The sequence below is a fragment of the Candidatus Avelusimicrobium aviculae genome, from assembly GCF_949292495.1.
Classification (GTDB): domain Bacteria; phylum Elusimicrobiota; class Elusimicrobia; order Elusimicrobiales; family Elusimicrobiaceae; genus Avelusimicrobium; species Avelusimicrobium aviculae.
The window spans coordinates 1-40,645 of record NZ_CASEZB010000034.1; the positions used below are offsets into that span (position 1 = coordinate 1).

At 46.7% G+C, this 40,645-nt stretch carries 36 protein-coding genes and 1 tRNA gene; 20 read left to right on the top strand and 17 right to left on the bottom strand.

Annotated elements, in window-relative coordinates; all coding sequences use genetic code 11:
* Positions 1-164 precede the first annotated feature (164 nt).
* Positions 165-4,244 carry a hypothetical protein gene (locus ACQY33_RS07110; RefSeq protein WP_428075333.1) on the top strand — a complete coding sequence of 1,360 codons (4,080 nt, stop codon included), beginning with the start codon at positions 165-167 and terminating at the stop codon, positions 4,242-4,244.
* 37 nt (positions 4,245-4,281) lie between these two features.
* Here ACQY33_RS07110 and ACQY33_RS07115 read toward each other — a convergent pair whose 3' ends face one another.
* Together ACQY33_RS07115 and ACQY33_RS07120 are read right to left on the bottom strand one after the other, a co-directional pair.
* Positions 4,282-5,097, bottom strand: a complete 816-nt coding sequence (locus ACQY33_RS07115; RefSeq protein WP_428075335.1) for a PHP domain-containing protein — start codon at positions 5,095-5,097, stop codon at positions 4,282-4,284.
* A 4-nt stretch (positions 5,098-5,101) separates the two neighbouring features.
* Positions 5,102-5,326: a NifU family protein gene (locus ACQY33_RS07120; RefSeq protein WP_428038738.1), complete on the bottom strand. Its 225-nt coding sequence runs from the start codon at positions 5,324-5,326 to the stop codon at positions 5,102-5,104.
* A 163-nt stretch (positions 5,327-5,489) separates the two neighbouring features.
* Here ACQY33_RS07120 and ACQY33_RS07125 point away from each other — a divergent pair, with 163 nt between their 5' ends.
* The 11 genes from ACQY33_RS07125 to ACQY33_RS07175 all read left to right on the top strand — a co-directional run bounded on the left by ACQY33_RS07125 (position 5,490) and on the right by ACQY33_RS07175 (position 16,398).
* Positions 5,490-5,957, top strand: coding sequence for an SH3 domain-containing protein (locus ACQY33_RS07125; RefSeq protein WP_428075337.1), 468 nt, complete (start codon positions 5,490-5,492; stop codon positions 5,955-5,957).
* Between the two features lie 166 nt (positions 5,958-6,123).
* Positions 6,124-6,597 carry a hypothetical protein gene (locus ACQY33_RS07130; protein ID WP_428075339.1) on the top strand — a complete coding sequence of 158 codons (474 nt, stop codon included), beginning with the start codon at positions 6,124-6,126 and terminating at the stop codon, positions 6,595-6,597.
* Positions 6,598-6,726: 129 nt separating this feature from the next.
* Positions 6,727-7,446 carry a hypothetical protein gene (locus ACQY33_RS07135; protein WP_428075341.1) on the top strand — a complete coding sequence of 240 codons (720 nt, stop codon included), beginning with the start codon at positions 6,727-6,729 and terminating at the stop codon, positions 7,444-7,446.
* A gap of 107 nt (positions 7,447-7,553) precedes the next feature.
* Positions 7,554-10,142, top strand: a complete 2,589-nt coding sequence (gene secA, locus ACQY33_RS07140; RefSeq protein WP_428075343.1) for a preprotein translocase subunit SecA — start codon at positions 7,554-7,556, stop codon at positions 10,140-10,142.
* Complete coding sequence (locus tag ACQY33_RS07145) at positions 10,139-10,591, top strand: hypothetical protein (protein ID WP_428075344.1); 453 nt, start codon at positions 10,139-10,141, stop codon at positions 10,589-10,591. The genes secA and ACQY33_RS07145 overlap by 4 nt, the downstream gene beginning before the upstream one ends.
* A gap of 8 nt (positions 10,592-10,599) precedes the next feature.
* Complete coding sequence (lnt, locus tag ACQY33_RS07150) at positions 10,600-12,219, top strand: apolipoprotein N-acyltransferase (protein WP_428075346.1); 1,620 nt, start codon at positions 10,600-10,602, stop codon at positions 12,217-12,219.
* On the top strand, positions 12,212-13,330 hold the full coding sequence (gene prfB / locus ACQY33_RS07155; protein ID WP_428075348.1) for a peptide chain release factor 2: 1,119 nt from the start codon (positions 12,212-12,214) through the stop codon (positions 13,328-13,330). The genes lnt and prfB overlap by 8 nt, the downstream gene beginning before the upstream one ends.
* Entirely contained in the window at positions 13,330-14,433 is a 1,104-nt protein-coding gene (hemW, locus tag ACQY33_RS07160; protein WP_428075350.1) for a radical SAM family heme chaperone HemW, read from the top strand. Before prfB ends, hemW begins: the two co-directional genes overlap by 1 nt.
* The gene (locus ACQY33_RS07165) at positions 14,430-15,155 is read left to right on the top strand and encodes a coenzyme F420-0:L-glutamate ligase (RefSeq protein WP_428075352.1); all 726 of its coding nucleotides are present in this window, start codon (positions 14,430-14,432) and stop codon (positions 15,153-15,155) included. Before hemW ends, ACQY33_RS07165 begins: the two co-directional genes overlap by 4 nt.
* A 4-nt stretch (positions 15,156-15,159) precedes the next feature.
* Entirely contained in the window at positions 15,160-15,612 is a 453-nt protein-coding gene (mscL, locus tag ACQY33_RS07170; protein WP_428075398.1) for a large conductance mechanosensitive channel protein MscL, read from the top strand.
* An 81-nt stretch (positions 15,613-15,693) separates the two neighbouring features.
* A complete protein-coding gene (locus ACQY33_RS07175; protein ID WP_428075354.1) occupies positions 15,694-16,398 on the top strand; it encodes a glycerophosphodiester phosphodiesterase in 705 nt (234 codons plus the stop codon).
* An 84-nt stretch (positions 16,399-16,482) separates the two neighbouring features.
* Here ACQY33_RS07175 and ACQY33_RS07180 read toward each other — a convergent pair whose 3' ends face one another.
* From ACQY33_RS07180 to ACQY33_RS07240, 13 genes are all read right to left on the bottom strand, one after another.
* On the bottom strand, positions 16,483-16,893 hold the full coding sequence (locus tag ACQY33_RS07180) for a hypothetical protein (RefSeq protein WP_428075356.1): 411 nt from the start codon (positions 16,891-16,893) through the stop codon (positions 16,483-16,485).
* Positions 16,894-16,902: 9 nt separating this feature from the next.
* On the bottom strand, positions 16,903-17,769 hold the full coding sequence (locus ACQY33_RS07185; protein ID WP_428075358.1) for a bifunctional 5,10-methylenetetrahydrofolate dehydrogenase/5,10-methenyltetrahydrofolate cyclohydrolase: 867 nt from the start codon (positions 17,767-17,769) through the stop codon (positions 16,903-16,905).
* Positions 17,770-17,864: 95 nt separating this feature from the next.
* Positions 17,865-19,694: a translation elongation factor 4 gene (gene lepA, locus ACQY33_RS07190; RefSeq protein WP_428075360.1), complete on the bottom strand. Its 1,830-nt coding sequence runs from the start codon at positions 19,692-19,694 to the stop codon at positions 17,865-17,867.
* On the bottom strand, positions 19,681-21,420 hold the full coding sequence (gene ptsP / locus ACQY33_RS07195; protein WP_428075362.1) for a phosphoenolpyruvate--protein phosphotransferase: 1,740 nt from the start codon (positions 21,418-21,420) through the stop codon (positions 19,681-19,683). Before ptsP ends, lepA begins: the two co-directional genes overlap by 14 nt.
* A gap of 10 nt (positions 21,421-21,430) precedes the next feature.
* Positions 21,431-21,700: an HPr family phosphocarrier protein gene (locus ACQY33_RS07200; protein WP_428075364.1), complete on the bottom strand. Its 270-nt coding sequence runs from the start codon at positions 21,698-21,700 to the stop codon at positions 21,431-21,433.
* Between the two features lie 15 nt (positions 21,701-21,715).
* Positions 21,716-22,537: a PTS system mannose/fructose/sorbose family transporter subunit IID gene (locus ACQY33_RS07205; protein WP_428075366.1), complete on the bottom strand. Its 822-nt coding sequence runs from the start codon at positions 22,535-22,537 to the stop codon at positions 21,716-21,718.
* Positions 22,538-22,543: 6 nt separating this feature from the next.
* A complete protein-coding gene (locus ACQY33_RS07210) occupies positions 22,544-23,149 on the bottom strand; it encodes a PTS sugar transporter subunit IIC (RefSeq protein ID WP_428075368.1) in 606 nt (201 codons plus the stop codon).
* Entirely contained in the window at positions 23,146-23,613 is a 468-nt protein-coding gene (locus tag ACQY33_RS07215) for a PTS system mannose/fructose/N-acetylgalactosamine-transporter subunit IIB (RefSeq protein WP_428075370.1), read from the bottom strand. Before ACQY33_RS07215 ends, ACQY33_RS07210 begins: the two co-directional genes overlap by 4 nt.
* The gene (locus ACQY33_RS07220; RefSeq protein ID WP_428075372.1) at positions 23,613-24,017 is read right to left on the bottom strand and encodes a PTS sugar transporter subunit IIA; all 405 of its coding nucleotides are present in this window, start codon (positions 24,015-24,017) and stop codon (positions 23,613-23,615) included. Before ACQY33_RS07220 ends, ACQY33_RS07215 begins: the two co-directional genes overlap by 1 nt.
* Before the next feature lie 2 nt (positions 24,018-24,019).
* Positions 24,020-24,874, bottom strand: a complete 855-nt coding sequence (rapZ, locus tag ACQY33_RS07225) for an RNase adapter RapZ (protein WP_428075374.1) — start codon at positions 24,872-24,874, stop codon at positions 24,020-24,022.
* On the bottom strand, positions 24,864-25,793 hold the full coding sequence (gene hprK / locus ACQY33_RS07230; protein ID WP_428075376.1) for an HPr(Ser) kinase/phosphatase: 930 nt from the start codon (positions 25,791-25,793) through the stop codon (positions 24,864-24,866). The genes rapZ and hprK overlap by 11 nt, the downstream gene beginning before the upstream one ends.
* Positions 25,794-25,846: 53 nt before the next feature.
* The gene (gene hpf, locus ACQY33_RS07235) at positions 25,847-26,401 is read right to left on the bottom strand and encodes a ribosome hibernation-promoting factor, HPF/YfiA family (protein WP_428075378.1); all 555 of its coding nucleotides are present in this window, start codon (positions 26,399-26,401) and stop codon (positions 25,847-25,849) included.
* A 272-nt stretch (positions 26,402-26,673) separates the two neighbouring features.
* On the bottom strand, positions 26,674-26,898 hold the full coding sequence (locus ACQY33_RS07240; RefSeq protein WP_176777614.1) for a hypothetical protein: 225 nt from the start codon (positions 26,896-26,898) through the stop codon (positions 26,674-26,676).
* A 204-nt stretch (positions 26,899-27,102) separates the two neighbouring features.
* On the opposite strand from ACQY33_RS07240, the gene smc reads away from it, so the two are divergent.
* Together smc and ACQY33_RS07250 are read left to right on the top strand one after the other, a co-directional pair.
* A complete protein-coding gene (gene smc / locus ACQY33_RS07245) occupies positions 27,103-30,579 on the top strand; it encodes a chromosome segregation protein SMC (RefSeq protein WP_428075380.1) in 3,477 nt (1,158 codons plus the stop codon).
* Positions 30,580-31,317 (top strand): metallophosphoesterase family protein, encoded by a 738-nt coding sequence (locus ACQY33_RS07250; protein WP_428075382.1) that lies wholly within the window; start codon positions 30,580-30,582, stop codon positions 31,315-31,317.
* Here ACQY33_RS07250 and ACQY33_RS07255 read toward each other — a convergent pair.
* Positions 31,314-32,669 carry an ArnT family glycosyltransferase gene (locus tag ACQY33_RS07255; protein ID WP_428075384.1) on the bottom strand — a complete coding sequence of 452 codons (1,356 nt, stop codon included), beginning with the start codon at positions 32,667-32,669 and terminating at the stop codon, positions 31,314-31,316. The two genes, ACQY33_RS07250 and ACQY33_RS07255, sit on opposite strands and share 4 nt — an antisense overlap.
* 647 nt (positions 32,670-33,316) lie before the next feature.
* Here ACQY33_RS07255 and ACQY33_RS07260 point away from each other — a divergent pair.
* The 6 genes from ACQY33_RS07260 to ACQY33_RS07285 all read left to right on the top strand — a co-directional run bounded on the left by ACQY33_RS07260 (position 33,317) and on the right by ACQY33_RS07285 (position 39,671).
* Positions 33,317-34,246 carry a glycosyltransferase family 2 protein gene (locus tag ACQY33_RS07260; RefSeq protein ID WP_428075386.1) on the top strand — a complete coding sequence of 310 codons (930 nt, stop codon included), beginning with the start codon at positions 33,317-33,319 and terminating at the stop codon, positions 34,244-34,246.
* A gap of 172 nt (positions 34,247-34,418) precedes the next feature.
* Positions 34,419-35,921 carry a sugar phosphate nucleotidyltransferase gene (locus ACQY33_RS07265; RefSeq protein WP_428075388.1) on the top strand — a complete coding sequence of 501 codons (1,503 nt, stop codon included), beginning with the start codon at positions 34,419-34,421 and terminating at the stop codon, positions 35,919-35,921.
* A complete protein-coding gene (locus ACQY33_RS07270; protein ID WP_428075390.1) occupies positions 35,921-36,289 on the top strand; it encodes a hypothetical protein in 369 nt (122 codons plus the stop codon). The genes ACQY33_RS07265 and ACQY33_RS07270 overlap by 1 nt, the downstream gene beginning before the upstream one ends.
* A 27-nt stretch (positions 36,290-36,316) precedes the next feature.
* Complete coding sequence (locus ACQY33_RS07275) at positions 36,317-37,276, top strand: KpsF/GutQ family sugar-phosphate isomerase (RefSeq protein ID WP_428075392.1); 960 nt, start codon at positions 36,317-36,319, stop codon at positions 37,274-37,276.
* A gap of 33 nt (positions 37,277-37,309) precedes the next feature.
* Positions 37,310-38,491, top strand: coding sequence for a glycosyltransferase family 9 protein (locus tag ACQY33_RS07280; RefSeq protein ID WP_428075394.1), 1,182 nt, complete (start codon positions 37,310-37,312; stop codon positions 38,489-38,491).
* Between the two features lie 10 nt (positions 38,492-38,501).
* Positions 38,502-39,671 carry a hypothetical protein gene (locus tag ACQY33_RS07285; RefSeq protein ID WP_428075396.1) on the top strand — a complete coding sequence of 390 codons (1,170 nt, stop codon included), beginning with the start codon at positions 38,502-38,504 and terminating at the stop codon, positions 39,669-39,671.
* A gap of 580 nt (positions 39,672-40,251) precedes the next feature.
* On the opposite strand, the gene ACQY33_RS07290 is transcribed toward ACQY33_RS07285, so the two are convergent.
* A tRNA-Ala gene (locus ACQY33_RS07290) sits at positions 40,252-40,327 on the bottom strand.
* Positions 40,328-40,645 lie beyond the last annotated feature (318 nt).

Sequence of the window (40,645 nt, forward strand, 5' to 3'; positions counted from 1 at the left end):
CGCTGGCGAGTATGGGCTTGCGTGCGTCGGAAACGCCCGCGGTTGTGGGCAAGACAGCCAGCATAACGCCGCGGGTATTGGGTGCGGCGGAAGCGGGGAATGCGGCGAACGTTGCCATAGATTTAAAACAAAACCGCGCCTTTGCAATGGGTACAGATTGGAATATGAAGGACCACTGGTGGAACCGGTTGTTCCGCCACCAGGTTAAATTTGTACCTGCGAGGGACTCTCGGTTGCTTACTTCCCATTATGGGCGCGGAGTTGCGGGGGAAATTGAAGATTCTGAATTCAATGCTGATACAGAACACGGATTTAAAATGACGTTTATAGATGAAGAAGGTTGGGAAAATATCCTGCCCGTAAACGTTACTATTGATAAAGGCTTTAAAGTAGAAGGGTACAACCGCATCGCTTTTACCGCGGATAATATTGCTCAGCTGCGCGATAGTGACAAAACCCCTAAAATCATGTCCCATTTCTTTATGAAGCTTCGCCCGGGCCAGCTGTCCCGCTTGGTATCAGAAGTCAGCCGCTCCGGCGTTACCCTTAAAATTAAATTAGAGTCCGCCCCCAATATTGCGCACAAAACGGTTGTGGTGCCTTTGTATTCTTCCAATGGGCAGCACAGACTCCCGGTAGAGGTGAATTTGCCTGCCGGTTTATTGCGCGCTGATGATAAACTGATTTTGGACAGAAAAGGCCACTTGGGCGTTTTGCGCCAAGGGAAAGGCGCTGCCCGCGCTTTAAGCAATTTCTATGTGCGTATTCCCAAACACCAAATTGGCCAGTTGGTGACGGTGCTTAAAAACAGTAAAGAAACTTTTAATATTTCTGTTTTTTCCACTCAAAACAAAGCGAACTTAATCGTCAGAGACGTATCTTTGACTAACGTCAGCTTAGGTAAAACGATGGCTCCTATCGCCAAAACCCAATTGGGTATGAGCGTAGCTGACGCCAGCACATTAATGTTTATGATTAACTATGTGTTGCCTGGTTTTGCCTCTTTGCTGCATCCGGTTCTTAAAAAGTATGGAGAAAAGAAATTATTAACGATTTCCTTGATTATGTCTGCCGCGGCAGGGCTGCTGGCTGCCGCAGCTGGGTTTTACGGCTTTGTGGAACAAAGCGAAGTTTCCCCGTTTGACCGGGTACTGTTTGTGTCTGGCTTGATTTTGATGAGCGCTTCTAGCATTTTAAAACAGTTGGTTTGCAATATGCTTATCCGCGCCAACCGCGGTGAGGTAGTGGTAACGACTCCTAAAGCAAAAGCCCCTACCGCGGCGGAGTTAAAAGCTGCTGCGCAAATGGATTTAAAACAAGTGGGCGCGCGTATCAAAGAATTCTTTACCAAAAAGTCTGATTTAAGCTTAAAAGACGTGTTTCTGTATAATTTAAGCTTTGTATACAAAAATACCGGCACCTTGGCGTTTTTGGCCTCCCCGTACTTGTTTAATTGGGGCGCTTCCCAATTGTTTGGGGTAGACTTGGGGCTGGACTATTCTATCAGCTTTCCTATCTATGCTCTTTACAGCGGCTGGGTTACGGCGCGCGTGATTCGCGCCAACTTGCGTGATGCCTATTCTGTTAAAAACTTAGAACAAAGCCAACGCGCCTTGTCTTCCGGAATAGAGAAAACGGCAAAAGCGTTTGAAGAAATCGTTGCCCTTCCTGTCGGTTCTAACGAATTTAAAGAAGCTACGGAAGAAGTATCCCGCAAGCTTAAAGATGCGGTAGATGCCTTGGTTCAAGCGCACGTGAAATTGAACGGCCGTTTAAAGACGAAAGCCGTGTTTGCAGAGGTAAAGCAACAAACCTTACAAAATTTGGAAGAAACCCTTGCCGCCAGCGGCGCTTTTGAGGACGGGCAGTTGCAGCAAATCATGGACCAAGTAAAACTTGATTTTACCAATTTGGAAAACAGCACCGCCAATGTATGGAAGGTGTTTGCAAAAGCCAAAGGAGTAAAAACCATCTCCATTGCCATGACGCTGGCTACCGTGCATGAATTTATTTTATCCAGCTCTTTTGCAGCCAGCATAAACACCTTGATACCTGACGGTGCTTACGCAAACTTCCTGGTGGCCTTATCTTTGTATTTACCGTTTATTGTGGGGCGTTTAGGCGGCAATGTGATAGGCAAACGCATGAGCAGCGGCAGCATGTATATCTTGTGTTCGGCCTTGTCCGCCATTGGCACTGGCATTATGATTGCCAACGTGGGTAATTTAATCCCCACTATTGTTGGCGCGGTGGTGGCCAGCTTGGGCGTAGGGAACTTCTTTACCCAAATGTATGATTTCATCATGCAGAAACAGCCCAAATTACAGCGGGAAATTTCCGTTATCTTGGCTTTAACCATGGCTATCGCCGGTATAGCTACTTTCCCAGCGGCGTATATGACCGCTTTGCTCCCCAATTTGGATTTAATCTATGCCGGGGTGTGTTTAGGCCTTTCTTTGGTGATGACAGCCTCTATGATGCAAGACTCTACATTAGCAAAATTTATTACTTATGAAGTTCAAAAACTTTTTGGGAAAAAAGACGACAATCAAAACAAAGGGGAAGGGCCGTCGGCGGGAGCCTCTTCCGCAGAGGACGGCCCTCTCGCCCGTGTGCCGATAAAAAGCCGGCGGGGGGAAACATTAGCCCAACTATCGGTGCCAATATCTCAAAATAAAGCTCAATTAAAACCTCTTCAAGAGGTTTTTATTTTGCCCAGCGGGGAAATGATTCTGCGTAAATACCGTTCCGTACAAGACAAACAAGACCAAGCTAAAACTTATAAGCAGGTAGTTATTCGGGACGATTTAAAATTTTACCGCGCGGATGGACGTTTAAAAGCTTCCGCTTTAACTTTAAAGAAAATAGGGGAAGGATTGTTGTTAGCCAACAGTAAAATTTGGCCCATGTTTTTAATGTATGTGCTGTTGGGGATGAACAATGTTTCCACCATAGTGGCCAACTTTGCGGAAGGGCCCTTTCAAATGAGTAATTTTGAAATGTTTTTGCTGGGCAATATCGGCTCTCTGACCATTGGCCTTTTGTCTTTGCCCATTGGCATACTGCAAAGCAAGTTCAGCCGCCGCGCCATGTCTAATATTGGCATGTTGGCCATGATCAGCGCGTTTTTGCTTCCTTATTTGGCCGGGCTGGACGGGCAACTGGGGGACCCCACCACTTTAAAGCGCTGGGCGCTGGCGGCCAGTTTCTTGCTGTTGGGCACCGGGGGGGCTTTTTTGGACGTATCTTTAAAACCCACTTTGCTGGCGGCTTCCAAAAAAGGCAATTACCAGCGCAACGTGGGTACGCTGGCGGTATTTAAGCAGGTGTTTGGCAACTCTATGAACTACTTGCTCCCGCCGCTTTTTCTGTGTGTGGCCGGGGCGGACTGGACGGCGTTTTTCCCCGTGTATATGGCTATCAGCGCGCTTAGTTTTATTATTTACAACAAATTCCGTTTAAAAGAACAAACCCTGCAAAGCGTACAGCAGGCCAAGCATAAATACCAGGTAAATTTTAAAAGCATATGGAAGATTTTTTCCGGCAAAAATGCCCGTTCCAAGCTGGTTCGCAAAAGCGTATACGCTAACATTTTGCATGGGGCCAATATGGGCACACTGGCGCTGTTTGTGAATGATTTAATGAAAGAGCATTTTTCCAACCCGGATATGTTGTGGCATCTGCCTTTTGGCATTTCGTTAGGAAGCGAGAGCTGGGTTGTTCCCTCTTTTGTCTTATTTACCCTGCCCATTATATTTGGCAGAATGGCTGGTACTTTCTTAGGACAGGGAATGCAAACGGGTCATTATCGCTTTAAAGCGCTTAATCCCGGCAAACTGCTGCAGGGCAGCGGTTGGCTTAGTTTGGCGGGGCTGGCTCTTATCAATACGCCGTGGTGGCAGGCGCAGGTGGCGGGTGTGATAGCCAGCGCATTGGGATTGACCAATTTTGCTCCCATACTTACTTCTTTCCCTTCAGACAAAACGCGTGAAATTTCCAATGAAATGTCCGCCTTGCTGTCCTTTTCCTCTTTCTTTAGCGCCATGTTTACGGTCAGTTTCGGCCTTATGTTGGATATTTTAGGGGCGTATGGCAGCGCGGCGTTCTTGCTGATAGGGAGTTTTTTGGGGTACTTAATCCATTTTGGGCAACAAATTTCCCGCGGGGATTATGACAAACTAAAAGAAAAAACCGCTTCTCCTGAAGAGGAAGCGGAAGTATATGAAGACCCTTTAACGGAATAGCCCTTTACTTTACCGGGGCCAAAAGCCCCGCACCGGGTTATCTTTTTAATAATTTGGAAATAAGCCGGTCATAATGCGGCTGCGCAACAGCCATCCCCGGCGTAGAATTGCGCCCGCTGCTGGGGCCGTGGTAGTCAGACCCTCCGGTGGCAAACAAATCGTATTTGCGGGCTATTTTCAGCAGCTCTTGCTTCATGGTATATGTATGGGCGGGATAGAAAACTTCTATGCCGTCCAGCCCGGCTTCCTTCCATGCCGGAAAATTCCACACTTCCATCACCATGCCCGGGTGGGCGATGACAGCCAACCCTCCCGCGTGTTTAATTTCCCGTATGGCTTCTAACACGGTAACCCCGGCGGAAGGTACGTATCCCGCCTGCCCCGGAACCAGCCACCGGCGAAAGCCTTCCTGCCGGGTGGGAACAATCCCTTTTTGTTTTAAAGCGTCCGCCACGTGGGCGCGGGACACCGTATTGGGCGCGCGGGAGAATACGTCTTTCTCTGTTAAATTTACCCTGGCGGCTTGCAGCTGAGCGATAATTTTTTTAATGCGCGCTACCCGCAGGCGGCGGTTGTTTTCCAAAAATTCTAAAAAACGCGTATTGTGAATATCTACATTCAGCCCCAAAAAATGCAGGTGGTCGTGTTCCCGGGTGCTTATTTCTACCGCCGGTACAAACGGAATGTGGCGGGCTTCACATTCGGCTTGGGCTTGGGGTACGCCGTTTACGGTGTCATGATCTGCCAAAGCAAAAATACCCACCCCGGCTTTTTGGGCGGCAATAACCACCTCTTTGGGGGAGGTGGTCCCGTCAGAAAACACGGAATGGGTATGTAAATCCGCTTTAGGCATGCCGTTAAACGCGTTCTACGGCGGTTACTCCGGGAACTTCTGCCTTAATTTTGCGTTCCACCACCGCTTGCAGCGTCATTTGCGCGTGCGGGCAGCCGCCGCAGCGTCCGCGCAGGCCTACCGTAACGATGCCGGTTTTTTCGTCTACGCCGATTAGCTGAATGTCTCCCCCGTCGGACTGTAAAATGGGGCGGATTTCCTCAATTACTTTTTCCACTTGTTCTTTCATAAAAACTCCATATAATAAATAGGTACTTCTATTATAGCTTTTTTGGCAAAAAGGCGGGACTGGTTAAAATATTGCAAAAATCATAGAAATATTTGCTATACTTGTGGTGTAGCAGAAAATTTTTGAAATAGAATTTAGGATGATGAATAAAGAAGGAGAGAATATGAAGAAAATCGCATCCGTATTCGTAATGTTTTTATTAGCGTGTGCCCCCGTGTTTGCGCAAAAATATGCCAGCGTAAACGCTAAAAAAGCCAATATCCGTTCTTGCCCGGGCACGAATTGTGCGGTAAAATGGTATGCGTGGAAATACACGCCTGTCATTATGATTAAAACCAACGAAACCAAAGACTGGGTTTTGGTAAAAGATTTTGAAGGATTTAACGGGTGGATTTCCGCTTCTTTATTAAGCCCCAGAGGGGCTATGGCCGCCACGGTAGATTTGAACGTGCGCAAAGGTCCCGGCGTAAGCAATGAAATCGTCTGCACGGTAGAAAAAGGATATCCTTTTAAATATTTGTCCAAAAAAGGTTCCTGGATTGAAGTGGAGGACGACCCGGCCAATAAGAGCGAAGGCGTTTGCAAAGGCTGGGTATACGCCCAAAACCTGTGGGGCTTTTTTAAGCAATAAGACATTGCTTTAAAACCTTTTATAAGGGGTTATCTTCGCCGTTAGAGGGTAACCCCGGTTTTTGGACTAAAAATTAGTTGAAATTTAATAATTCAGGATTAAGATATAAGTAATAGCTTGTCACACCGGCTTGAAAGGCCGGGCTTAAAAAGGGTAAAATAAAATTATGAAAAAGATATTAATAGCTGCTGCGGCAGCCAGTGTTATAGCGTGTGTGTTCTGCTTGGCCAGAACCGTGCAGGAAGGCCGTTTTAATATTACCGGCACGGTAAATGTACCGGACAGATTGGTCAAAGTGGCCCAGGCGAACAATAACTCTTGTTCTATTATTGTAAAGAACGAGGCGGATGTTCCTGTAGCCATTAAAAGAGTGGTAAACCCTAAATTTCCGTTAGCCTTTCATATGGGGGAAGAAGATTTATTGGCCCCGGAACTGGAAGGCAATTTAAAATTGGAAGTGCAAATTAATAACCATGGTCAGCTGGGCGTATTAAAGGAAGGCGATATTTTTGGTTCTTCTGAAAATTTAATTAAACCCAATGCCAAGAACATTATTGTTCAGGCTGATAAAATGACGGGTATGCCCCGTTTGGCCAAAGGCTCCACCCGCGGGAACTTCTTCCGCACGGCGGCCCGGTAAGTTTTCTTGAGCGTAAAACCCCGCGTTAAGCGGGGTTTTTTATGCCTTTATTTTTCTCTTGACGAAAAGCCTCAGAAATAGCACAATAACAGATATAGGGGTTTATTATTTAGCAAAGGAGGGTTTTATATGAAGAGATGTTTGCTTTTGCTGGCTGTATTGGCCGCGGCTTCCAGCCTATACGCCCAAGACAGTCAAAAATACACGCAGGAAGAAGTATTGGCTGTTTTTGCCCAATATAATCCGGCCGTTTTGGAAAAGGCTAAAATCAATGCCCAATATAATGAAATTTTGCAAAATTTGGCGGCCTCTTACCAAAAGGAAAAAACGGAACAGTCAGAAGCTGAATTGATTGCTTTGGTGAAAAATTTTGATAACTCTCTCCGTTTGTTTATCATTGCAAAAACCTATGAAAACGGTTTGGCTTTGCAGGAAGTTTCCAATATTGATTTAGCCGCTTTGGAAACTACCACCCAAGCGGATTTATTGTCCGTTTTTGAAGATATTCACGCCCAAACGTTGGATATACGCAATGAAGAAATAAAACTGTGCAAAGCCCGTATTAAGGCGTTAAAGAAAGATAAATCTTTAGACAAAAAAGAACGCAACGCGCAAATAGAAAAAGAAAACGACCGCATTAAAGAATTAAAAGCGGAAATTAAACAGCTTAAAAAAGACGCCAAAAATAAAGTGCGTTCCGCCAGCGAGGTGTATTTCGCTGATTTGAAAGCGGAAGCTTCTTCCCAGGTTGCCAGCGCCACCAAGGCGGCTAAAGAAGAGGCTCAAAAAGCGAAATCTTCCAAAAATTTAGAAGTAAAAGCAAAAAACAAAAAGCCTGTCGGCAAATGATCTTTCTTTTTAAAACGCCTTCTTCCCGCTTTGGCGGGAGGGGGCGTTTTGCTGTATCTTAAAACCCTTTTTAATATTATTTAAATTTGCAAACAAGGAAGCATAACATGATTAGAACCGTAATTGATAAAGTTTTTGGAACAAAAAGCGAGAGAGACCTCAAAAAAATTCAGCATTATATAGATGCGGCCAACCGTTTTACGCAGGAATTTTCCAGCCTGACGGACGATGAATTAAAAGCCAAAACACAAGAATTTAAAGACCGTTTAGCCAAAGGCGAAACCCTGGATGATATCCTGTCCGAGGCTTTTGCCGTGGTGCGCTTGGCCGCCCAGCGCGTGATAGGCCTTCGCCCGTATGACGTGCAGCTTTTGGGCGGCATTGTGCTGCATCAAGGTAAAATTGCCGAAATGGGCACCGGGGAAGGTAAAACGCTGGTGGCGGTTCTGCCCTCTTATTTAAACGCGTTAACAGGCAAAGGGGTGCATGTGGTTACGGTGAACGACTACCTTGCCCGCCGCGACCGCCAATGGATGGGCCCTATTCATGAGTTTTTAGGCCTTACGGTGGGTTTTATCGGTCACGACATGAACAATGACGAACGCCGGGAAATGTACGCCAAAGACATCACCTATGTAACCAATAATGAACTGGGATTTGATTATTTGCGTGACAATATGGTGATTTCCCGTGAGGACCGCGTTCTTCGCCCGCTCAATTATTGTATTGTGGACGAAGTGGACTCTATTTTAATAGACGAAGCCCGCACCCCGCTTATTATTTCCGGTCCGTCCGAACAAAGCACCGATAAATACTATATTGTAAACCGCCTGGTGCCCTCTTTAAAAGTACGTTTGATTACGGAAAAAGACGAAGTAAAAGCCAAATACGAAGGCACCAAGCTGGAAGAAGGATATGACGCCATTGTGGACGAAAAAAACCACACCGCCACCCTTACGGAAACGGGTATTGCCAAGGCGGAACGCTTTTTAAACGTCCCCAATTTATATGATGATGTGGGAGCAGGTTGGGTGCATCACATTACCCAGGCTTTGCGGGCCCACCATTTGTATGAACGGGACGTGGCCTATGTGGTAAAAGACGGGGAAGTAATTATTGTGGACGAATTTACCGGCCGCTTAATGCCCGGCCGGCGCTGGAGCGACGGCTTGCACCAGGCTGTGGAAGCCAAAGAAGGGCTGCAAATTAAAGAAGAAAACCAAACCTTGGCTACCATTACCTTCCAAAACTTCTTTAAACTGTATAAAAAGCTTTCCGGTATGACAGGCACCGCCATGACGGAAGCCAATGAGTTCTGGCAGATTTACAAGTTAGACGTGGTGGAAATCCGCCCCAACCGTCCTTCCCAGCGTATTGATTACCCGGACCAAGTCTTTTTAACGGAACGCGAGAAATTTAACGCCATTGTGCGCGAGGTGGAAGATTTATGGAAACAGGGCGCCCCGGTATTGGTGGGTACGCGCTCTATTGAAAAATCCGAAAAATTGTCCGCCATGCTGCGCGGCAAAGGGATTCCGCATAAAGTCTTAAACGCCAAATACCACGAGATGGAAGCCCAAATCATCAGCCAAGCCGGGCGCAAAGGGGCGGTAACCATTGCCACCAATATGGCGGGCCGCGGTACGGATATTGTATTGGGCGGCAACCCGGCAGATCCCAAAGAACAGCAAGAAGTGAAAGAACACGGCGGTTTGCACGTCATCGGCAGCGAGCGCCATGAAAGCCGCCGCATTGATAACCAGCTGCGCGGCCGCTGTGCCCGCCAGGGAGACCCGGGCTGCTCCCGCTTTTATGTATCACTGGAAGACGAATTAATGCGTTTATTTGCCAATACGGCAAAAATTTCATCTATTTTAAGCGCTATGGGCATGAAAGAAGGGGAGGCGATAGAATCCCGCCTAATGACCCGCCAAATTGAAGGCGCCCAGCGCATGGTGGAAGGCCGCAACTTTGATATCCGCAAACAGCTTTTGGACTATGATAAAGTCATGAACCAGCAGCGTACCGCGGTATATGGCCTGCGCAACGCCATTTTGGATGGGCAGGACATGACCGAAAAAGCCTTGCAAATGATGGAAGAATGCATCTATGATTTGGTGGAAGCGTACTATCACCCCACCCATGCGGCAAAAAGTAATTTTGACGCGTTAAACGTGGCGTTAAAATCCCTTTTCCCCGTGAATTTTAATTATAATATAGATAATGTTTCCGGCAAAACGCGCGACGCGCTGGCGGAGGAAATATTCTCCCAGGTGAAAGAGTTGTACCACGCGCGCGTTGCTTATTTTGCCGAGCAAGGGCTGAATTTTGCGGAAATAGAGCGTATGCTTTTGCTGCAAATTTTAGACAGCGCTTGGAAACAAAATTTGTATGAGCTGGACCAGCTGCAAAACAGCGTCAGCCTGCGCGGTTATGCGCAGAAAGACCCACTTATTGAGTATCAGAAAGAAGCCTACAAATTATACTGCGCCATGATGAACCGCGTGCGGGATTTGATGGTGGGCTACATTTTCCGCATACAGCTTCCGCCCCGGCGGGAGGCGCAGCCTGTGCGCCGGCAGGAAAACGCTTCCGGCCAACAGGAAGGCCCGGCCCATAAAATAGGCCGCAATGACCCGTGCCCCTGTGGCAGCGGTAAAAAATATAAAAAATGCTGTGGAGCCAAACAAGCATGATGAATAAAATCAAACAAATTTTGTTGTTGTTGTGCGCATTGGGCATTATTGCGTCCATCCCTATGTTTCTTGCCCGCCGCAGTACGATAGAGGCGGACATGCCCGCCCTGTCCAGCGAAGAAATTATCGCCAATAAAGAAGATTACCAGCGTCAAGTGGCGGAGCAAGAAGCCCAAGAACGCGCCCGCCGTGTAGCCAAAGCGCGCGCGGCTAATTATGCCTGCCAGGAGGACAGCGATTGTATTATTGTGGATAAAGACCCTTGCGGCTGTTTAATAGGCCCTAAAGGCGTGGTGGCCATTAATGCGTCCCGTTCGTTGGAGTTTACCCAAAGCTTGGGCAATGTAATGGCAAAAGCCTGCCCGGAAGGGGCTCCTTCTACGGAAAAAGAATGCAGCCCTTCCGCCCGCGCGGTATGCCGCAATAAAACTTGCAAGATTATTTATTAAGGAGAGGTATGCCTTTGTTTCGCCGTAAATTCTTGGCCGAGCCTTCGCAAAACAAGCCTTCTTTTAAAGGGCGCGCGGCGGCGTTTGGCAAAGCAAGCTGCCGGGTTATCTTTTTGATCCTATGCGCGGCGGCCACGGCGGTATTGGTTAAATGCAGTTATCCCCGCGTGTCTCACTATGCATTGGGTTGGGTGGCGCTGGCGCCTTTTATTATGGGTGTGGTGCGCGTTAAAAAATTGTGGGGCGCTTTTATTTATTCCTGGTTTACCGCCGTGTTGCTTTACGGCGGTATTTTTTGGTGGGTGTTTCGTACCTGTTATGAGGGTGGAGGCATGAGCGCCGCGCAGTCTTACGGGGCATGGCTGGGGTTATCGGCCCTGATAGGGCTTCAGTTTGCTTTTTGGGGAACAAGCTGTTTCTTTCTTAAAAAATTAAAATTTTTATTTCCTGTTTTGGCGGCTTGCGCCTGGGTGGCGCTTGAGTGGCTTCATCAAACCATTGCTTTTTATGGGCTGGGTTTCCCGTGGTTTATGTTAGGGTATTCCCAGTGGAATTTCCCGCACGCTATTCAAATAGCTTCTTTAACCGGCGTATACGGCGTTAGTTTTGCCTTGGCGTTTACCGGGGTAAGCGTAGGTTATGCCTTTAGCGCAAAAGCCGGTTTTAAAGGGGGAGTATTTCAAATTTTAGCGGCCGGGTTGTTGTTTGGGGGCGTGTGCGGCTATGGAAATTGGAAACTTAGCCGTCCGGAACACAAAGCCTTGCTCAGCATGCAGGCGGCTGTGATGCAGCCGAATATTGACCAGTATAAAAAGTGGTCTCCCCAGTTTGAAGCGGAAATTCTGGCTACTTTGCAGGATATGGGGGCCCAGCTGAAAGACAGCGGCGCCATGCTGGCTGTTTGGCCGGAAAGCGCGGTGCCGGGTATGCTCACGCAGGAGCCGTATTTTAGTTTGTTTGACCAGATTTCAGTGGACGCGGGGGTTTTTCAAGCGGTGGGTTCTAATATAGAAGAGAATGGTAAACAATATGTGGGGGCTTATGTTTTATCGCCGTTTGCGGAGGATTTGCAAGAGTACCGCAAGATAAAATTAGTTCCGTTTGGGGAGTATATCCCCATGGAAAATTGGGTGCGCAAAATTGCCTCCGATGTAGAAGTATTGGGGGAGCTGGGCTCTTTTACCCCCGGTTTGCCCAATCAACCGCTTGCGCAGGTTTCCAGCGTGCCCATAGGTCTAACCGTGTGTTATGAATCCATTTTCCCGCAGTTATGGCTGCGGCAGAACCGGGCCGGCGCCAAAGTGTTTGTTAACGTTACCAATGATGCATGGTTTTTTGATTCAGACGCTCCTTACCAGCATTTGGCGGTAAACGCTTTGCGCGCGGTGGAAACAGGCCGCCCGGTGCTGCGTTCCGCCAATACGGGCATTTCCGCCATTATTGACCGTTTTGGCCGTGTTTTGCAAACCGCTCCGCTTAATACCCGCGCCATTTTGCGCGGTGGAGCCGCCTTGCCTATCCATGATGCCAAGAATTTTTATACCCAATGGGGGGATTGGTTCGCCTGGCTGTGTGCCGTATTTTATTTTACTTTGTTAATTTCCACTTTTGTTTTCGCTTATGAATAATATTGAATTTACTGATGTAGACACCAAAATAGCTTCTTTAGAAGAGCGCTTGGGCAAAATCGGCGCCATTGTGAATGTGCCTGCCAAAACGCAGGAAATAGCCTCCTTGGAAAAACGCACCGCGGAGCCGGATTTTTGGAACGACAACCAAACCGCCCAAGCGCTTACACGCCAGCTGGACGGACTTAAAACAGCCGTATCTTCTTACCAGCAATTAGCCAAACAAGTGGCTGATGCGCGCGCCTGGTACGATTTGTGCAAAGAAATGCAAGACGCGGCCGAACTGCAAAACTTATACGCTTCTTTGGCGGACACGGAAAAGCAGATGGAGCGCAAAGAAAGTGAAATAACCCTTTCGGAACCCAATGACAAACTAAACGCCATTTTAACCATTCACGCCGGTGCCGGCGGAACGGAATCGTGCGATTGGGCGCAGATGTTGTTTCGTATGTATACGCGCTGGGCGGAACAGCACGGCTTTAAAGTGTTTGTAACCGATTCCCAACCCGGCGACGAAGCCGGTCTTAAAACCGTCAGCGCCATTATAGAAGGCCCTTTCGCTTATGGCTATTTAAAAGGGGAAAACGGCGTGCACCGCTTGGTGCGCGTGTCCCCGTTTGACGCCAACAGCCGCCGCCATACTTCTTTTGCTTCGTGCGACGTATTGCCCGATATTGATGAAAACATCAATATAGAAATACCGGAGAAAGACATCCAGCTGGAAACCAGCCGCGCCGGCGGCCACGGCGGGCAAAACGTAAACAAGGTGGAAAGCGCCGTGCGGCTGCTGCATATTCCCACGGGGATAGTGGTTTCCTGCCGCATAGAACGCAGCCAGCTGCAAAACCGCCAAACCGCCATGAAGATGTTAAAGGCCAAACTGTATGAACTGGAAATGGATAAAAAACGCAGCGAGGCCGAAAAACGCTACGGGCAAAAAGGCGAAATCGCCTGGGGGCACCAAATCCGCTCTTATGTGTTTATGCCGTACCAGCTGGTGAAAGACTTACGCACGGATTATGAAACTTCCCAGGTAAACGCCGTGATGGACGGTGATTTGGACCCGTTCATTTTTGCCTATCTTAACCAACAGGCGGCATTAAAAAAATAATGACCACGGGCCTTTACGTTCACATCCCTTTTTGCCGCCAGAAATGCAATTATTGTGATTTTGCCTCCTACCCCGGGCAAGAGGCGCTTATTCCCGCGTATTTGGCCGCCTTGGAGAAAGAGGCTTCTTTATACTCCGGGCGCGCTTTCCAAACGCTTTACATAGGAGGAGGAACTCCCAGTCTGCTAAGCGCTGCGCAACTGCAAACCCTGTGTGATTTGCTGGCCCGGATAACCGGCCCGTTTTCTGCTTTGCGGGAAGTTACCTGCGAGGCCAACCCGGAAAGCCTCACCCCGCAAAAACTAACCGTTTTAAAAGCGGCGGGGGTAAATCGCCTTAGCATGGGGCTGCAAAGCTGGCATAATGAAGAATTGAAAACACTGGGGCGCATTCACAGCCGGGAAGATTTTTTAAAAGCGTATCATGCCGCCCGGCAAGCGGGCTTTACCAATATAAATATAGATTTAATTGCCGGCCTGCCCGGCCAAACGCTGGAAAGTTTTTTGGCGGGCCTTGCGGGAGTGCTTTCCTTGCGCCCGCAGCATATTTCCGTTTATGGGCTGCAGATAGAGGAGGGTACCCCGTTTTTTGAGCGCGGCGTATTGTGTGACCAGCTTCTTATGCGCCGCATGTTGGAACAGACCCACCGCCGTTTGTGTGCCGCGGGGTTTGAGCATTATGAAATTTCCAACTTTGCCCTTCCCGGCTGCCGCGCGCAGCATAACACGCATTATTGGCAAAACGGGGAATACGTGGGATTGGGCGCGGCGGCGGCTTCTTACTTAAACGGGCGGCGCAGCCAAAACACGGCAAACATAGCGGAGTACATTCAAAAAATAAACCGGGGGGAATGCGCTGTTGTGTTTGAAGAAACCTTGGAGGGCAAAGCCAAACTGGGGGAAAGCCTCATGCTGGGGCTTAGGCAATTGGACGGTTTTACCCCTTCTAAATCCATGTGGCGGGCTTTTGGGAAAGAAATTGACAAACATATTCAAAACGGGTTGCTGGCGCAAAAAAATAATACAATAAAATTAACTTTTGAGGGGCTGTTTTTAGCTAATGAAGTGTTTTATAGTTTTGTAGCCCCCTTTGAGGACGCATGAAATTAACCGCTGTTCACACCCATGTGTTTAAAGAGAATGCGGATTTGCCTTTATTTATTAAAGACTACATTCCCTCTTTGGAGGAAAACACCGTTTTGGCGGTGGCTTCCAAGCTGGTGTGTTTATGGTTGGGGTTAAGCGTTCCTTATCAGAACGCCGCCCAAAAAGAAGCGCTTATTAAGAAGGAAAGCAGCGCCGCTTTAAAAACGCCTTTGGCTTGGCTGACTATTAAAGCCGGCATGGTGATGACAAACGCCGGGGTGGACGAATCCAACGCGCAGGGCAAACTGCTTTTGCTGCCTAAAGACTGTTACCGCGCGGCGGCGGATTTGCGCGCCCGTCTGCAAACTGTTTACGGCATAAAAAACCTGGGCGTGCTGATTACCGACAGCATGATTTTGCCCCTGCGTGCCGGCGTGGTGGCGGGGGCGGTGGGCTATGCGGGGTTTAAAGGCGTGCGGGATTTGCGCGGAAAGCCGGATATTTATGGGAAAAAATTGGCCGTTACGCTGGTAAACGCGGCGGACAGCTTGGCCTCTGCCGCGGCTTTGTGCATGGGGGAAGCCGACGAACAAACCCCCCTATGCGTAATTGAGCAGGCTCCCGTAACGTTTAGCGATGAAATAAACCCCCGGGAGATTTCCTATCCGGTGCAGGACGATTTATATACCCCGCTTTTTAGGGCGGCGGGATTAATTAGCCAAGGAGAGAAAAATGATTAAAAACATATTGGCGGAATTTAAAAAGTTTGTCATGCGCGGCAATGTGATTGATATGTCTGTTGGTATCATTATCGGCGCGGCGTTCACCAAGATAGTTAATTCCATGGTGTCTGATATTTTAATGCCGCCCTTGGGGTTGTTGATGGGGAAGGTGGATTTTTCCAACTGGTTTATTGTGCTTAAACCGGGGGCTTCCACCCCGGCGCCTTACGAATCGTTATCCGCCGCGCAGGCGGCTGGGGCCACCACGTTAAATATTGGCAATCTGCTCAATGCGGTGATTAGCTTTTTAATTGTGGCGCTGTGTATTTTTATGCTGATAAAGCTGATTAATAAGCTAAACGCGCTCAAAGAAACCCCGGCCGAGGCTCCCACCACCAAAAAATGCCCTTATTGCTGTATGGAAATCCCGCTGGAAGCCACCCGCTGCGGGCATTGTACTTCTTCTTTAAAATAAATTTTACCCTCCGTTTAAAACGGAGGGTTTTTAATCTGTTTTCTTGCCAAGGGGTATGATATTTTTTTACACTAAAATAGTATGATTTACTTTGCACACCGCGGGGCCAGCGGGCTTAGGCCGCAAAATTCTCTCTGCGCGTTTGCTTTGGCGCGGGAATTGGGAGCCACAGCGTACGAGCTGGACGTGCATTTAACCAAAGACCAATGGACTGTTATCCACCATGATTATTCTTTAAAAGATACCACAGGGGTGGACGTACAAATTAAAGACTTGTCTTTGGCGCAGCTGCACAAATACCCGCTTATCAACCGTTTTTCCGCGGACATTTGCCAAGTACCCACTTTGCGTGACTTGCTGCCCGTTATTCAGGAAGACCTGCAAATTTTAAATATAGAAATTAAGAACGACGGCAACCGTTACCCCGGCATAGAGCGCGTACTTTTAAGAAATTTGGAATTGTACGCCCCAGAATCTTTTCCAAAACTGCTTATTTCCAGTTTTGATTATGAAACCCTTGCGCGGGTAAGGGATTTGCATAAAAACATTAAAATAGGGCATTTGTGCCGCCAATTTGACCTGTCTAAAACCCTTGCGCTGGGGGCGTACAGCGTACATATGAACCAAACCCGCATTACTCCCCCAATTATTTCCTCCTGCCATGCGCATGGGTTAAAAGTGTTTGTGTATACGGTAAATGACCCGGAGCACGCCCGGGAATTGCAGGCCCAGGGGGTGGACGGGATTTTTACGGACCGGGTGGACCTTTTTGTAAAAAAGAAATAATGTTTACTTTGTTGGCAAAAATGTTTTTGCGCTAAGGTGAAGAGTATATAAAAAACCCGGTTTGTTAAAACCGGGTTTTTGTTATTAATAATATTCGTCGGCTCCCACATCTTCCATCGGTGCGGCTTCTTCCGCCGGGGCCGCCATGCCGTAATATTGTTCGGGCGAATAGCGTTTGGGTTTCTGCCACAGGCGTTTTTCTTTTTTATAATCTCCGTCATTGGGTACGCCGGGAACTTGCGGCTGTTGGCGGTCATCGTAAAAGTAAATATTTTTTTCATCCGGGGAAGGTTCCAAATTGAATATATATTCCGACTCCACCACCGGAGGCGCTTCTCTTCGCGCTTTTTGGGCTTCCGGGGAAAGATCGGCCAGGTAGTCCTCTTCCGTTAAATAAATTTTACGGTTATATTGGGCTTTGCGTTGATTGCTGGTGCATGCGGCCAGCAAGCCGGCGCAAAGTAAAAAAACGGTTAATTTGAACAATGTTTTCATGGGCTCTCCTTATGCTTTCCTCTCACCTGATAATATAATGTTTTCCAGCAGACATGCAAGAGTTACCGGCCCCACTCCGCCCGGAACGGGGGAAACGGGGCAGCCTTTTTCCAACAAAAGCGCGGTTTGCGCGTCCCCGCATAAACCGCCTGCCGGGGTAACATTGGTGGCAATGTCTATAATCACGGCGCCGGGCTGGGCCATATCTGCCGTTAATAAGTTGGGCTGCCCTGCCGCGCAGCAGATGAGTTGTTCGTTTTGCAAGGCTTTTTTTAAATCAGCGGTTTTGGTGTGGCAAATTTTTACCGTGGCGTTTTTGCAGGTTAATAAATGCGCCAGCGGGCGGCCCACGGTGGGGGAACGGCCGATGACGGCCGCTTCCATACCCTGCGGGTCTATGCCGTGGTAGTTAAGCAAGCGGATGACCGCCATGGCCGTGCAGGGAACAAAGCCGGGCAGGCGTTCTACGTCCTGCCACGTTTTGCATAAAAATAAATTGCCCATGTTAACGTAGGACATGCCGTCCACATCTTTTTGCGGGGCCAGCACGCGTTCATAACCGCTGGCGGCCAGATGCTCCGGCAACGGGCGGGCGATAAGGATAGCGTCTACCTGCGGGTTTTGGGAAGCCTGGGAAAGCATTTCCAAAAATTGGGCGGCCGGGGTAGCGCGGGATAAAGGAAATACTTGCGCCTGTACGCCGGTTTTGCGCGCGGCCTGCACCTCTTTGTTTAAGTAAACGTAAGCGGCGTAATCGTCCGCGCAGCCGTAAGCGTAAAGGCTTATCGGGCGGCCCAGTTTTTGTTGCACTTCCTGCGCGCGCTGCGGCAGGTTTTGGCGTATTTGTGCGGCAAGAGTTTTCCCTTCTAAAATCATATATATTCTATTTTAGCAAATTTCAAGTGTGCTCTATAAAAAGCGCCGCACGGAGTTATTCTCCGTGCGGCGCCTAGTCTGAAAAGCAACAGGGGTCATTCCTCACTTATTTTCAACATGGAAACAAACGCTTCCTGCGGAATGTTTAAACTGCCGATGGACTTCATGCGCTTTTTGCCTTCTTTTTGTTTTTCCAAGAGTTTGCGTTTACGGGTGATGTCTCCGCCGTAACATTTGGCAATTACGTCTTTTCGGAACGCGGGTATGGTTTCCCGGGCCACTATTTTGCCGTTTACGGCGGCTTGCACGGCCACTTCAAACTGCTGGCGGCCGATTAATTCTTTCAGCTTGGCGCACAAGGCGCGGCCCAAGGTTTGCGCTTTGTCTTTATGAACCACTACGGACAAAGCGTCCACCGGCGTACCGTGAAGCAAAATTTCCATCAGTACCACATTTGCACTTCGGAAACCGGCTACCTCATAGTCAAAAGAAGCGTACCCCTTGGAAACGGATTTTAGTTTGTTGTAAAAATCTATAACCATCTCCCCCATGGGCATTTCATATTTTACGATCACGCGCTGGTTGGAAAGGTGGTCTAAATTCATAAACACGCCGCGTTTTTCTTTTAACAGGGTCATGACTCCGTCCATAAATTCCACCGGGGTAACGATGGTAATGTGAATGACGGGCTCTTTAATGTCTAAAATATCCCCGTACGGCGGGAAGTTGGCTGGGTTGTCTATAATTTTATAGCCCGGGTCGTCCGGCGCGTCCGGCAAGGCGGAAAGTTCCTGCGGGTGCGTTTTGCGCGGGGTGAATTTAACGTGATACACCACGTTGGGCGCGGTGGCGATTAAAGATAAATTAAACTCCCGCTCCAGGCGTTCTTTTACAATTTCTATATGCAAAATGCCCATAAACCCCAAGCGAAAACCAAACCCCAGCGCTTTGGAAGTTTCGCTTTGGTAGTGGAAAGAAGAGTCCGACAAATTTAATTTTTCCAGCGCGGTGCGCAGGAGGGGAAAGTCCGTCGTTTCCACCGGGAAAATGCTGGCAAACACTACAGGTTTGGCGTCTTCATACCCGGGCAGCGGGGTTTGGGCCGGGCGTTCGGCCAGGGTAACGGTGTCGCCCACTTTTACTTGGTGAATGTCTTTAATGCCGGCTACCAAATAGCCTACTTCGCCCGCGCTTAGTCTTTCGCCTTTGTGCAACTGTTTGGGCGTCATAAAACCCAGCTCTTCCACTTTGTAAGAAGCGCCGGAAGACATAAAGCGTATGGTTTGGCCCGGTTTTACGCTGCCGTCCACCAAGCGCACATACATGATAACGCCGCGGAACGGGTCGTAAAAAGAATCAAAAATAAGCGCGCGCAGGGGGGCGTTTGCGTCCCCGGACGGGGCGGGAATATCGGTAATAATGCGGTCCAGCAGGTGCTCAATGCCCAGGCCGGTTTTTGCGCTGACGCGTTCGGCCTCTATCGGCTCGCCCAGAATATCCCACAGTTGTTCTTCGGAGGAGTCCGCGTCCGATTGGGACAAATCCACCTTGTTCATTACCGGGATAATGGTCAACCCCAACTTTTTAGCCAAATGGGCGTGTGCCACCGTTTGCGCTTCTACCCCTTGGGAAGCGTCCACCAGAAGCAGAACGCCCTCACACGCGCGCAGCGAGCGGGCCACCTCATAAGAAAAATCCACATGGCCGGGGGTGTCAATTAAATTTAAAATGTAATCTTTGTATTTAATGCGCACCGCTTTGGCTTTAATGGTAATGCCGCGTTCACGCTCTAAGTCCATACCGTCTAACAGTTGGGCTTGCATTTTGCGCTTGGGTACGGTGCCGGTGTCTTCCAAAATACGGTCAGAAAGGGTGGTTTTGCCGTGGTCTATGTGGGCAACTATGGAAAAATTACGAATCTTCATCTTTGTTTTGCTCTATTAAACTGCGTATCTCGTCCGAACTTCCCATCAGCAACGCCGCTTGGGCCATGTCGGAGCAGATTTCAAAATTTAAATTGCGTATATTGTTTTTAACGCGTAAAAACATACGCGGGGTAACGGAAAGGGCGTCTATTTCCAACCCCAGTAAAAGCGGCAGCATTTTAGCGTCTGAGGCTAACTCTCCGCAAATGCTTGCTTTCTTGCCGCGTTTGTGCGCGGTTTGGATAATGAGGTTTAACGTGCGGATCACGGCCGGGTGGCACGGGTCATACATATGGGCCACTTCCTGGTTGACGCGGTCTACCGCTATTAAATATTGTATCAAGTCGTTAGTGCCTATGGAAATAAAATCCAAGAAACCAATCATCCCGTCCAGCGCCATGGCGGCGGCGGGAACTTCTATCATGGCGCCCAGCGCCACTTTGTTAACGGGTTTTTTACCTTCTTTTTCCAGCTCTTGCAGGGCCTGGTTAAAGGCGCTTCTTACGTGGCGAACCTCTTCTACGCTTGATACCATGGGTATCATAATGCGTATTTGGGCGGGCACTTCGCACGCGGTGCGCAAGATGGCGCGCAGCTGCGTATGCAGAAGTTCCGGGTTTTTAAGCAGCAGCCGTACCCCGCGGCAGCCCATAAATGGGTTTTGTTCTTGGTCAAATTCGTCCAGCGGAAACTGGGGCATTTTGTCCCCGCCTAAGTCCGCCAGGCGGATGGTGGCGGGGCGCATGTCAAAGCGTTTGGCTACGGACAGATACATGCGGTGCTGGTCTTCCTCGCTGGGTGGGGTGGGGGTATTCATAAATAAAAATTCCGTACGCAGCAGGCCCAGCCCGTCCGTAATTAATTTTTTGTTTTCTTTGGTGTCGGTGCGGGGGTCATAATTTACAAAAAGTTTTAGCGGGTGTCCGTCCTGCGTGATAACAGGCAAATGGTTAATGGTTTTTAACAGAGCTTCCGCTTTTTTATTTTCTTTTTGTATCTTTTTGTAATTGGCCAGGGTGTAGCGGTCCGGGTTGATAATCAAGAGGCCGTTGTCCCCGTCTACAATGACAGTGTCGTCTTTTTGAACCTGTTTGGCCGCGCTGGAGAGCCCCACCACCGCCGGCATTTTAAGGCTTTGGGCTAAAATGGCCGTGTGGCTGGTTTTTCCGCCTACGTCCGTGCAGAACCCCAGCACCTGGTTTTCCTGCAGGTTAATGGTGTCTGACGGATAGAGCGTATGCGCTATTAAAACGGACGGTTTTTTGATAGAGGCCAAAAATTCGCCTTTGTCAGCCTCTAAATTTTTAGCCAGGCGCTTGCCTACGTCAAATACGTCGTTGCGGCGTTCTTTAAAAAAAGGGTCTTCTATTTTTTCAAAACTGGCGGCTAATTCCTGCAAGGTTAAAAATACGGCGGCTTGCGCGCTTAGGTGTTCGTCTTTTATTTTTTTGCGTACGGAATCATACAGGCTGGGGTCTTGCAAAATCAGCTTATGGGTGGACATCAGCTGGGCGTATTCCTGCCCCAAAGTGGCCAGAACTTTCTTTTCACAGCTGTCCAGCTCGCGCATGGTTTTATCCATGGCGGTTTTCATTTTGGAAAGTTCCGCTTTTACTTCGGTTGGGTCTATGTATTGGCGGGTGACGGCAAACGAATCCCCCGGCAGTATCACCGCCGGGCCGATAGCCACACCGGGGCTTGCGCCCACCCCTTTTAATACAAACATGTTTTCCCCTTTAGAAATCTTCGTTAAATTTATTGTTAAAAAGTTCGGCAATGGCTTCTGCCGCTTGGCGTTCGTCTTCCCCGTCCGTGGTTAAACGGACGGACGAGCCGTATTCCGCCGCCAGCATCATAACGCCCATAATGCTTTTGGCGTTTACTTCCACGTCGTCTTTAGCTATTTTTACTTCACAAGAAAATTCCCCGGCTTTTTGGGCAATCATAGCCGCCGGCCTGGCGTGCAGCCCCAGCCGATTGGAAATTTTGATGTCTTTTTTTATCACCTGTTTTACCCCTTGTTATAAGTAACACGCAATACTAAAAATTATTACCGCCGCTATATATACATACATATTGGGTACTTTTAATTTGCGGGTTAGAAAGCTGATCATTACAAAAAATAAAACCAATACGGCGCGGGTAATGAAATATAAATTTAGCTCTATTTCTTTAAAATAATGGTATACGCCGAACAAAATCAGCCCGGCGGTTAAAATAAGACCGATGTGTTTGGCGTAGTAAATGGTTTTGTTCCAGTCAAATTTGGTAAGGCCGAAGCAGGTTTTTTCATCGGAATTATAGGCGATGGTGATCCCCTGCCATTTCACAAACAAGGCCACGCTGTTATATACAAAAAACGCCACCGCCCCCGCGCAAAGCGCGTCAAACACCAGCGGGTTCTCCAGCAGTTCTATTTCAAAAAAGTTTACGCCCAAACACAGCCAAATAAAAATGGCAAGCAAAAGCGTCAGCGGTTTGAGTGTCCCCCAAAAAAGCCGGTCCCCAATGGAGGCGGCCGTAATGGATAAGCCCCTGCGCGCGGCAGTCCATTCCGTTACTTGTTCTTTAAAATCTGTAACGGATTTAGCCTGCGCCACGGCTTCTTCTTTCTTGGCTAGGGCCCCTATGCAAAAGGACGCCATCACCGGCTGGGTGTTAAAATTGTCCAAATACCGCGTGATTACCGCCGGAAGGGCCTCTTGGTCCTGTTTATAGAGCTTGCGTAAAAACGGCAGCATAATAAACGTAAGGCCCACATTTTGGTATTTCACAAAATTCCAGCCGGTTTGCAAGAAAAACGAGCGTAAAAACAAGCGTAAATGCATGGAGAAATTCATCATGGGAGGTTACCTCGTTTTCAAGCGGAAAGCCGGAATTAAAGTGGCCAGACCGATCCACGGCACCGCCATATACGCAAATTTAAACGCGGCGTACATTTTTAACGGGATGTAGGCCACGATGTTGTACATTAATTGGGTGCAAATCCAGGCGCAAACGGAAATAAAAATTAAATTAAGCAAGAATGCCGATACAATAAGCATAATCACCGTACGGGAAAACGCCCCCGGGCGCGCGGTGGCGTTTTTTTCTAAAAACACCATCCATTTAAAACGGGCTTTGCGCATCCATTTGTCCAGCTGCCCGTAGGCTATGCCCGCGATAACGCCCAGAAAGAAACCAAAATACAGCTCTATTCCCAGGGAATACAAAATCATGGGGATGGCCGCGCACATCACGCCGCTGGGGGGGATAATGCCCCCTAACGGGGAAATGTCGGCAAATAAAAGTTCGGTAAACACGCCTACTTGAATGCCCGCCATAATGTCCCCCGTAATGAGCCCAAACACGGGGCCGGCGATAATAGGCCGGGAAAAAGAAAGCTGCCCTACGTATGTAGTGTCCAGCTCCAGCAATGCGGCTAAAATGCAAAGAATAACGATGGCTGTGGTCATGGGATGACTCCTTCCAGCGAGATGGACTTGGCATTCGGCACCGCGCGGGTTTCTATGTTTAACCCCAATGCCTTGAAAATGGAAAGAAGGCGTTTGTCTTGGTCATCTAAAAAAACATTATCGTCCAGCTTTTGCGCGCCTTTTTTGAAATGCATGCCGCCTATGTTGAGGGATTTTACTTTTAGTCCGTCTTCCAATAGCGGCATAATGTCCTGCAGGGAAGCCGCCAGCAAAAAAATGTTTTTAGCGGAATTTTCTATATATTGTTTGCAGCGGTTGCTTTCCAGTACGGTCAGCTCGTATTCATACGGCAAACACAGCCGCAGCAACCCTGTGTTGACGAGTTCTTTCCCTTTCCCGGTACACGGGATGAGGATTTCGTCCACATTCAGTTCCGGCAGCCAAGCTTGCACGATTTGCCCGTGGATTAACCGGTCATCCACGCGCGCGAATACAATAGGCATTATAATCCTTTAATTAACAGTTCCGTTGCGTTAATGACGGCGCGTTTCCCGTCCGCCTCTATTTTTTCAGCCAGTTCTTTGGCGGAAAGTTTTTTGCGGTTGTTTACCGCCGTTAACAGCATGCTTAAGTTCAACCCCGTAATGACATTGCATTTAGGGTTGTCTTTGCTGGCGGTAAGGGATATATTGGTGGCGCTGCCGCCAAAAATATCGGTTAAAATAACGGCTCCTTCCGGGCTGTCTTTTAACAGGTCTTTTAGTTTGGAGGATTCTTTTTCCACCGAAGAGGCCGCCGTAATGGACAACGTTTCAAAATCTTCCGGCGTTTTGCCTATGATTTGAGAAGTTGTGTTTAACAGCTCTTGGGCTAAATTGCCATGGGTAACTAAAATAATTTTTACCATAGTTAAAGTCCTATATCCCTGTGAAATTCGGAAGCGGTAAGCCCGGCTTTTCTGAGCCGTTCCGCCAGTTCATGGGCCATAAATACGCTGCGGTGTTTGCCTCCCGTACAACCCATGGCTATGGTCAGGTAGCTTTTTCCTTCCTTTATATATTTTGGTATCAAATATTTGATAAGTTCCGCAAATTTTTCCGCAAATTCTTTGGTTTCTTTGAAAGATAAAATATAGTCTTGCACGGGTTTGTCCAACCCGGTTTTCTCCTTTAACTCCGGCACATAATACGGGTTGGGCAGAAAGCGCACGTCCATCACGATATCACAATCTTTTAAAATGCCGTGTTTAAAACCAAAAGACACCACGGAAATCTGCATGTCTCCTTCCCTTTTGGATTCCAGCAAAATGGAAAGTTTTTCTTTTAATTCCCCCAATTTTAAATCAGACGTATCTATTACTTTGTCCGCCAGAATTTGAATGGGGGACAAGATTTCCCGTTCGTGGGCGATGGCCGCCGCCAATTTTTTATGAAGGGGGTGTTTGTGCTTGGTTTCTGAGAAACGGCGTATGAGGCATTCGTCCGCCGCGTCTAAAAAAATTACCTTGGGGGCAAAGTCGTTGCGGCCCAGCGCTTGCAGCATTTTGGGCATGTCTTTTAGGCTTTCCCCCTCACGCACGTCTATACCCAGAGCGATGTTTTGTAAATCTTCGCGCCCCAAAACGTATTTAATAAAATCTCTAAACAGAGCCAAAGGCAGGTTGTCTACGCAATAGAAACCAAAATCCCCAAAAATTTTAAGCGCTTGGGATTTGCCTGCCCCGCTCATGCCGGTAATAATAAAAAGTTTGCGTTTATTTGTCATGTTCTTGCGCCGTTTTTTTCATGCGGTCCAGAATTTTTTGGCTAAATTCTTTGGCCGAGAATATCCCCTGTGATTTTAACCGCTGGTTTAAAGCGGCCACTTCTATCAGCACCGCCAGGTTGCGCCCCGGGGTTACCGGCAGCGTCATGGACGGTACGTCTACCCCTAAAATGGTGGTGGTGTTTTGTTCTACGCCCAGCCGGTCCAGCCCGTTTTTCTGCGGCGGAGTGAGGACCACTTCCAACTCAATATTCATTTCATCCAGCGTGGAACCTACCCCAAACAACAGTTCCACGTCAATAATACCCAGCCCGCGCACTTCCATATAATGTTTTAACATGGCCGGGCAGGAGCCCACTAAAAAGCGCCCCCAGCGGGCTTGCACTTCCACCACGTCATCGGCTACTAAAATATGTCCGCGTTTGATGAGTTCCAAGGCGCATTCGCTCTTGCCAATGCCCGCCCCGCCGCGGATTAACACCCCTATGCCGCTTACTCCCACCAGTACCCCGTGAATATGCGTAACGGGGGAAAGTTTTTCATCCAAAAATAAGGAAAACTCCGACATAAAAGCCGAAGAATCCATTGTGGTCTTAAGCAAGGGAACGTCCGCGCTGAGGCAGGCTTTCTTTACCGCGGGGAGCGGGTCCAAATCCGCCGCCATAATAACGCAGGGCACATTGCCCTCGCTAAGCATTTTGGTGATGTTGTTTCTTAATTTGGTTTTATTTTCCCGAAGGCAGTAAGCGTGTTCCCCGCGGCCGAATACTTGAACGGAATTGGCGCGGAAATTATCCAAATGCCCGCACAAAGCCAGCCCCGGGCGGTTTACGCTGGTGTGCGTAATTTCCCGGTGGATATATCTTTTCCCGCAGACCAGCTCCAGGTTAAGGCGTTTAACCTGGAGCAGTTCTGACACGGTGACTGATTTGGTAAATTCCGCTATAACTCCGCCTCCCGGCTAATACCGGTTTATTTCTTTTTGATGGGTTTAATTAAGCCGTAGGTTCCGTCCAACCGTTTAAAAATCAGGTTGATTTGTTTGGAATCTTCGTCTAGGAACATCCAGAAAGAATACCCCAGGCGTTCCATTTCATAGGCGGCGTCTTCCGGATTCATGGGAGAAACTTCCACCTGTTTGATGACGGAGAATTTTACATCGTTCTGGGAAATCATCATGTGTTCCGCAAACGGGTTGATTTCCGCCACTTCTTTTACGGATTTTTTGGCTACTTTGCGGGCTTTGGCTTTGCTTTTTACTTTTTTAGCTTGGCCTTCCACTTTAATGGCGGCCGCGTCAATGGCTTTATAGAGGTTGCTTTCCACCGCGCTGGCGGTTAAAGTGGTTTTGGCGCCGGTATGTACAATAATTTCCGCGCGTTGGTTGATTTTCTTTTCCACGGAAATCAATACTTGGGCGGAAACGATATTGTCAAAAAAGTTTTCAATCTTGCTGACGCGGGTATTGATAAATTCTTTAATAGCAGGCGTCAGTTTGATATTTTTAGCGGTAATTTTGATATCCATAAAATGCCTCCGTATGTCTGTTACGAGTTATCCCCGTATAGTAATTAAACCATTAAAAAGAATAAAGTGTCAACGCGTACGGGCTATATGCTGCGGGGAACCAACCGCTTGCGCGGGTGGGGGATACAACCAAGTGGAAGAATTTAAGGATTATTTGATGGGCCTCCGTCCTGCTTATATATTGGTAGTATAAGCCGCGGAAAGTGAAAATCAAGCTCTGTTTTTATGGCTTGGCATATAATAAAAAACCCCGCTTGCGCGGGGTTTTAAATTTATTTGGCGTTCACCATTTTAGCTCTAGAGATATCACCTTTCTTATCTAAGAAATACAGATATCCTTTTTCTTTTTTGATGCCGCATTTTTCAACTTTCTTCGGCTTGCCGCCTTTTTTGCCGCCTCTGGCCATCTGCACGCGGGCGATGTCGCCGTCTTTGTCGATGTAATAGAGGAAGCCGTCTTCGCGTTCCATTCCAACTTTAAGTACTTTTTCTGCCATTTGAGATATCCTCCTTTTTAAGGAAAAACAGTGTTACGAAAAAAGTCTAATAAAAAAATCAATACTTTGCAAGAAATTTTTTACGTCTAAGCCCCGCCGAAGCCATTTTGGGGGCGTTTCCCAGTACGCGTACAACAGGCGAAAATGGCCTATAAATAAGAGGGAAATGCTATAATAGGCTATATCTGCCTAAAGGGGAAGTTTATGTATTTAAAAGCAATAGAAATTATCGGTTTTAAGTCCTTTGCCGACAAGTCCCGCCTGGATTTTGAGCCCGGCATCACCTGCGTAGTGGGGCCGAACGGGTGCGGAAAATCCAACGTGATAGATTCCGTGCGCTGGGCGATTGGCGAGATGAGCTGGAAATCCCTTCGTTCCTCCTCCATGGTAGATATTATTTTTAACGGTACGGCCAAACGCGCCCCTTTAAATATGGCCCAGGTAAGTATGGTGTTTGATAATTCCACCCGGCAGCTTCCGCTTGATTTTAATGAAATTACCGTTACCCGCAAAATTTTCCGTTCCGGAGAAAGTGAATATTATTTAAATAAGGTGCAATGCCGCCTGCGTGATATACGCGATTTGTTTTTGGATACCGGTATTGGCGGGGAAGGTTATGCCATTATTGACCAGGGCGGCGTGGAGAGCGTTCTCTCCGCTTCGGCCGAGCAACGCCGCGAAATGTTTGAGGAAGTGGCCGGCGTGTCTAAATATAAAGTAAAAAGGGAAGAGTGTATTAAACGCTTGGAACGCGTAGATTTGGATTTGGCCCGCTTGGCCGACACGGTGGCTTTAATAGAAGAACAAATTAAAAAATTAGACAGCGAGGCCAAAAAAGCCCGCCTGTACCAACGCTACCGCGAAGAACTAAAAGAAAGCGAAATCGCCATTTCCGTTTGCTCTATTAAAGAGTCAGACAAAACCATCGCCCAGCTTTCCGCCGATTTGGAACCCGTCGTGCGCCAAGCGGCGGATTTGGAAAACCGCATTTCCGCCCAAGAAGGTCAAACCGCCGCGCTGGACTTAAATTTAACTCACAAGCAAAAAGAAGCGGCTGCTTTTAATGAAAAAATTTCCGCCAGCAAATACCAGGTGGGGCTGCTGGAAGGGGCAATCAAAAATTGTGATAATTTGACCGCTGAACTTTCCAACCAGCTGGCCGCTTCCGGTGTGGAAGCCCAGCGCGGGCAAAGCCGTTTGGCGGAGTTAACCCCCGCGCTGTCCCGCTTAAAAGAACAGTTGGAGCAGGTGTCCAGAGAATTAGAACCTTTACAGACTAAATACAATGAACAGGTGGCCGCGTCTCAAGAGTTGGAACAGCGCTTGCGCCAAACCGACGCGGACGCCCAGCGTGCCTCTGGCGAACAAATGCGTTTGGTGCAAAAACAGATGGAAGTTTCCAATAAAATTTCGTTGGAAGAGTCTTCCGCCCAGCGTGAAAATGAAGACTTAATCACGTTGGAAAAAAACAGCCAAGGCGCCCAAGAAGGCGTAACCCAGCTGGAACAGGCCGTAAAAGAAGTGCAATCTCGTTTGGAAGAAAAACAGCGCGCCGCCCAAGCGGCTAAAGAAGCCATTGCGGCGGATGAAACCAAAGTAAAAGAACTTCAGTCCGCCCGCGCGGCGTTGAATGAAAAACTTTCCGCCGTTAAATCCGCCCGCGCGGCCTTGGCGGCCAAGCTGGAGCTGATCCAAACCCAAGGCAAGAATGACCCGTACTGGGTGGGCGTAAAACTGGTTACGCAAAGCGCGTTGCCGGGTATTAAAGGCACGTTAAGAAAGGCGTTAAAATATCCGCCCTCTTTAAGCGTGGCGGTGGAAGACGCCTTTGGAAAATATTTGGACGCTGTGTTGTGCGACGATTTACCCAGCGCCCGCCAGGCGATAGAAAAACTGAAAGAACACGGCAAAGCGCGCGCTAAATTTATTGTGCTTTCCGCCGTGCCGCAAGCCGCCGGTCAGGACGGAGAACTGAAAAAACAGCTTTCTTACGCGCCGGAATTGGAAGGTTTGATTAATTATATTATTGGCGGATACAACTGCCCGGCTGAAGGGGAAGTGCAAGGCGCTTTCTTTTTGGCGGCGGGCGCCAGCGGCGTAAAGGCGCCGGAAGCCTATTGGGGGGAAGAAGAAGCCGTAAAGCGGGAAGAGTCTTCCCGCGCCCAGGAAGAGGACTCTTTATCCAAAGAAATTATTTCCAATTATGATTTGCTTTCCAAGGCGGAGGAAGCCCTGCGCGCCCAGCGCGTAAAATACCAGGAAGAGGCTATTGCGCAAAATTCCGTACGCAATGAACTTTCCAACAAAGAAAATGAGCTTCGCCGCGTGCAGGAACAGTTGGCCCGTTCCGCCGCGCGCAAGCAGGAAATTACGCTGCGGCTGGAAAACCGCCGCCGCTCCGCGCAGGATTTAAAACAAAATTTGGAAGAACTTAAAAAACAACAGCAAGACCAAGCCTCCCTGGTGCAGCGGGCGGCCCAGCGCAAGGAAGAATTACAAAAAGAAACCGAAAAGCTGAAAGCCCAAATTAACGCGCTGAGCACTTCTTTATATGAAATTAAAATAAAGAAAAACAATGTGGAGCTGGATTTAAAATCTACGGATTTTGAATACCGCTCTTTGTTGGATAATGAGGGCAAACGCAATGAACAGATTGCCTCTTCCAACGCGCGTTTAAAAAGCCTGGCGGATGAAAAACTGGCTACACAAGGCAAATTATCCGCCGAGCGGGACAACCTGGCCCGCCTGGAGCTGGACGAGCACAAACTGCGCGGGGAACTGGAAGCCCTGAAAAAAGAATTCGATGAAAAAACGGCCGCGCTTAACGCCAGCAAAAAACAAGTTTCTGATTTGCAAATTAAAAAGAACGATTTGGAAAATGCCCTTTCCAACGCGCGCCGCCAGCGCACCACGGTGGTAAACAATTTGTTTGAAAGCTGGAACATCACGCCGGAAGAAGCCTCCATGAATTTTGGGGATAAACCGGTGGATTATGACCGCGTGAAAATGATGAGAAAACGCATTGAAAACATGGGCGCCGTAAACATGACCGCGCCGGAAGAATACGACGCGCTGACCGAGCGGCACACCTTCTTAAAAACCCAAATAGGGGATTTGGAAGGCGCTAAAAAAGATTTGAAATCCGCCATTAATAAAATCAACCAAACCACGCGGGAAAATTTCAAATACACGTTTGAGCAGGTGCGCATGCACTTTAAGAACATTTATCAAACGCTTTTCCGCGGCGGGGAGTGCGATTTGGTGCTTACCCAGCCTGAAAACCTGCTGGAAACGGGGATAGAAATTTACGCCCAGCCGCCAGGTAAAAAATTATTAAATATTTCCTCCATGTCCGGCGGGGAGAAAACCCTTACGGCTTTGTCTTTATTGTTTGCGTTCTTTACGCACAACCCGTCCCCTTTCTGTATTATGGACGAGGCGGACGCTGCTTTGGACGAAGCCAATGTGGAGCGTTACGTAAACTTAATTAAAGAATTCTCCAAAACCACGCAGTTTATCGTGGTAACGCACAATAAACGCACCATGGAATCAGCCCGCATGCTTTATGGAATTACCATGGAAGAAAGCGGCGTGTCTAAAGTAATGTCCGTTAACTTGGAAGACCGCTCCGTTGCCGGTATGCAAAAGAAAGAAGAAATAGAATCCTTGGCGGAGGCATAAGTGTTATACGGGGTTTTTTCGGACGTACATGGCAATTTTGAAGCGCTGGAAGCCTGTTTGGAACGCCTGCGCAAAGAGGGCGTGTCTCACTTTATCGTTTGCGGGGATTTGATTGGCTACGGGCCGGACCCGGAAGCCTGCGTGCAGCGGGTGTCCGCGTTAAAAAACACCATAAGCGTAATGGGCAATCATGACGCGGTTTTTATTCTGCCGGAGTTGGAAAGTTTCTTTAACCGGGAAGCGGCCATTTCTTTGGATTACAGCCGAAACGAAATGAGTGAAAACTCCGTGCGTTTTGTTTCCAAATTGCCGCATTCGTTTGAAGGGGAAAATTTTACCGTGGTGCATGGCACCCCGCTAGACCCTATTAAAGAATATTTTTCCAGCTGCATGCAGTTTAAAGTGAATTACCATTTGTGGAAGGGAAAAATCTGCTTTGTGGGGCATACCCACTTGCCGTTTTATATACGCGGAAATGAACAGGAATGCGGCGTTTTTTTAAACCGCAGCGATGACTTTTTGGTTAAGCTGGACGATGATATGCGTTATATCATTAATCCGGGTTCCGTAGGCAAACCGCGGGATAATAATCCGCGCGCCTCTTTTGGTATTTGGGACACGGAAAAAGAAACATTCCGGTTTCTGCGCCAAGAATATGACTACCACCCCACCCAGCGTAAAATGCAAGCGGCGAAACTCCCTTCTTTCTTAGTGGACAGTTTGTCTTTAGGTATTTAACGCGCCGGTTTTTTGCGGCGTGTTAATTTTTTCCATAGCGCAGCGGCGGCGGCCCCGCCCAGTACGCAAAGCGCGCTTTCAAAAGGGGCCCGGTATCTCCCGCCCGCTCCAAAGAAAGTAGAAGATATTCCCCAAAAATACAAAATATAAATTCCTATAAATACCAAGTGGTTTCGTTTCGTTTTGTCTTTCCAAATCAGGCATGCTCCCGCAAAGGCCAGCCCGGCCGTAAGCAGGGTTTGCAAGAGGCATAATCCCAATAGCAGCCAGTCTGATAAGCGGCGCAAGTGTTTGGCAGGGATAGGGCCGGTTTTATTTAATTGATAAGAGAATTCTTCCTCTGTTAAGAGCGGGCGGCCAAAAAACAGGCGGGAAAGCTGAGTATAAGAACCCCCAAACAATGTTTTGGCCAGCCAGTATGGGGCGCGCAGCAGTTTTTCCGGCCAGTATTTTAGAATCATCGGTTGGGCCTGTTGTTTGAACCAATTATCTTGTTGGGAAAGAGGCCAGTCGTTAAAATCCGGAGGGAGAGCCTGGCTAAGCAAGCGTGAGCCTTCCTGTGCCGGCAGATGATGTGCGCGGGCCACGCTGTCTAAATTCCAATAATACAAATTGTAGGCGGCGGAAGAATGAAAACCCGCATAGCCGGTTTGCTTCCAATTACGTATCTGCCAGGCCCCGGTAAAGAGCAAAAAGGGCAACACCAGCGCGGCGGCGGTTTTCCCTATTTTTTTTACTCCGTCTTTGCGGTGTTTTAGAATAAGCAAAAGCAAACTGATAAACAACATGTTATAAGCCACCGGGCGCACAAAAACGGCCGCAGTTAACAAGAGGCTTGCCCACAACAGAAAAGACATTGTAGGTTTTTGTATGTATAAAAGCGCCGCCAAGAGGTAGGCAGTAATTAAAAAAGCAAATAAAACATCAGACAAATAGGCAAAAGAATAAGCCCAATATACCGTGCTTACCGCGCAGAGCAGCGCCGCCGTCCTTGCCGCCGTTTGGGATAAAAAGCTGCGCGCCGCTTGGTAAGACAAAGCAATTAACGCCGTAGATAAAAGGATTTGCCAAAAAGCAACAGCCGCGTTGCTTTGGCCAAACACGCCCCAAATGATTGCCAAAAACACCGGGTAGCCCGGCGTGCGGAAAGTTAGCGGGCGGTTGGTGTAGGCCTCCAGCAGGGAGCCTTGTTCCAGCAGGGTGTGGGCCGGGTGGGTATAGTTCAGCGAGTCCGGAAAAGTAAAGAGTGCCGTCCCCAGCGGATTTAAAAACAAAACATATCCCAGTACGGCTAGACGCAAAAATAAAGTGATTAGGATAAGCCGCCGGGTAAATAGATCTTTATAAAACATATAACCAGTATATAAAATGTAATGGCAGGAAGGGCCCGCCGTATTTTTAGGGGAGTGCCTTCTTTTACACATATTAGGCCGCATGGAGGGGCCAGATGTGTTTGGATTATCTTTTTAGCAACGGCTTTTCTATCCTGTGTTTTGAATGATAGGGTGCAAGATATTTTTGGCTTATTGTATTGCCTAATGGGGGATTGTCTGGCAATGTGGTTTGTCAAATTGTTAAAATAATAATTATAATTAGTTATATTACATGACTTTAATGAGAAGGACTTTATTGTTTTGACAAGGGTTATGGCTGGTTTGTATATATTGGATTCTAATGATTTGGAGGAAGTATATCCGTTTTAAAAATATACTTAAAAATATTTATTAATCTCTCTAATGAAACAGCCTGGTTTTTAGAAGGGAAAGTTTGATTGCAAGGTTAAAAAGTAGCCCTTGTATAACGTGGGGATGAAGTGGTTTCTGCTATTGGTTTTATGATAAAATACAATAACTTATAAATAGTTTAAAAATTGTTGTTTTAATAGGGAGGCTCTATTTTTAACAACTTATTAGCGACTGCGTCTTACGCAGAGACAGCGCTCATTTGTTTAAGAGCTCCTTCAGTTTAACCCAGAAAGAGTTATTTTTATAGGAAGAGTATGAAACTGGCCGTTGTTATCCCTTCTAAAAATGGGCTGCATCATTTAAAAGAATGCTTGCCAACTGTAGTAAGAGCGGCGCAAAATTCTGCGCATGAAGTAATGGTAACAGTAGTTGATGACAATTCTACTGATAATACGCTAACAGCTCTTCCCCCGCTGTTTCCGTCGGTGCAGGTGGTTGCAAATCCACAACGGGGAGTGTGTTCCGCCCGCAATTGGGGGGTAACGCATACGCCGGGAGACTGGATTGTTTTTTTAGATAACGATGTTTTTTTAGAAGAGCAGTTTTTTGATACGTTGAGTCAATACTTTTTAGAAGATGTGTTCTGTGTTTCTTGTTGTGGTTACTGCGCTTATCCTACGGTAGAGGGGACCGAAGAACAATTGGATGGAGTAAAGTTGTTTCAATGGAGAAACGGTTATCCGCGTTTTACAGGAAATGTGTATAACCAAAATTTGCCTCCGAGCGGGCCCTATTTTTCTTGGGGGGTACAGGGCGCCTATTTTGCTTGCAACCGGAAAAAATTTGACCAGTTAGGGGGGTATGATTTACTGTTTGAGCCGTATTTGTTAGAGGAGACGGACTTAGCGTATCGCGGTTTAAAACGCGGCTGGCGGATTTTATATGCGCCTAATACGGCACCCCATCATAAATGCGGGGGGACAATCAATAGTAAGAAAAGTTCTTATACCAAATATTTATCCAAGCGTAACCGTATTTTGTTTGTATGGAAAAATATTCATTCCAAAAAATTGTTACTCAGGCACTTTTGTTGGTTGTTGCTGAGGCCTCATTTTAAGGCTATATACCAATGTTTGAAATTATTACCGCAGATTAAACAAAAAAGAAAAGAGGAATTTGCTTGCCGAGTGTACAGCGATGAAGAACTTTTGTTTTTTAGTCAACAAGGGAAATATACGCATTAGTATGTCAGAAGGGGGCAAGGCAGGGAAATTCTCCCCTATCGGGGCCCGTTTACTTCCAGCTGTCTTTATTTAAAGTATAGCAGGCATTGGGAGTAAATATTATATGTTTGATTTTTCAAATCTTTATTAGAGTGATATTGAGCGGGAATAAGGATTAGAATTAGGAGCGTGTATGCATATTATTATTCAAGCTGGTGGAAAAGGAACCCGCTTAGAGGGGCTAACTCGCAATAAGCCTAAATGTTTGGTTCCTGTAAACAATTTACCTATTATTTTTTATGCCTTTGAAAAATTTAAAGAGGCAGACTTTACTATTATTGCGGATTATAAAACAGAGGTGTTAGAAAAATATCTAAATACTTTTGCCAGCCAATACCGTTTTAAAATTATAAAAGCTAATAGAAAAGGTACTGCCAGCGGGATTAGAGAGGCTATATCCTCTTACGGGGAACAGGAGCCTTTTATGCTGGTATGGTGTGATTTAATATTGTCTCCTTCGTTCCAAATTCCCTCCAAACCTGGTAATTATATTGGTATTTCAAAAGATTTTGAATGTCGTTGGTCTTATGTGGACGGCAAATTTATTAAAACGCCGTCTAAAGAGAATGGAGTGGCTGGTTTATTTGTTTTTGAAAACAAGTCTTTATTGGCAGGGGTCCCTCAAGAAGGGGCTTTTGTGGATTGGCTGCAAACCCAGCCTATTTCATTTCAGAGATTGGATTTATATGGTTCTAAAGAAATAGGCACATTGTTAGCCTACGCGGATAATAATGATGTATCCCATCGGTGCCGGCCTTTTAATTCCATGAAATTTGAAGGGGATGTGGTTATTAAAACTGGAATTACGGAACAAGGGAAAAAAATAGCAGTAGATGAAATATCTTGGTACAAGCATGTGAAACAATTAGGGTTTGAGCATATCCCGCAAATTTATAGCTACGAGCCTTTAACGATGAAACGCGTCCGCGGTAAGAATATTTTTGAGTATGACTGTTTAACCAAAAGCCAGAAAACAGAAATTTTAGAAAAGTTGGTCTCGGCCTTGCGCCAGTTGCATGATTTAGAGCCGGCCCAACCGGTTAACATACAAGATGTGCAAGAAAACTACATTGATAAAACTTTTTCCCGCTTGGAGAAGGTAAAGGGTTTAATCCCTTTCTCTGAACAGGAATTTATTAAGATCAACGGACAATATTACAAAAATATCTTTTTTAATAAAGAAGAACTTATCCGTTCTGTAGAAAGATATCTTCCTGCTGAGTTCCGGTTAATACATGGAGATTGCACTTTTTCCAACTTAATGTTTGACACTTTTGATATGCGCGCGGTGTTGATAGATCCTAGGGGTTATTTTGGACACAGTAAACTTTATGGAGACGCCGATTATGATTGGGCCAAACTATATTACTCCATTAGTGGAAATTACGATATGTTTAACCGTAAAAAATTTACTTTGGATATTCGTGAAAAAGAGGTGGAACTCTTTATTAAGCCAAATAATTGGGAGAATATGGAAGAATGCTTTTTTGATTTGCTTCCAGAAGTAAGCAGAGAAAAAATAAAGCTGTTGCACGGAATTATTTGGCTTTCTCTCACTACATATGCCTGGGAAGATTATGATTCAATTTGTGCCGCCTTTTATAATGGATTGATTAAACTGGGGGAGGTTTTATAATGTTGCATTTATCCCCTTTGGCACATACTTGGATTTTAGATGTAGACGGCACCTTGGTGAAGCATAACGGTTATAAATTAGACGGGGAGGACACTCTTTTGCCGGGGGTGCGCGCTTTTTTTGACTCTTTACCAAAGAGGGATACCGTTATTTTACTTACCGCACGCACAGAGGCAGACTTGCCTAAACTGAAAAAATTTCTAGCCCGCCACGGCCTGCGTTACAATCAACTGATAGGCAATGTCCCGGTGGGGGAAAGAATTTTGGTTAATGATGATAAACCCAGCGGTCTGGTTTGTGCGTATGCTTGTTGTAAAAAGCGCGATGAAGCCCTGCACGTTGATTACCAAATACATGAGGATTATTAATCCACACATTAGAAATGAGTTTGATATATGCTAAAAGATATTGATAAAAATGCGTGTAAATGCACGATTGAAAAAGAAATAAACAGTTTAAAACAGTTAGAAGTTTTGCTAGGGGATTCTGTTCTTTCTAATGTGCTTGATTTATTGCAAAATGCGCCGGGGCGAATTATTTTCACCGGGATGGGCAAGTCCGGCATTATAGCTAGAAAAGTGGTGGCTTCTTTATCTTCCACGGGATCACCGGCTCTTTTTGTGCATCCGGCGGAGGCCAGCCACGGGGATTTAGGCATGATTAGCGAGGGGGACGTGGTGATTGCCATTTCTAACAGCGGAGAATCTAAAGAACTGGCTGATATTTTAAATTACTGCAAACGTTTTGCTATCCCGTTGGTGGGGATTACCAAAAATCCTTCCAGCACCTTGGCGAAGTATGCTGATTATTTGCTGCCTCTTCCTAATATGCCAGAAGCAGATCCGTTGGGTTTGGCCCCCACTTCCTCTACTACGGCCACGCTGGTGTTGGGGGATATTTTAACAGTGGCCTTGATGACCCGCAAACAATTCACAAAACAAGATTTTCGGCTTCGCCATCCGGGAGGGAAGCTGGGGGCCATTTTACAAACTGTCAAAATGGTGATGCACAGCGGAAAAGACATGCCTATTCTTCCACAAGAGGCGGGGTTTAGCCAAATTGTAGTGGAAATGAGCCAGAAACGTTTGGGATGCGTTGGGTTTGTGGACGGAGAAGGCAAATTGGTGGGTGTGTTTACGGATGGGGACTTGCGTCGTAAAGCCTCACCGGCGTTATTTGAATCCGTCGGCAAAGAACTGATGACATTAAATCCGCAGCAAGTAGCGCCGGATACTTTAGCTGCTGAGGCATTACATATTATGAATGCCAAAAAAATAACCAGTTTGTTTGTGACGCAAGAGTGCAAACCGTTGGGCGTTGTACATGTGCATGATTTATTAAAAATGGGTGTTTAATGGTGTATGCCTAATTGCTCTTATTTGGAATTTATGCGCGTGAGACTGCAGCGCTGGCCTAAAAAATATCCCAAAGCGGGTGGCTTCTGTTTGTTTTCTAAAATGTTGGCGGCCTCGAGCATTTTTTGCGGGAGATATCTTCTTGATTATGGGCATTATTTTTTTAAAAAGGAGGATAAAAAACGTCTATCGGTTGCCTTAGTACTAAGCGGTGGAATAGGAGATATAGTAACGGCAATTCGGTATATCCACGTATTATTGGCCCACACAAATGCACCGGTAGTTGTAGATGTATTCTCCTCCCAAAAACCGTCTGATATAGCAGTGTTGCTGGGCGCTGCCGGTTTGCGTTGGCAGGTTTTTCCTATGCATCAGTTTAAAAACCGGCTTCTTTATGATATTGTTATTCAGCTTAGTGTGCAGTTTCCCGTCTTTTTTGTTAGCAATCAGCATAAGTTGGATGTTTTAGCTCCGGCTCTTTCTTCTTATATAGCCAAAGCCCGGCAATGGAATAAGGCTCATGAGGCTTATTTATCTGTAGATAATATGTTTAGGGCCCAGTACTGGTGTGTGCTGAATAAAAAAACAATGCTTCAAGCCATGGATACTCCGGACTTGTTGAATTTATCTAATGTCCCCCCCCGTTTTTTACAGCTTCCGCTTGAAAGTCAGAATATGCTTAAACGTTGGAATTTGCAGACAAGGCCTTTTATAACCGTCGGCTATTCTGTAGATCAGAATAACCCCAGCAAATTGCAAAATATACGTTTATATCAACATTGGCCGGAAGTATTACGGTTGCTAAAGAAGAAGTATCCGTCTCTATATGTTGTTCAGTTGGGAGGTTTTCCTCATCATTTGGACGGGGTAGATTTATGCTTAGCAGGAAAAACCTCATTCTCTGAGCTCATCAGTTTGTTGGGGTATAGTTATTGCCATTTAGATAATGATAGCGGGTTTGTCCATTTGCGGCATTTCTTTTCCGGGAAGCCCTCCGTTGTTTTATTTGGGTGTACTTCTGCTCAAGTAAAGGGACACGCGGAGAATCTAAACTTGGTGTATCGTCCATGCAATATGGAAGTATGCGAATGGCTGGAAGGAAACACCTGGTGGAAAACTTGCCCTGGAAATTTGGGACCTAACCATTGCATGGGATTTAAACCACAATGGCTTGCTGAGCAAATTGTCGCATCGGGCTTTTTAGATCTGTTTTAGGGTATTCCTTATGAGAGAACGATTGTCTTTTCATTGCTATAAAAGCTGCCAGTTTTTAGGGATTAATTTTTATACATGTTTTTTAGGGCGTTTTGCTGGGGAAGAAGTACGTAAAGAGGTTTGGTTGGGCGGCTTGTTTGGTATTGAAAAACGCTTAGATCCGCCCCGCGGTAAGCGGATGAAAAAATTTTATATAGCCTCCTGCCCCATATGGGAGTGGGGAAAACAGGCGGGATATAAAACCTATTCTGTTCTTTCAAAAGAAGTTTTACGCAGTAGTTTGTTGTCTTCTATGTTAAATAAATATCGCTTTCAGCTGACAGGAGCTGATCATATTTATTTACTTAATTCTAACTTAGGGGAATTGTATCTCTTTTTGTCTTGTTTCCTTTTAGCTATGATGAAGAGAGATAACGTGCAAAAACCAGTGTTCGTGACAGATAGAAAATACCATTTTGCATTGTTCCGGTTGCTAATTCCGCAGGCTAAAACTATAAAAATTGATAAAGTCATTAGCGAAGTTGTTGATAAACATTTTGTTTTTGAGGGAATACCCTGCACAATACTTTATACCAGTTCCTTTTTTATTGATAGCTGGAAAAAGTTGCTAAAGGGACAGGGAAATTTCTTTGATTCACTGTCACAAGAAGTCGGTTTGGCTCCTTCAGAGTTAGAACTTAATCCAGTGCGTTTTTCTGAAACATTAAGAAGGAAAGTGCATCAAGTAATTGGAGATTTACATTTAAATCTGGAAAGGCTGATATTTCTTGCTCCGGAAGCAAATTCCTGCCGCTCTCTTCACAAAAAAGAAGTGTTTGAGTTGGTCAAAAATTTAAAAGAAAAAGGCTGGAGCATTTTTTTGAATACCGCCAAGTCCGATATGCAAAATATTGTCCCTGGTATGGTCTCTTCTCCCTTAAGTGTAGATGAGGCTATTTATTTAGCCTCCCTATCTAAGCATATTATAGCTGTGCGCAGCGGGTTACTGGATGCACTTGTTCATTTGCCTGTTACTATTCATGTTATCAATACCCCTATGAAAGGCTTGCATGCGTATATACCTAGCGATTTGGTGGCCAAAGGTTGGGATTTAAATACAGTAGCTTTTAAAAAGGCCCACATATTCCCTTACATATATACGCAGGATATTATTTCCCAAATATTATCCCATATAGATTAAACCGCGTAATTATAGAAACGCATGCTGGTTTGTGGCTGGTATATCTAGCGCGTTTATACGTAATCTTTGTTTGGGGTATTGTGGAGGAGTATATCGGTGATGAAAAAGCCTAAAATAACGAGGCATTAACCAAAGAGCCGGTTTTTAAAGTTTTACTCTAAATGATAGAGAAGCAATTTGTTAGATGGTTTTCTTATTTCAGCAAATGAATGGGACAATATGCAAGAGAACGGCTGCCCGAATAAGACGGGCAGCCCATTTTGTGTTGTTTATAGGATTATTTTTAGATTCGTTTAAATGATTTTCTGTTTTCGCAAGGGTGTTAATAATATTTTTTCAACAGACACAGTTTTGTGTTTCAATTGTATACAGATGCATGTGTGGTGCAAAAATATTTTTCACTTAAGGGCGGCATTGTTAAGAGGTTGAAGAATTCCAGGTCAGCGGTTTGGGGCTGGTGTTTGCTGTTTTATGTTATTTTATTACCTGGGGAAAATGAGGTCGTCTAGATTTGTACAGCGGGACTGTTTTAAGGCATAAAAAAGCCGCTTTATAAAAAGCGGCTGATGTATTTATAAAATGGTGGACCTGACAAGGATCGAACTTGCGACCTCCTGCATGCCATGCAGGCGCTCTCCCAGCTGAGCTACAGGCCCTTATCACTACATAAATAGTATAGCAATTTTTTTATTTTGTAGCAAGGGGCCGGACAAACCTTGTTTTTATTCGTGAGGCAACTGATTTTTTCTCACTTTCCGCCTTACTCCAATACCCTTTAACCGGGGGGTTCCCCCCGCTGTTATATGAATGCTGCAAATGCTGGCAGTGCGAAAAAATGAAACTCCCCGGGCTTACGCCCGGGGTTTCTTTCTATACGAACAATTTCATTGTTCGCCCCAAATCTTCTTTTCCCTGCATATCTATATATTTTCGTATTTGTTCTTCGTTTATCCCTACCGTGGATACAAAGTATC

Bases quoted from the DNA above. Each gene is read 5' to 3' on its own strand.
- ACQY33_RS07110 (WP_428075333.1), top strand. From the start codon at position 165: ATGAAGGACCACTGGTGGAACCGGTTGTTCCGCCACCAGGTTAAATTT.
- ACQY33_RS07115 (WP_428075335.1), bottom strand. From the start codon at position 5,097: ATGCCTAAAGCGGATTTACATACCCATTCCGTGTTTTCTGACGGGACC.
- ACQY33_RS07120 (WP_428038738.1), bottom strand. From the start codon at position 5,326: ATGAAAGAACAAGTGGAAAAAGTAATTGAGGAAATCCGCCCCATTTTA.
- ACQY33_RS07125 (WP_428075337.1), top strand. From the start codon at position 5,490: ATGAAGAAAATCGCATCCGTATTCGTAATGTTTTTATTAGCGTGTGCC.
- ACQY33_RS07130 (WP_428075339.1), top strand. From the start codon at position 6,124: ATGAAAAAGATATTAATAGCTGCTGCGGCAGCCAGTGTTATAGCGTGT.
- ACQY33_RS07135 (WP_428075341.1), top strand. From the start codon at position 6,727: ATGAAGAGATGTTTGCTTTTGCTGGCTGTATTGGCCGCGGCTTCCAGC.
- secA (WP_428075343.1), top strand. From the start codon at position 7,554: ATGATTAGAACCGTAATTGATAAAGTTTTTGGAACAAAAAGCGAGAGA.
- ACQY33_RS07145 (WP_428075344.1), top strand. From the start codon at position 10,139: ATGATGAATAAAATCAAACAAATTTTGTTGTTGTTGTGCGCATTGGGC.
- lnt (WP_428075346.1), top strand. From the start codon at position 10,600: ATGCCTTTGTTTCGCCGTAAATTCTTGGCCGAGCCTTCGCAAAACAAG.
- prfB (WP_428075348.1), top strand. From the start codon at position 12,212: ATGAATAATATTGAATTTACTGATGTAGACACCAAAATAGCTTCTTTA.
- hemW (WP_428075350.1), top strand. From the start codon at position 13,330: ATGACCACGGGCCTTTACGTTCACATCCCTTTTTGCCGCCAGAAATGC.
- ACQY33_RS07165 (WP_428075352.1), top strand. From the start codon at position 14,430: ATGAAATTAACCGCTGTTCACACCCATGTGTTTAAAGAGAATGCGGAT.
- ACQY33_RS07175 (WP_428075354.1), top strand. From the start codon at position 15,694: ATGATTTACTTTGCACACCGCGGGGCCAGCGGGCTTAGGCCGCAAAAT.
- ACQY33_RS07180 (WP_428075356.1), bottom strand. From the start codon at position 16,893: ATGAAAACATTGTTCAAATTAACCGTTTTTTTACTTTGCGCCGGCTTG.
- ACQY33_RS07185 (WP_428075358.1), bottom strand. From the start codon at position 17,769: ATGATTTTAGAAGGGAAAACTCTTGCCGCACAAATACGCCAAAACCTG.
- lepA (WP_428075360.1), bottom strand. From the start codon at position 19,694: ATGAAGATTCGTAATTTTTCCATAGTTGCCCACATAGACCACGGCAAA.
- ptsP (WP_428075362.1), bottom strand. From the start codon at position 21,420: ATGTTTGTATTAAAAGGGGTGGGCGCAAGCCCCGGTGTGGCTATCGGC.
- ACQY33_RS07205 (WP_428075366.1), bottom strand. From the start codon at position 22,537: ATGATGAATTTCTCCATGCATTTACGCTTGTTTTTACGCTCGTTTTTC.
- ACQY33_RS07210 (WP_428075368.1), bottom strand. From the start codon at position 23,149: ATGACCACAGCCATCGTTATTCTTTGCATTTTAGCCGCATTGCTGGAG.
- ACQY33_RS07215 (WP_428075370.1), bottom strand. From the start codon at position 23,613: ATGCCTATTGTATTCGCGCGCGTGGATGACCGGTTAATCCACGGGCAA.
- ACQY33_RS07220 (WP_428075372.1), bottom strand. From the start codon at position 24,017: ATGGTAAAAATTATTTTAGTTACCCATGGCAATTTAGCCCAAGAGCTG.
- rapZ (WP_428075374.1), bottom strand. From the start codon at position 24,874: ATGACAAATAAACGCAAACTTTTTATTATTACCGGCATGAGCGGGGCA.
- hpf (WP_428075378.1), bottom strand. From the start codon at position 26,401: ATGGATATCAAAATTACCGCTAAAAATATCAAACTGACGCCTGCTATT.
- ACQY33_RS07240 (WP_176777614.1), bottom strand. From the start codon at position 26,898: ATGGCAGAAAAAGTACTTAAAGTTGGAATGGAACGCGAAGACGGCTTC.
- smc (WP_428075380.1), top strand. From the start codon at position 27,103: ATGTATTTAAAAGCAATAGAAATTATCGGTTTTAAGTCCTTTGCCGAC.
- ACQY33_RS07255 (WP_428075384.1), bottom strand. From the start codon at position 32,669: ATGTTTTATAAAGATCTATTTACCCGGCGGCTTATCCTAATCACTTTA.
- ACQY33_RS07260 (WP_428075386.1), top strand. From the start codon at position 33,317: ATGAAACTGGCCGTTGTTATCCCTTCTAAAAATGGGCTGCATCATTTA.
- ACQY33_RS07265 (WP_428075388.1), top strand. From the start codon at position 34,419: ATGCATATTATTATTCAAGCTGGTGGAAAAGGAACCCGCTTAGAGGGG.
- ACQY33_RS07270 (WP_428075390.1), top strand. From the start codon at position 35,921: ATGTTGCATTTATCCCCTTTGGCACATACTTGGATTTTAGATGTAGAC.
- ACQY33_RS07275 (WP_428075392.1), top strand. From the start codon at position 36,317: ATGCTAAAAGATATTGATAAAAATGCGTGTAAATGCACGATTGAAAAA.
- ACQY33_RS07280 (WP_428075394.1), top strand. From the start codon at position 37,310: ATGCGCGTGAGACTGCAGCGCTGGCCTAAAAAATATCCCAAAGCGGGT.
- ACQY33_RS07285 (WP_428075396.1), top strand. From the start codon at position 38,502: ATGAGAGAACGATTGTCTTTTCATTGCTATAAAAGCTGCCAGTTTTTA.